The sequence below is a fragment of the Trueperella bialowiezensis genome, assembly GCF_900637955.1.
Lineage (GTDB): Bacteria > Actinomycetota > Actinomycetes > Actinomycetales > Actinomycetaceae > Trueperella > Trueperella bialowiezensis.
This window is the reverse complement of the sequence record NZ_LR134476.1, coordinates 57672-115342: the sequence shown is the minus strand read 5'-3', so window position 1 is coordinate 115342 and position 57671 is coordinate 57672. Positions and strand designations below refer to the sequence as shown.

General features: G+C 58.3%; 50 protein-coding genes and 2 tRNA genes (2 of these 52 cut by a window edge). 18 read left to right on the top strand and 34 right to left on the bottom strand.

Going from position 1 to position 57671, the window contains the following annotated elements:
• The 3 genes in view from EL234_RS00555 to hisG are tightly spaced (at most 23 nt apart) and all read left to right on the top strand, a layout consistent with a single transcriptional unit that may run on beyond the window.
• Nucleotides 1-637, top strand: the 3' portion of a protein-coding gene (locus tag EL234_RS00555; protein ID WP_126415640.1) for an ABC transporter substrate-binding protein. Its footprint begins 377 nt before the window's first position; the window shows 637 of its 1014 coding nt (coding positions 378-1014); its start codon lies off the left edge, out of view; it ends in the stop codon at nt 635-637.
• Nucleotides 638-660: 23 nt separating this feature from the next.
• Nucleotides 661-924: a phosphoribosyl-ATP diphosphatase gene (locus EL234_RS00550; RefSeq protein WP_126415639.1), complete on the top strand. Its 264-nt coding sequence runs from the start codon at nt 661-663 to the stop codon at nt 922-924.
• A gap of 14 nt (nt 925-938) precedes the next feature.
• Entirely contained in the window at nt 939-1784 is an 846-nt protein-coding gene (gene hisG / locus EL234_RS00545; RefSeq protein WP_126415638.1) for an ATP phosphoribosyltransferase, read from the top strand.
• Here hisG and EL234_RS00540 read toward each other — a convergent pair.
• On the bottom strand, nt 1768-2868 hold the full coding sequence (locus EL234_RS00540) for a DUF3866 family protein (RefSeq protein WP_126415637.1): 1101 nt from the start codon (nt 2866-2868) through the stop codon (nt 1768-1770). The two genes, hisG and EL234_RS00540, sit on opposite strands and share 17 nt — an antisense overlap.
• Before the next feature lie 32 nt (nt 2869-2900).
• Here EL234_RS00540 and EL234_RS00535 point away from each other — a divergent pair, with 32 nt between their 5' ends.
• The 7 genes from EL234_RS00535 (at nt 2901) to EL234_RS00505 (ending at nt 11130) form a co-directional block, all read left to right on the top strand.
• The gene (locus tag EL234_RS00535; protein ID WP_126415636.1) at nt 2901-3818 is read left to right on the top strand and encodes a helix-turn-helix transcriptional regulator; all 918 of its coding nucleotides are present in this window, start codon (nt 2901-2903) and stop codon (nt 3816-3818) included.
• Nucleotides 3811-4749, top strand: coding sequence for a helix-turn-helix transcriptional regulator (locus EL234_RS00530; protein ID WP_164712255.1), 939 nt, complete (start codon nt 3811-3813; stop codon nt 4747-4749). Before EL234_RS00535 ends, EL234_RS00530 begins: the two co-directional genes overlap by 8 nt.
• 2 nt (nt 4750-4751) lie before the next feature.
• A complete protein-coding gene (locus tag EL234_RS00525) occupies nt 4752-5123 on the top strand; it encodes a hypothetical protein (RefSeq protein ID WP_126415634.1) in 372 nt (123 codons plus the stop codon).
• A complete protein-coding gene (locus tag EL234_RS00520; RefSeq protein ID WP_126415633.1) occupies nt 5120-6025 on the top strand; it encodes a diacylglycerol/lipid kinase family protein in 906 nt (301 codons plus the stop codon). Before EL234_RS00525 ends, EL234_RS00520 begins: the two co-directional genes overlap by 4 nt.
• Nucleotides 6025-8658, top strand: a complete 2634-nt coding sequence (locus EL234_RS00515) for a DEAD/DEAH box helicase (protein ID WP_126415632.1) — start codon at nt 6025-6027, stop codon at nt 8656-8658. The genes EL234_RS00520 and EL234_RS00515 overlap by 1 nt, the downstream gene beginning before the upstream one ends.
• Nucleotides 8659-8881: 223 nt before the next feature.
• Nucleotides 8882-10381 (top strand): apolipoprotein N-acyltransferase, encoded by a 1500-nt coding sequence (lnt, locus tag EL234_RS00510; protein WP_126415631.1) that lies wholly within the window; start codon nt 8882-8884, stop codon nt 10379-10381.
• Nucleotides 10378-11130 carry a polyprenol monophosphomannose synthase gene (locus EL234_RS00505; protein ID WP_126415630.1) on the top strand — a complete coding sequence of 251 codons (753 nt, stop codon included), beginning with the start codon at nt 10378-10380 and terminating at the stop codon, nt 11128-11130. The genes lnt and EL234_RS00505 overlap by 4 nt, the downstream gene beginning before the upstream one ends.
• Nucleotides 11131-11145: 15 nt before the next feature.
• Here EL234_RS00505 and EL234_RS00500 read toward each other — a convergent pair whose 3' ends face one another.
• The 5 genes from EL234_RS00500 to pepN form a co-directional block, all read right to left on the bottom strand.
• Nucleotides 11146-11496 carry an RNA polymerase-binding protein RbpA gene (locus EL234_RS00500; protein WP_126415629.1) on the bottom strand — a complete coding sequence of 117 codons (351 nt, stop codon included), beginning with the start codon at nt 11494-11496 and terminating at the stop codon, nt 11146-11148.
• Between the two features lie 270 nt (nt 11497-11766).
• Nucleotides 11767-12327, bottom strand: a complete 561-nt coding sequence (locus EL234_RS00495) for a MerR family transcriptional regulator (RefSeq protein WP_126415628.1) — start codon at nt 12325-12327, stop codon at nt 11767-11769.
• 127 nt (nt 12328-12454) lie between these two features.
• A complete protein-coding gene (ftsR, locus tag EL234_RS00490; protein ID WP_126415627.1) occupies nt 12455-13204 on the bottom strand; it encodes a transcriptional regulator FtsR in 750 nt (249 codons plus the stop codon).
• Entirely contained in the window at nt 13201-13653 is a 453-nt protein-coding gene (locus EL234_RS00485; protein ID WP_126415626.1) for an FHA domain-containing protein, read from the bottom strand. The genes ftsR and EL234_RS00485 overlap by 4 nt, the downstream gene beginning before the upstream one ends.
• Nucleotides 13654-13727: 74 nt before the next feature.
• A complete protein-coding gene (gene pepN, locus EL234_RS00480) occupies nt 13728-16265 on the bottom strand; it encodes an aminopeptidase N (RefSeq protein WP_164712253.1) in 2538 nt (845 codons plus the stop codon).
• A gap of 208 nt (nt 16266-16473) precedes the next feature.
• Between pepN and EL234_RS00475 the strand changes: the two genes are divergently transcribed.
• Nucleotides 16474-16547: transfer RNA gene (locus tag EL234_RS00475), tRNA-Pro, on the top strand.
• Between the two features lie 141 nt (nt 16548-16688).
• On the opposite strand, the gene der is transcribed toward EL234_RS00475, so the two are convergent.
• From der to xerD, 7 genes are read right to left on the bottom strand one after another with little or no spacing between them, the layout of a single operon-like run.
• Complete coding sequence (gene der, locus EL234_RS00470) at nt 16689-18104, bottom strand: ribosome biogenesis GTPase Der (protein WP_126417192.1); 1416 nt, start codon at nt 18102-18104, stop codon at nt 16689-16691.
• A 28-nt stretch (nt 18105-18132) separates the two neighbouring features.
• Entirely contained in the window at nt 18133-19920 is a 1788-nt protein-coding gene (locus EL234_RS09510; protein WP_126415624.1) for a prephenate dehydrogenase, read from the bottom strand.
• On the bottom strand, nt 19917-20669 hold the full coding sequence (locus tag EL234_RS00460) for a pseudouridine synthase (RefSeq protein ID WP_126415623.1): 753 nt from the start codon (nt 20667-20669) through the stop codon (nt 19917-19919). The genes EL234_RS09510 and EL234_RS00460 overlap by 4 nt, the downstream gene beginning before the upstream one ends.
• Nucleotides 20666-21220, bottom strand: coding sequence for an SMC-Scp complex subunit ScpB (gene scpB, locus EL234_RS00455; RefSeq protein WP_126415622.1), 555 nt, complete (start codon nt 21218-21220; stop codon nt 20666-20668). The genes EL234_RS00460 and scpB overlap by 4 nt, the downstream gene beginning before the upstream one ends.
• Entirely contained in the window at nt 21217-21990 is a 774-nt protein-coding gene (locus tag EL234_RS00450; RefSeq protein WP_126415621.1) for a segregation and condensation protein A, read from the bottom strand. Before EL234_RS00450 ends, scpB begins: the two co-directional genes overlap by 4 nt.
• On the bottom strand, nt 21990-22841 hold the full coding sequence (locus tag EL234_RS00445) for a ParA family protein (protein ID WP_277870831.1): 852 nt from the start codon (nt 22839-22841) through the stop codon (nt 21990-21992). The genes EL234_RS00450 and EL234_RS00445 overlap by 1 nt, the downstream gene beginning before the upstream one ends.
• Before the next feature lie 30 nt (nt 22842-22871).
• Nucleotides 22872-23822, bottom strand: coding sequence for a site-specific tyrosine recombinase XerD (xerD, locus tag EL234_RS00440; protein WP_126415620.1), 951 nt, complete (start codon nt 23820-23822; stop codon nt 22872-22874).
• 98 nt (nt 23823-23920) lie between these two features.
• On the opposite strand from xerD, the gene tkt reads away from it, so the two are divergent.
• From tkt to EL234_RS00420, 4 genes are all read left to right on the top strand, one after another.
• Nucleotides 23921-26023 (top strand): transketolase, encoded by a 2103-nt coding sequence (gene tkt, locus EL234_RS00435; protein ID WP_126415619.1) that lies wholly within the window; start codon nt 23921-23923, stop codon nt 26021-26023.
• On the top strand, nt 26020-27120 hold the full coding sequence (tal, locus tag EL234_RS00430; RefSeq protein WP_126415618.1) for a transaldolase: 1101 nt from the start codon (nt 26020-26022) through the stop codon (nt 27118-27120). Before tkt ends, tal begins: the two co-directional genes overlap by 4 nt.
• A 77-nt stretch (nt 27121-27197) precedes the next feature.
• Nucleotides 27198-28730, top strand: a complete 1533-nt coding sequence (gene zwf, locus EL234_RS00425; RefSeq protein WP_126415617.1) for a glucose-6-phosphate dehydrogenase — start codon at nt 27198-27200, stop codon at nt 28728-28730.
• Between the two features lie 9 nt (nt 28731-28739).
• Nucleotides 28740-29660 carry a glucose-6-phosphate dehydrogenase assembly protein OpcA gene (locus EL234_RS00420; RefSeq protein ID WP_126415616.1) on the top strand — a complete coding sequence of 307 codons (921 nt, stop codon included), beginning with the start codon at nt 28740-28742 and terminating at the stop codon, nt 29658-29660.
• Here the strand turns inward: EL234_RS00420 and secG are convergent.
• The 9 genes from secG to uvrA form a co-directional block, all read right to left on the bottom strand.
• Nucleotides 29657-29902: a preprotein translocase subunit SecG gene (gene secG / locus EL234_RS00415; RefSeq protein ID WP_126415615.1), complete on the bottom strand. Its 246-nt coding sequence runs from the start codon at nt 29900-29902 to the stop codon at nt 29657-29659. The two genes, EL234_RS00420 and secG, sit on opposite strands and share 4 nt — an antisense overlap.
• A 106-nt stretch (nt 29903-30008) precedes the next feature.
• Nucleotides 30009-30785, bottom strand: coding sequence for a triose-phosphate isomerase (tpiA, locus tag EL234_RS00410; RefSeq protein WP_126415614.1), 777 nt, complete (start codon nt 30783-30785; stop codon nt 30009-30011).
• Nucleotides 30785-31978: a phosphoglycerate kinase gene (locus tag EL234_RS00405; RefSeq protein ID WP_126415613.1), complete on the bottom strand. Its 1194-nt coding sequence runs from the start codon at nt 31976-31978 to the stop codon at nt 30785-30787. The genes tpiA and EL234_RS00405 overlap by 1 nt, the downstream gene beginning before the upstream one ends.
• Before the next feature lie 86 nt (nt 31979-32064).
• The gene (gap, locus tag EL234_RS00400) at nt 32065-33069 is read right to left on the bottom strand and encodes a type I glyceraldehyde-3-phosphate dehydrogenase (RefSeq protein ID WP_126415612.1); all 1005 of its coding nucleotides are present in this window, start codon (nt 33067-33069) and stop codon (nt 32065-32067) included.
• A 202-nt stretch (nt 33070-33271) separates the two neighbouring features.
• Complete coding sequence (whiA, locus tag EL234_RS00395) at nt 33272-34255, bottom strand: DNA-binding protein WhiA (RefSeq protein ID WP_126415611.1); 984 nt, start codon at nt 34253-34255, stop codon at nt 33272-33274.
• 68 nt (nt 34256-34323) lie between these two features.
• Nucleotides 34324-35247, bottom strand: a complete 924-nt coding sequence (locus tag EL234_RS00390; RefSeq protein WP_126417190.1) for a gluconeogenesis factor YvcK family protein — start codon at nt 35245-35247, stop codon at nt 34324-34326.
• 1 nt (nt 35248) lies between these two features.
• The gene (rapZ, locus tag EL234_RS00385) at nt 35249-36205 is read right to left on the bottom strand and encodes an RNase adapter RapZ (protein WP_126415610.1); all 957 of its coding nucleotides are present in this window, start codon (nt 36203-36205) and stop codon (nt 35249-35251) included.
• 4 nt (nt 36206-36209) lie between these two features.
• Complete coding sequence (uvrC, locus tag EL234_RS00380; RefSeq protein WP_126415609.1) at nt 36210-38168, bottom strand: excinuclease ABC subunit UvrC; 1959 nt, start codon at nt 38166-38168, stop codon at nt 36210-36212.
• Nucleotides 38152-41031 carry an excinuclease ABC subunit UvrA gene (gene uvrA, locus EL234_RS00375; RefSeq protein WP_126415608.1) on the bottom strand — a complete coding sequence of 960 codons (2880 nt, stop codon included), beginning with the start codon at nt 41029-41031 and terminating at the stop codon, nt 38152-38154. The genes uvrC and uvrA overlap by 17 nt, the downstream gene beginning before the upstream one ends.
• A gap of 133 nt (nt 41032-41164) precedes the next feature.
• Between uvrA and EL234_RS00370 the strand changes: the two genes are divergently transcribed.
• Nucleotides 41165-42130 (top strand): bile acid:sodium symporter family protein, encoded by a 966-nt coding sequence (locus EL234_RS00370; protein WP_126415607.1) that lies wholly within the window; start codon nt 41165-41167, stop codon nt 42128-42130.
• On the opposite strand, the gene EL234_RS00365 is transcribed toward EL234_RS00370, so the two are convergent.
• From EL234_RS00365 to rpsA, 4 genes are all read right to left on the bottom strand, one after another.
• The gene (locus EL234_RS00365) at nt 42127-43212 is read right to left on the bottom strand and encodes a TerC family protein (RefSeq protein WP_126417189.1); all 1086 of its coding nucleotides are present in this window, start codon (nt 43210-43212) and stop codon (nt 42127-42129) included. The two genes, EL234_RS00370 and EL234_RS00365, sit on opposite strands and share 4 nt — an antisense overlap.
• Before the next feature lie 237 nt (nt 43213-43449).
• Nucleotides 43450-45498 carry an excinuclease ABC subunit UvrB gene (gene uvrB, locus EL234_RS00360; RefSeq protein WP_126415606.1) on the bottom strand — a complete coding sequence of 683 codons (2049 nt, stop codon included), beginning with the start codon at nt 45496-45498 and terminating at the stop codon, nt 43450-43452.
• Between the two features lie 66 nt (nt 45499-45564).
• Complete coding sequence (coaE, locus tag EL234_RS00355) at nt 45565-46404, bottom strand: dephospho-CoA kinase (RefSeq protein WP_126415605.1); 840 nt, start codon at nt 46402-46404, stop codon at nt 45565-45567.
• 89 nt (nt 46405-46493) lie between these two features.
• Nucleotides 46494-47951, bottom strand: coding sequence for a 30S ribosomal protein S1 (rpsA, locus tag EL234_RS00350; protein WP_126415604.1), 1458 nt, complete (start codon nt 47949-47951; stop codon nt 46494-46496).
• Between the two features lie 152 nt (nt 47952-48103).
• On the opposite strand from rpsA, the gene EL234_RS00345 reads away from it, so the two are divergent.
• Complete coding sequence (locus tag EL234_RS00345; RefSeq protein ID WP_126415603.1) at nt 48104-48901, top strand: class I SAM-dependent methyltransferase; 798 nt, start codon at nt 48104-48106, stop codon at nt 48899-48901.
• Between the two features lie 23 nt (nt 48902-48924).
• Here the strand turns inward: EL234_RS00345 and polA are convergent, their stop codons facing one another.
• Nucleotides 48925-51627: a DNA polymerase I gene (gene polA, locus EL234_RS00340; RefSeq protein WP_126415602.1), complete on the bottom strand. Its 2703-nt coding sequence runs from the start codon at nt 51625-51627 to the stop codon at nt 48925-48927.
• A gap of 66 nt (nt 51628-51693) precedes the next feature.
• On the opposite strand from polA, the gene EL234_RS00335 reads away from it, so the two are divergent.
• Nucleotides 51694-52071, top strand: a complete 378-nt coding sequence (locus tag EL234_RS00335; protein ID WP_126415601.1) for a PaaI family thioesterase — start codon at nt 51694-51696, stop codon at nt 52069-52071.
• Here EL234_RS00335 and EL234_RS00330 read toward each other — a convergent pair.
• The 7 genes from EL234_RS00330 to trpC all read right to left on the bottom strand — a co-directional run.
• Nucleotides 52068-52673, bottom strand: coding sequence for an ANTAR domain-containing response regulator (locus EL234_RS00330; RefSeq protein ID WP_241969139.1), 606 nt, complete (start codon nt 52671-52673; stop codon nt 52068-52070). The two genes, EL234_RS00335 and EL234_RS00330, sit on opposite strands and share 4 nt — an antisense overlap.
• Nucleotides 52674-52829: 156 nt before the next feature.
• Nucleotides 52830-52911 (bottom strand) — tRNA-Leu (locus EL234_RS00325).
• Between the two features lie 93 nt (nt 52912-53004).
• Nucleotides 53005-54432, bottom strand: a complete 1428-nt coding sequence (gene pyk, locus EL234_RS00320) for a pyruvate kinase (RefSeq protein WP_126415599.1) — start codon at nt 54430-54432, stop codon at nt 53005-53007.
• Between the two features lie 55 nt (nt 54433-54487).
• Nucleotides 54488-55465: a prolipoprotein diacylglyceryl transferase gene (gene lgt / locus EL234_RS00315; protein WP_126415598.1), complete on the bottom strand. Its 978-nt coding sequence runs from the start codon at nt 55463-55465 to the stop codon at nt 54488-54490.
• Nucleotides 55466-55471: 6 nt separating this feature from the next.
• A complete protein-coding gene (gene trpA, locus EL234_RS00310) occupies nt 55472-56281 on the bottom strand; it encodes a tryptophan synthase subunit alpha (RefSeq protein ID WP_126415597.1) in 810 nt (269 codons plus the stop codon).
• On the bottom strand, nt 56278-57504 hold the full coding sequence (trpB, locus tag EL234_RS00305; protein WP_126415596.1) for a tryptophan synthase subunit beta: 1227 nt from the start codon (nt 57502-57504) through the stop codon (nt 56278-56280). The genes trpA and trpB overlap by 4 nt, the downstream gene beginning before the upstream one ends.
• A gap of 11 nt (nt 57505-57515) precedes the next feature.
• A protein-coding gene (gene trpC / locus EL234_RS00300) for an indole-3-glycerol phosphate synthase TrpC (RefSeq protein WP_126415595.1) crosses the window boundary here: on the bottom strand, nt 57516-57671 show its end. 660 nt of this gene lie beyond the right edge of the window; the window shows 156 of its 816 coding nt (coding positions 661-816); its start codon lies off the right edge, out of view — the gene reads right to left on this strand; its stop codon occupies nt 57516-57518.

Below are 57671 nucleotides of genomic sequence, written 5' to 3'. Positions count from 1 at the left end.
GGCGGACTCGGGGATGACGTCTGCCGCTGATCTTGCTGGCAAGAAAGTCGGGTTGCCCGGCCCGTATGGTGAAAACTACTACGGCTTGCTCGCCATGCTCAAGGACCACGCGCTGAGCGACGTCGACGTCCAATACATTGGCTACATGCAGGTAACGGCATTGGCAACAGACGCGGTCGATGCCATCATCGGTTTTACGAACAACGACGCCGTGGCGATGCGAAACGCTGGAATCGACGTCGTCGAACTCCCGCTCGTACAAGGCGATCTGCCACTTATTGGTGTGGGGCTGGGAAGCCTTGCCAATAACCTCGACCCGGACACGCTCGCCAAGGTACTGGTTGCGATTGAGAAAGGTGCGCAAGCCGCGGCTGAAGACCGAGAGGCGACGCTCGACGTCGTGGAACAGTACGTGCCGTCGCTAAGTGATCCAAACCAGCGAGAACTGGCAGGCAAAGTGCTTGAGGCGACACTGAAGCTGTACAACGGAGGCGAAACCTTCGGCGGGCAAGACGAAGCTCGGTGGGAAGCAATGGCAGAGTTTATGGCGCAGGCAGATCTGCTCGAAAGCGACGTGAAAGCCACCGACGCCTACACGACGGCGGTGCTTGACACACGGACGAAAACCGAGCGCTGAACCAACTTCGGTAGGATAGAGCTGTGAAAACGTTTGAGGAACTGTTTGACGAACTGTCCGTGAAAGCAATTGAGCGCCCGGAAGGCTCGGGCTCTGTTAAAGAGCTGGATGCCGGGGTGCACTTCATTGGCAAGAAAATTCTTGAGGAAGCCGGTGAAGTGTGGATTGCAGCCGAATACGAATCTGACGAGGAACTTGCTGAAGAAGCCTCGCAGCTGCTCTACCATTTGCAACTCATGCTTATTAAGCGTGGGCTCACGCTCGACGACGTCTACCGTTACCTGTAACCGCGAGGAGAATCATGCTTCGAATTGCTATCCCAAATAAGGGCTCTTTATCGGAGCCTGCGTCTCGAATGCTCAGCGAGGCGGGCTATCGCCAGCGGCGCGAATCGCGCGAACTGGTGCTCGTTGACTCGGAAAACGATGTGGAGTTTTTCTATATCCGCCCCCGTGACGTGGCCGTCTATGTGGGTGCTGGCACCGTGGACGTGGGGATCACCGGCCGTGATCTGCTGCTAGATTCTGGGGCGAACGCGGTTGAACATCGCGGTCTAGGGTTTGCGCGGGCCACGTTCCGGTTTGCCGCGCCGGGTGGAGAACACCTGAGCTTGGCTGATTTGGCTGGTAAACGAGTGGCAACATCGTATGACGCCCTGGTGACGAACTATTTGGCCGATCACGGTATCGACGCCGAAGTGGTCCACCTGGATGGCGCAGTGGAGAGTTCCGTGCGCCTGGGCGTTGCGGACGCGATTGCCGACGTCGTGGAAACCGGTAGTACGCTACGGGCCGCGGGCATGGCAACGTTCGGTGAGCCGCTACTGAGGTCGGAAGCAATCTTGATCCGTAATGCGGACGCGCCACTGACACGCGAGTTGGAGATTCTAGATGGGCGCCTCGAAGGCGTCATCATGGCACGCAACTACGTACTGATGGATTATGACATCCAACGGGATAACCTTGACCGCGCGGTCAAGCTGACTCCCGGATACCAGTCGCCGACTGTCTCGCCTCTTCATGACGAGAATTGGGTGGCTGTTCGTGCGATGGTTGAGCGTAACACGATGAACCGGGTGATGGACGATCTGCACGACGCCGGTGCGCGGGGGATCATCGTCACTCCGATTATTACGTCGCGGATCTAGCAGACAGTTCCCCGCCGTAGACTCCGGCCGCGCACGCTGCTAAGAATGCGAGCGGGTCGTCGGCAAAGCCGCGGCCCATCGTGTTCAGCGGCGTAGGCGGATCGGCGAGCACGTCGGTGAGGTGATCTGCTGGTAAAGCAACCAGAGAAAGGTGAGCGTGGCTGGCCAGTTCGACGAGCTGGCCAGCCATTTTCTCTCGGATGTGCGAATCCATGCCGGTCAGTTCCGGTACGACGACAGCGCACGGCGTGTGGACGACGTCGCTAAGGACACGCATTGTGTGGTGGGAGATGCCGAGGTGCCGTTCCCGCGGATCGGCCTGGGATGCGCGCAGTGCGGCAATCGATGTGCCGCCGAGCACGTGAGCGGCGTTGAGTGCTTCGCCAATCGACGTGCCGGAAAAACCCCAACGGGTGTCCGTACCGAGATTGCCGGGCCCTTGTGCGACGACGGCAACATCGGCGTGCCACACGAGCCTTGCCGCAAGGAGGGCAGTGTGCACGTTGACCGCTTCGAGTTCGCCGCCGTAAGACTGACCAGCTGTGATCGTGCCAATGATGTGGCCATCAGTACGCAGCCGATACGCCGTTTTAGAAAACCAGGCCGGTAGCGCGCCGCCGTCGGTCATAATGTAGGCGATCCGCGCGCTCGGGTTGGCATGCTGGATACCGGCGACGATAGCGGGAAGGGCCGAGTGGAGGTCGGCTGCGATCACGGGCATGTCAGTGATCGAATCAGCATCGTGAAGCACGGCGTGGTGTGGGGATTCTTCTTCATCCACGCCAAGCACCATGACCTGGTTCGGAGTGTAACGTGCTTTGACGATGTGACCAGCTCCCGCGGGTGGGTCTACGGGTAACCGATCAGGAAGCGCTGCGATCATCGCGTAACCGCCCGTGCCAAGTCCGCGTTCTAACGCGTTGACGGTGACAAGTACCCGATCCCCGCGCTGCGGTGTTCCCACGTGCGGCGTATAGGCGAGAGCACGGATCTGCGTGCCGTCTTCTAACTGGGCTTCATATTCAATGGCCTTGCCCCACGAATCTTTTTCTCGGGTGATCTGCGCGTATCGCCACTTCATCATGTTTGCCAGCATAGTAGATTAAAGTTAGATCCATGACGCACGAATCTCGCACAGCTAGTGAACGGCGGTTCGCGTTGCTCGTGTGCATCCGAAGTATGAAGCCGACCATCGACGACATGATGGCTCTACCCGTGTACCACGACTACGCCGAGGGCAACCGCCGCAGGTACGTGGAACGTGACGTTCAGCGGCTACGCCACAACGGATATCCCGTCGTCGTCGATGATCGCGGCCGATACGTGCTTGATCAGTCAACTAATATTCACGTCGATGCCAGTGGGGTTGAACTCGGTATTCTCAGCTCGCTTTTGCAAGCAAAAGGGACAACCACCCCGTTCGTTCAGGCGCAGCACGGTATTACGAAGCTGCTGTCTCGCGGGCAGGTGGCGCAAAAATCTGCGCACCTGACCGTTCATACTCCCGCTGGCGAAGAAGCTGTGCGGATCGCGGCCGCAATCCAGATGGGCAAACGTATTTCGTGCCAGTACACGCCCGCTAGTAGCGCCACGCCGAAAACATACGTTATTGAGCCGTTTCGGTTAGAGGCGCATTTCGACGTCTTCTATTTGCGCGGCTACCAGGTGTCCGTCAACGGCGAGCCGCGCACCGGGCAACGCACATATAAGCTAGACCGCATCGACGGCGAGGTTGAGATTCTCGACTCCGATATCACCTACGAATTCGACGACTCCGCTGACTCGGATCTCGCGCCGATCAATGCGACCGTGCGGTTGCATCGCGAACTTCCGTTGATTGCACAAGCGAGCAGCGTTAACCGACACGATGGCGTGATCGACATCGAACTAACGAATATCGACCGCGGCGATCTCTACGCGGACCTCATGTTTTACGGTCTCGACGCCGAACTGCTCGGACCTGCAGATGTGCGGGCAGACTTCCATCGCCGCGTCGAACATGTGGCACAGCTGGGGGAGGGCGGCAATGACTGACCTTGCGCTGAGCCGAAAAATATCGATTTTGGCTTATCTTGCCGATCACGAGCCCACGCTTGCTGAGCTGTCTGATCATTTTACGACCTCGCCGAGCAAAATGAGGGCGGACCTTTCGGAAGTTTTTACCACCGAATACGCGGCGCACGGCGGCTTTGAGACTCCTGTTGACGTGGAGATCCCTGACAATCCTCGCGGCAAAGTGATTCTGCGAGAAAACCAGACTGGGCTGCTACCTTCGCTGACGCTTGCCGAGGTTATTTCTTTGCTCGCGTTGATTGATGACATGTATGGCTCAGTTGATACGACGACGCGCACGCACCTTGCAAAACTGCGAGAGCGCATCGCACAGGCCGCCAGCGAGGCCGGGTTTGGTCAGGCGCTGTGGCCAGCGCCCACGGTTAACCTTGAAGATACGACGGCGGGACTGGTGGCAGAAGCGATCGCCGAGCGCGCCTGTATTGAGATTAGCTACCTTAAGGCCGGAGCTGATCTGCACGTGCATAGCGAAGATGTGGTGATTGCGCCGGTATCACTGACAACTGGTTCGCATCCGCTGCTTATCGCGGCAAAAGATTCCCAGCTGCGCACCTATCGGCTTGATCGCATCACGGATGTGAAGATCCTTGACCAGCACTACACGCGAGATCTCGGCCGTAACATTCAGGCGCAATATAAAGCGGATGCCGAGTTTTCTGGCAGGACCGTGCGCATCGTGTGTACGCCTCAGGCTCGCTGGGTGGCAGAAACCATCCCTGTGGAATCGGCGACCGAAGAGTCTGGCATGCTGGTGATCGACATGACCGTCTCCTCGATGTCCTGGCTACGTACGCTTCTCATCCGTATCGGAGAAGAGCTCGTCCACATCGAACCGGATACTGTGCGTGATGAGATGGTCAAAGCCGCACATAACTATCTTGAGGTGCTGTAAACGTGTGGGTGTGGGTACTCATTATTGGTTTGATCGCGCTTGCGATCTATCTCGCGGTCATACTTCGAGACGTGTGGCACGCGGGCAAACGTCTTGGCAAGGAAGCTAGCAAACTCGCAGATAAGCTCGGCGATATTCTCAACCAGCCAGATCGAGAACTTGGCCCGGTCTCAAACGTCTACACCGATCCTGAGCGCGTTGCCGCGGCGCGTGCGGATCGCCAGCGCATATCGGACGTGCGTTCGACTGCACGCCAGCGCCGTCTGAATAAGGCGACGGACAGGTGGGCACACGTTACCGATACCAGTTTTGAATCTATTGATGGGGCCGCACGTGAAGAAGCGAGGCGGCGCGTTCAGGAAGCGCGTTCATGAAAATAGCTGTTGCTCTTAATCCCGCCGCAGGCAAGGGTCGTAGCCTACGCTACCGCGATGCGATTGCGTCCGCGCTCGATCTGTATCCGATTGAAGCGGAATGGATTTCGGCCCCGAACCGGCCGGGCGCGATGGACGCCGAGCGTCTCATCTCACGGGGGATTGACGCGCTCGTCGTCGTTGGTGGCGATGGTCTCATTCATGATGCAGTCAACGCGATCGGCGATTCCCACCTGCCACTTGGGATCATTGCCGCCGGCTCTGGTAACGATATCGCCCGCGAATTTGGCTTGCCCATTCATTCGGTGCACGATTCGATGCACCAAATCGCAGCCTCACTGCTCACGGGACGCAGCCGATGCGTCGACGTCGTCGACATCCAATGGTCTGGAGGTAGTGAACGTGCCCTTGCGATCGTGTCTGTGGGAATCGACGCGGATACGAACCATCGCACGAACAATCTCAGCTGGCCGAAAGGAAATTTGCGCTATGTGCGCGGACTTGTTGGCTCTTTGCTCAACTACCGTCCCTACGGGGTACAGATCACCATGAACGGGGATACGGTGGCCGGTTCCATGACCCTGCTGTCGATCGCTAACACCCGGTATTTTGGTGGCGGCTTTTGCATTGCACCGCAGGCGGTTCCCGACGACGGCCTGCTCGACGTCGTCGTCACCCCCGGCTTCCGTTACGCGGATATCGCAACACGGCTGAGTAAACTGCTCATTCATAAGCACACAAGCGATTCTCAGGTGCACGTGTATCGAACGCGAGAAATCCAGGTGGAACACGCTCCTCAGCACGGCGCACCGCTGCCCGTCATCATGGCTGACGGCGAAGAAATCTGCCCCGCTCCAGCCACGATACGGGTGCTGCCCAAGGCGCTCAGGCTGGTGCTGTAATGAGCCTTATCGCGGATAACTTTATCGACTCCTACGCCGCACGGGACATCCACCTCGATCCGTTCCAACTGGAAGCGATCGAGGCGCTTGATGCGGACCAGGACGTGCTCGTCTGTGCTCCTACCGGTGCAGGTAAAACCGTGGTCGCCGAATACGGCGTGGAACTCGCGCTCGCCCGGCTCTCGCGGTGTATTTACACCGCGCCGATTAAAGCGCTGTCGAATCAAAAATACCGCGACCTCGCGCAGTCTTTGGGGGAGGAGAACGTCGGGCTGCTGACCGGCGACCAAACAATCAACCGTGACGCCCCCATTCTCGTGGTCACCACCGAGGTGCTGCGCAACATTCTTTTCCAGCGCGACGAGATGATTCGCGACGTCGGCTACGTCGTCCTCGACGAAGTGCACTATCTTGCCGACGAGTTTCGCGGCCCAGTATGGGAAGAAGTCATCTTGCAACTGCCGGCTCACACGAGACTCATCTCGCTGTCGGCCACGATTTCGAACGTCGAGGAGTTCGCCGGGTGGCTACGTTCTGTGCGCGGGCCGACCGCCGTCGTTGTTTCGACTGAGCGCCCGGTTCCGCTGGTTCAGCATGTGGCCATCTCACGCAAGTTGCTACCTCTTTTCGGTCACGACGGCGAAATCTCTGAGCGCCTACTGCAGGCAGACGCGAATCTCACGCAACGTTCGGAAGGTGGCGGTTTTCGGCGGCGTCGGCAAACATCGGCAGTTCGGCGTAAGCGTGTGGTGCGCGAGCTAGAAGGGCGCAGCCTACTTCCGGCGATCCATTTCATCTTTTCTCGAAAGGGATGCGACCAGGCCGTTGCTGACCTGCTGGATGCAGGAGTGTTCCTCACCAGCAAGAAACAGGGAAAACAAATCCGCCGCCGCTTGGAGCAGTTACGCGCAGAACTCTCGGTGGAAGATCAGCGAGCCGTTCGCTTCGACTTTTGGGCGACGGCGATGAGGCGCGGTTTCACCGCTCATCACGCGGGTATGTTCCCCGCACTCAAAGAACTAGCTGAAGACCTCATGGAAGACGGCCTGCTCATGCTCGTGTATGCCACGGGCACGCTCGCGCTCGGTATTGACATGCCCGTGCGCACAGTCGTCCTCGAAGATCTATCACGGTGGAACGGAACTGACTTCGTGGACCTATCGGCCACGGAATACACCCAGCTCATCGGGCGGGCCGGCCGGCGCGGTAAGGATAAGGTGGGCCACGCCGTCGTGCTTCATACAGATGACCTGGACGTCCATAGGCTTGCAGATCTTGGTAGCGGGCGTGTAGAACCCCTTCAATCGGCGTTTTATCCGTCATATAACTCCGTGGTCAATCTGCTCGCCCACCACACGTTTGCAGACGCGCGGGCAATTATGGGCACCTCGTTCGCCCAATACCAGCGCAACGCCGACCTTGGTCATATCCGCGGTCAGATCACTCGAATCGGCTCGCGGATCGCTCCGCTCGAAGCCGAACTACGCTCCGCGTGCGAGCGTGGCGACGTCGTTGACTACCTTAAGGTGCGAGCCTCAGCGGAACGAGCCACCAAGTCTGAACGTAAACGTGCCAAAGCGGCCTACCGGGAAAAAATAGAACGCTCGTGGCAGGCAGCAAAAACCGGCCACCTCTATGCATATGCGCGTTCAGGAGAGCTTGAATATGGCGTGGTGCTATCGGTCGGGCGTAGGCTTCGCCTCGTTAACGTCTACGGCGGGCTCGTGTGGCTCAACGAGGACGAACTTTCCTCTGAACTGCGCGATCTAGGAAAGATTCCCATGCCGTTTGGGGTCTCGCCGAAGAAGCTCGAGGTGCGCGAGCAGATAGCGGACAATATCTTTTCCGCTATCCAGGAACGCGAAGAGCTCGGCGTCGATCAAGACCTGACTGGATCTTGGGATCGGTTCGCTGTGCGTTCCTCCCCGGAGCTCGACGCACACCCGGTGCATCACTGCCCCGATCTTGCTGACCACGTCGAACAAGCCGAAGAATACCTCAGCCTGCGAGCACGGCTAGACGAGTTAGATAGTCTTGCCGAGAGCTTCGATGATTCCGTAGCGAAAGAATTTGATGCCACCGCGGGCGTTCTTGCAAGGCTGGGATACCTAAAACCTGGAGATACCGGCACAACGGACACCGGAATGGTTAAACTCGCTGGCGGGGCGGCCATTTTGCGGGGCATTCACAACGAGGCCGACCTGCTCATCGTCCAGTGCCTGCAAGAAGCACAGTTCGGCGAACTAACACCGGCAGAGTTTGCTGGCGTCTGCTCAGCTTTCCTCTGTGATCGCAGACTGGGGGAGCACCTACCACGGCACGCGCCGCTACGGGAAAGCTGGCGCGCTATCGAGCGCAACCTGGATTTCTTGCAGCGCTTTGAAGCAGAACACGGAATCGCGCGTACAGCCTTGCCATTTCCCGGCGGAATGGATGCTTTTTATGCTTGGGCATCCGGCGCCGATCTTGAAGCGGTACTCAAGATGAGCGATATCGTGGTCGGCGATTTCATTTCAGCCAACCGGCGGCTCATCGACCTGCTCGGCCAGATCGTTGAGGTTTTTCCGGCGGACTATGTTGGGCAAACTGCGAGCGAAGCTCGAGAGCTCGTACGCAAATGGCAGTGGCTTTAGCCCCGCTGCAGTGGCCACGTGCGACGCCGATAGCCAAGTGCAGACGGAAGACTGGCACGTCTCACATTTGAACTCGAGTTGCTCCACCTCATCGGGTGCCTTAGGCTTGAGGGACGCATCAAGCGCTAGTGCGCAGGCTCCGCACATTCGATAGAAAACGATCGTGAGATCGGTCCGAGGAATGAGCCAGGAGCCTGCGTTTCTTTTGTCATAGGATCGAACAGTGAGATTTCTAGCAGCGATAGCCGGGGGCGTAGCCATGTGGCTGGCCAACGAGCCCACAGCTTGGTGGGCACTGGCTTTCCCTGCGATAGCACTGCTGTGGCTCATCGTGAATGGTAGGGGAGCGGGGCGAGCCTTCGGGCTTGGCTCGGTATGTGGCGCTGCCTTCTTCCTTCCACTGTTTCACTGGGCGACCCCCGCGGCGGGTACCGCTCTTGCACAGATCGCTCTTGGCCTCGTAGAAGCCATCTACATCGGTGTTCTGGCAGGTGTGTGGGCTTTGTTGAGCCGGCTTCAGATTCGGGACCGGCCAGGCGTGTCGATTGCCATCCAGATCGTTACGGCAACGTTGGCGTGGCTGGCAATGGAACAGCTTCGATCCAGCTGGCCCTTCGGCGGCATGCCGTGGGGCACGCTCGCCTTCACGATGGTTGACACGCCTTTTGCCCGGTTAGCTCCCTACGGTTCGACCACTGCAGTTGGCGGGATCGTGATCGTGATAAGTCTGCTCGTGGCGCACGCCCTCACTGCCGGATTTTTCCGCGGTAGTGTGTGCGTCGCGCTTGCCGCGATGCTCGCCGTCGTACCGATTTTCGTGCCCGTTGGAGGGCGCTCTGCCTCGACTGTGAAAGTCGCTGTTGTGCAAGGTGGTCCTGCTTCTCCTCAGGCAGAAAGCCGCGCGTTAGCAGTCACGGACAACCATGTAGAGGCCACCAAAGAACTTTTAGAAAGATCTGAGCAACCGGACTTTATCGTGTGGCCAGAATCGTCGTCAGACCGTGACGTGCGCAAAGACCCGACGGCGGGCGACGCCGTTACTCAGCTGGTCGAGCACGCTGGCGTGCCGCTCGTCATGGGTACCCAAGAATATATTGAGCAAGGGCGCTATAACGACGTGCTTGTTATTGAGCCACAGCGCGGCGTCACTGATAGGTATTCCAAACAGCATCCTGTGCCGTTCGGTGAGTATATTCCACATCGCGACTTTTTCCGACAGTTTACCGACGCCGTCGACCTGGTCAGCGTTGACATGCTAGCCGGCCAAGGTCCAGCGATCGTACGGGTACCCACTGCCGGTGGCGAGCTCGTGCTCGGCGTTCCTATCTGTTTTGAAGTCGCCTATACCGACATCGTCGCAGATGCCGTCACACAGGGCGCGCAGCTGCTTGTTGTTCCAACCAACAACGCCTCTTTCACCGGCACTGGCCTAAGCCCACAACAATTTGCCATGTCACGCTTCCGGGCGATCGAGCATTCTCGAACGGTGATCCAGGTGTCAACAACTGCAATCACGGGAGCAATCAATTCTCGTGGTCGAGTATTTTACGAAGCGGACCAGAACGTTCCTGCCGCAGAAGTTCTAGATATTGAACTTCAAACGAAAGTCACATTCGCCGCTCGCAGCAGTCGAGAGCGCACGTTCATTATCTATATTCTCGGGGCAGTAAGCGCTATGGTGGCATTAGCGCATAGTTGTCGAGAAAGACGAGGCCAACGATGAAGGTAGTCATTTGTATTCCCACCTACAATGAGCGCGAATCATTGCCCGGTATTCTCGACCGCACGCGTGCCGCAGTGCCAGAGGCAGACATTTTAGTTATCGACGATAATTCTCCCGACGGCACAGGCGTATATGCCGACGAGCGCGCGGCCGCAGACTCACAGATAAACGTGTTGCACCGCACGGCAAAAGAGGGCCTTGGACGGGCATACCTTGCCGGTTTCGAATGGGCAATCGACGCCGGATACACTCACGTATGCGAAATGGACGCTGATGGAAGCCATCGCCCAGAACATCTACCGCAACTTTTGGCGCGGGCGGATGCTCCGGATAAGCCAGACCTGGTGATCGGCTCGCGTTGGGTAAGCGGTGGGGAAGTGGTGAACTGGCCTAAGCACAGGGAAGTGCTCTCCCGCGCAGGTAACCTCTACATCAAACTGTGGCTTGATCTGCCCGCGAAAGATGCCACCGCAGGTTTTCGAGTCTTTCGGACAGATACCCTCAAACGCCTGGACTTTACTGAGGTGGAATCACGCGGATACTTCTTCCAAGTGGATATGACTCTGAAAATGCGCGATTTGGGTGCAAAGATCGTCGAAGTACCGATTTCCTTCGTGGAGCGGGCGGCCGGCAACTCGAAAATGAGCGGAAATATCATCGGCGAGGCATTCGTACGTGCCACGAAGCTTGGTTTTGACCGCCGCAGTAGCCAGCTCAAAGATTTTCTGGCTGGCCTGCAGCGTAAATAGGTGCCGATAGGCGTGTCAGTGGCGGCGCTTGTGTAGCTTGCCCGCACGCAACAATTCGAGCCGCTCGTCTAGGAGAACCTGGAGCTCATCGAGGTTGCGACGTTCGAGGAGCATGTCCCAGTGAGTACGTTGAGGCTTGGCTGGCTTCGAATCGTCAACGCCGCCGCCGCGCACAAGTTCAGCTTCCATTCCGCACTTGCACTCCCAAAATTGGGGAGCTTCGGCGTCTTCAGCAAACGTGATGTGAAACGTGTGCCCATCTTTGCATTCGTATTTTTCTTCACGCCGATCAGCGAATGCGACTCCAACATCAGTTTCAAGCGAGTGCGCTCCGAGTTTCATTCCGCGCAGTGAACGTTCTGCCATGTTTCTCCTTTGTGTCTCTACTTATTTTAATCGGTTAGGGCAGCGAAATATTCCGGGGCGGATTAAACCGCAAGATAGCGCCGGAAGAAGGCGCCCGTAGAATTAGCGCCCCTCCTGTAGAAAACCGATAATGCACATTATGTCAAATTAGCAGAGAGCGCCGATAATGCCGATTTGGTTGATTCGAATTGGATAAGAGCTGACGCTCCCCTGTCTATGAAAGACCAGTATCCGCTCTCCACCGCTTGCCACCGCGTGACCGGTGTGCAGTTACATCGCGTCGCGTTTAGCTGCCCTGCGGGCTGCAAGTTCGTCGACAACGGCGGGCTCAGCGCGTTCTACTGGAAGCTCTGCGAGGTCTCCTTCAACTTCTCGCCAGACCTTACCCACAGCGATGCCAAACACGCCTTGGCCGCCTTGGATGAGATCGATGACTTCGTCGTCGGACGTACACAGGTACACCGACGCCCCGTCGCTCATGAGCGTAATGGCAGCGAGGTCTTCCACCCCGTAATCCGTGAGCTGCTTCATCGCCGTGCGAATCTGCTCGAGAGAAATACCGGTGTCAAGAAGACGCTTGATCACCTTGATAACAAGGATGTCCCGGAACGAATACAGGCGCTGCGAGCCGGAACCCTTTGCAGACCGGATAGACGGACCAATTAGGCCGGTGCGATCCCAGTAATCGAGTTGGCGGTACGTGATGCCGACGGCACGGCAAACAGCAGGCCCTCGATAGCCTGTTTGGGTGTCCAGATCGGGCACCTGGCTTCCAAAGAGTAGCCCTTGTGCAAGCTGCGGTGTAGCGCCTTGTGCAGTTGCGTCACTCACGCCAGCCTCCTTTAATTCGTTCAGATTCTAGCCTAAACCCGAACAGCTCAATTCTCAATGAGGTGGCTTGAAGTGTCCTCGGCGTGTCTTAATGCCGTGTCTTAACCATTACTTGAAGTTCGCTCCCCTAACGAAGCTGAACTTCGATACTTTCTGTCAATAGCGCCCGGTACAAGCTCGTCAGCATGGTCGCCATCTCAGCGGACTCATTAGCCACCCGCTCTTTTGCAACGGGAGTCTTACGCGCACGCTCCGTCGCCAGCTTTGCCACCACGTTAGTAGCGTGCGAATGTGCCGAATTGCGCACCTGGCGCAAACTACGGCGATCCAACCCGGCGTCGTCGAGCATCTTAGAAAAACGGACGATATCCACAGCTTGTGCCGTGAGCCGCCCACGCGCATCAGGAATAAGCATGCCATCGGAAATCAGCTGCTCAATATCGGCCAACGACGCCCCGGTCAGCGCAGCAAGTTCATCTTTTTGCAACCGCGTACCCGGGCTTGGTCTCACCTGCGTCTCAGCAGGCAACGCGCGAAGCCGCCCAGGATGTTCAGCCACGGACTCGCCCCGATCGAGCTGCCGAAGCATTTCCTTAATTTGGGGAAGCGGAACGTAGCGGTCACGCTGCTCAACAAGAATGAAGCGCAGCCGTTCAACATCAGCCAGCGAGAACAAGCGCTGGTTTGACGCCGTCCGATGCGGCTCAATCAGACCCTGAGATTCGAAATACCGAATCTTCGAAGCTGCCAAGAAGGGAAACTCCTGGCGAAGATGATTGGTCACCTCCCCTATCTTCAAGGAAGGCTCATGGGAGACGTCATGGGGCCACGTGCTTGGGGTGGAATCTTCCCAAGCACGCCCTGTTGCTTTATTCATCGGGCCGCCAGCGGAGATGCGTAGAAGGTGAGGCGGAACTTGCCGATACGGACCTCATCGCCGTGTGAGAGTTTCGCTTCCTCAACCTGCTGCATGTTGACGTATGTGCCGTTGAGCGAGCCGGTGTCTTGCACGTAGAAGTCCTGGCCAGAGCGAATAAAAAACGCGTGCTTACGAGACACCGTCACATCATCAAGGAAAATGTCTGATTTCGGGTGGCGGCCTGCCGTCGTCGAATCAGCATTCAAAAGAAAACGCGCACCCGCATTCGCGCCGCTACGGGCAATGAGCAAAGCCGAGGTGGCCGGAAGAGCGTTAATGGTAGCGATATCTTCGGCGTCTAGACCGCGCGGGGCAGGCCCGGCATCCGTTTGCCCTTGCGAAATCGCCGTGAATTTCGAGGTCGATGTTGGATCATCATCCGGCGGCTGTACCACGAAGTCTGCCATTGCTCCCCCAAGCTAAATATTGTTCACCCAACTTTATCCCACCACGCTTCGCGTGTCATCGGATGACCGAAAAACTAATTCGATAATTCTTGTGCATGCAACGCCCGCAGTTGATCGTCGTGACAATCTGTGACAATCTTCACCAATGCTGCTGGAGCTGTAGCTGTGTCCAGCCAGTGCTCGGCAGCACGCACTTCAGGTTTGTCCGTTATCGCTTCGCCGGGTTTAAGATCCGTCATGGGATACAGCCCGTAAATGATGCGCTCGGCAATCTCTTGCGAATGCTTGCGCCAAATCTCGGTGACGTGCCCGAAGTAGTCGCCGAGTTCTGCCCGGAGTTCGTCTTCGCGTAGCGGTTGGCGCAAACCATTTATGATCGCACTGACGTGATCGTTCGAAAGCGTGCCCGAGGCTAGCTTAGCTAGGCCTTCAGCGGCCTTACCTTCCATAGAAAAACGCGCCTGGACGTGTGCGACGACGTCGGCAGCGCTTCCCGTTCGTGCCAGCTCAGCATCTAGCTCGGCAGCCGTCACATTCCCGGTAGCAGCCAGCGCAGTTAGCAGTTGCCAACGCAAGTCTTGATCCGTTGTGTCTGCCAACATCTCAGCGACGACGTCAGCCCTAGTAGGCAGTGCCGCCCCTACTCGCGCCAAAGCCCGCGACCACAACAGCTTCGCATCCGAACTCCCCTGCCCTCGCTTCTGCACAGCGCCGTCGAAGAACGTGGTCAGCTCTGCCTCACGCACGCTCACATGCGTGTACCGCGAAAGGCCGAGCAGTGCATTATTAATCCGAGCTGCCAACAGTCCAGACGACGTATCTTCACCGCTATGAGACACAAACTCTGCATAACGGCTGGCCGGAAGATCGGCGTCGCGAACCATTTCCCACAATGCCGTTGAGATAACAGAACGGGCAAGCGGCTCGTCAACCTCATAGGCTAATGCCGATTTCAGCGACGTCTCGTCAAAACCGATCTTGACGTAAGACAGCGCGGAGTCGTTCGGCAAAATGAGATCGACGTCGTCGCCCCCAATCTCCTGCCATGGAACCGTGACCTGCGTGCGTAATTCGACGTCGGTGTCACCGGCTTTCGTAAGCTTAGCGCCGCCATCGGCGTCGACGATCTTCCAGCCCGACACGCGGAGCTTATGCGGGCGAACAATCGGCTCACCCGATAGCGGTTCGATCCCCTGTTGCGAAAGCCGGACACCGTCACTGGTCCGCTCGACTGTTACGGTCGACACGCCGGCTGTGCGCAGCCACTGGTCCACCCAATCCCCCAGATCCTTGCCGGAGGCTTCCTCGAGTGCTGCCATGAGGTCTGCCAGGGTCGCGTTACCAAAGGCGTGCGTCTTAAACAACCTGGCTGCCCCTACGAAGAATGCGTCCTCGCCCGTGAACGCCACGAGCTGGCGCAATACCGCGGCGCCCTTCGCGTATGTGATTCCGTCGAAGGCCTGATCAGCCGCCTCCAAATCCGGGATATCAGCAATAATCGGATGGGTTGTCGGATACTGGTCGTTACGAAGCGCCCACGACAACCGGGCGCCCGCGAAATTCTCCCACGCTTCGGTGTACTTCGTAGCCGTCGCTGACGCCCACGCCCCGAGGAACTCTGCAAACGACTCTTTCAGCCACAGGTCGTCCCACCACACCGGAGTCACCAGGTCACCAAACCACATGTGGCTCATTTCGTGCATGATCGTATTCGCCCTGGCCGCCCGCTGAGCACGGGTGGCCTCACCGCGGTAAACGTAGGCGTCTTCAGAGAACGTCACGCAGCCAGGATTCTCCATCGCTCCCAGGTTGTATTCGGGCACGAACGCCGAATCGTACTTACCCCACACGTACGGATAGTCGAACACTTTGGGCATGAGCTGCAAGCCCTGTTTCGTCACCGTAGAAATATCGTCAATCTCAAAGTGCTCAGCAAGCGAGTCTCGGCAATAAAACCCGAGCTCGATCGTCTGGCCGTCCACGTCCACGGCATCCGAGAAGCGATGGTAGGGCCCGCCAATGAACGCCGTCAGATATGTCGACATCGGTTTGGTTGGTGCGAACGTCACGCGTGCCAGCTGCTGGCCCAGCGAGTTTTCGCTCGCATCTTCACGTGCCTGTTCTTTACCATTGGACAGGATCTCCCAGGCCGCCGGGCCGGTGATCGATATTGCGAACGAGGCTTTCAAGTTTGGCTGTTCAAAGTTCGGGAAAACCCTACGCGCATCGGCCGGTTCGAACTGTGAGTACAGGTAGGTTTCACCATCGACCGGGTCTCGGAATCTATGTAAGCCCTCCCCCGTGCGCGAATACATGCCCTTTGCGCGCACGGTGACCTCGTGTTCGCCAGCCGGAATGTGTACGTGAACACGTGCACCGTCAAACCTGAAGTCAACTGGCTTGCCATCTATACGAACCTCGCTCACCGACTTCCCGATGAAGTCGAGGAACGTGTCCGCATTTTCCTGCGCAGTCAGCGTCACTACGCTGGTGACATCAAAAAATTCGGTCTCTGCGGGCGCTTCCGACACGTCGAGGTCGATCCGATAAGACTCAAGTTTCAGCAGGTCAGCACGCCGGCGTGCTTCTTCACGTTTCAGGTTTTCAGTCACCTGCCTATTGTGCCGCCGTCCGACAAGTAGCCGCAAGTTATCCACTGGCTGCTAGCCGGGTTTGCTGCCAGCGCTAGCGACGCGTACGAGGCAGACAAGCGAGGCCACACGCGTGAGACTTCCCACCCCGCCAGCTCGGGCGCCGTTTGGTGTTCCGCCCTAAATTTCGGCTATCATCTACGTTGTTACGCAGACGTTCACGTCTGACCGGGCTATGGCGCAGTTTGGTAGCGCACTTGACTGGGGGTCAAGGGGTCGTGGGTTCAAATCCCGCTAGCCCGACTTTTTGTCATGTCTCGCGACATCGTTCCGGGGGTTTTCTCCGCGTTTGTGCTGTAATAGCAGAAATGGGGGCGTTGAGCGCCCACAAGTCCTGCAAAACTGCTATATAAGCAGAAACGCCGGGATCAAGCGGTTCACCACCTATCTGCGCTGGCGGCGCTGGCGTTCGCGCACCGAAATCTCCACTGGCGAGCCGGTAAAATCGAACACTTCCCTGAAACGGCGTTCAATGAACCTGCGATAGCCATGATCGAGGAACCCCGTCGTAAACAGAACGAACCGCGGAGGCTGAATATCCACCTGAGTGGCAAACAATATACGTGACTGCTTACCGCCGCGCACGGGATGCGGGTTAGCAGCAACAAGCTCACCAAGGGTGGAATTCAACCTGGCCGTGCTGATCCGCTTATCCCAAGATTCCAACGCCTTACGCATCGCGCGTGCCAAGCGGTTCGTGTGCCAGCCGGTCTGCGCCGAAATGTTCACGCGCTCCACCCACGGCATGCGCACCATTTCGCGGTCAAGCTCCCGGTCGATCATGTGCCGGCGTTCTTCGTCTACAAGATCCCACTTGTTGACGACGAGTACCATGGCGCGCCCCGAATCGATCACCTGCTGCATGATCCGAATGTCCTGCTCGCTCAAATCCTGCGAGCCGTCGATGAGCACGAGGGCGAGCTCTGCTCCGTCGAGCGCGCGTTGGGTGCGCAAGGACGCGTAGTATTCAGCTCCCGACTGTAGATGGACCCGCCGCCGAATACCGGCGGTGTCGACGAACGTCCAGACTTGCCCGTCGAGTTCAATGACTTCATCAACCGGATCCCGAGTGGTACCTGCAAGATCGTCCACGACTACCCGGTTCTCCCCCGCAAGCTGATTCAGCAACGAGGACTTACCAACGTTCGGTTTGCCAACGAGAGCTACGCGGCGCGGCCCGTGTTCAGGGCGCTGCCGGCGCACGCCAGATTCTTTAGGCAGAATTCTCATCGCCTCGTCAAGCAGTTCTCCTGAACCACGCCCGTGAAGCGCGGACACCGGGAAGGGTTCGCCTAGTCCAAGTGCCCACAAGTACGCGACGTCAGCTTCCTGCTGGTCCGAATCGACCTTGTTCGCAGCCAACACGGTGGGTTTACCAGAGCGTCTGATGAGCTCAACGATACGTTCGTCGGCGTCCGTCACGCCCACGGTTGCATCCACGACGAGCATGACGGCGTCTGCTTCGCGGATCGCGATCTCGGACTGGTTGGCCACCGACAGGTCGATACCTTTGACGTCGATCTCCCACCCGCCGGTATCCACCACGGTGAATTCCCGGCCGTTCCATTCCGCGTCGTAATACACTCGATCTCGGGTCACGCCGGGAGTGTCTTGCACGACGGCGACTCGGCGGCCAACAATACGGTTCACCAGGGTTGATTTTCCGACGTTTGGCCGGCCGACAATAGCGAGCACGGGAGCGGTCGGAAGGACCTGTGCGGGCGCGGCGTCAACGAGGTCGGAGTCGATGAGTGCCAGATCCTCGGCGTCGAGTTCGTAGTCGTCGAGGGACGCGCGCATGAGCGCGTATTGCTGCTCGGTCAAATCTTTATCGGTCACGATAGTTCTCCGGAATCAGTGAGATGACGGCATCCACAACGTTGTCGATCGTCATGTCTGATGAATCGATTGTGGTCACGCCGTCCTGTGCGGTCGTAAAGTTTGACACGGTGGAATCATCGCGGTCGCGGCGTACTACTTCGTCGCGTGTGGCTGCCACTGCGCTCGCATCGGCACTCCCCCGAGTTTCCAGTGCTCTGCGCGCTAGCCGTGCTTCTTCAGAAGCGGTGAGCAGCACGCGTACGGGGGCGTCGGGTGCGACGACGGTCGTGATATCACGGCCTTCGACAACGATTCCGCGGCCGTCTGAAAATCCGCCAGGGCCGGTTTCCGCTGCGATAATCGCTTGTTGCAGGCGCACCATTTCAGCCCGCACGTCAAGATTGACGGCCACCTGTGAGACAACTTTCGATAGCTCGGGAGCGCGGATCTCTTCGCTCACCTCAACCTCGTCCACTTGGAAACGGGGGTGTTCCGGATCGAGGTCAATCGAAAGCGGAAGCTCCAGCGTGGCGGCGTGAACGGCGTCGTGATCGGCCAGGTCGATACCCTTCTCGCGTACCCACCACGTGGCTGCCCGGTACATGGCCCCCGTGTCAAGGTAGGCCAGGCCGAGGCGCCGTGCGACCTCCTTTGCCACGGTCGACTTACCAGAGCCTGACGGGCCATCGATTGCTATCACCAGCGGTGGAACAGATTCGCTCGTCACCACGCGCCACCCCCTTTGTGCAAGCTCCCGTTCGAGGGGCACTGCCTGTTGTGGAATAACGGAGAGGATCACCCTGCCCACCTGCTGTTTGGCCGAGTGTTCCATCTCGAGGTCTTCAATGTTCACGCCGATCTCGCCGACTTCAGCGAAAAGCCGGCCGAGCATTCCGGGTTCATCTGGGATGAGTACGATAACTTCGGCGTAGTTGGCCCGTGCACCGCCGTGCTTGCCGGGTATGCGCGCTACGCCCTTATTGCCGTCAGCAATGACGGCTGAAATGCGGTCCAGCCCGGTGTCATCACGGTCAAGGACGGATACGAGGGTGCCAAGTCGTGCGGAGATCGAGCGAAGCACACCAGCGATTTGCTTACGATTGCCATTAATAATGGCCGTCCACAGCAGCGGATCAGATTCGGCGATGCGTGTGACATCCCGTAGCCCCTGGCCGGCAAGATCGAGGGCTTCGGCAGGCGCGTCTTTGAGCGCGGCTGCCACGAGGGAGCTCATGAGTTGCGGCATGTGCGACACGAGCGCTACGGCATGGTCGTGTTCGGCGGCGTCCAACATGACGGGCGTGGCACCGACATCGACTGCGAGCGTGCGAATCGCATGCAAAGCGTCGGTCTGGGTGTCTTCACTAGGGGTAATTACCCACGGCCGCCCCACGAAAAGATCGGCATCCGCAGCGATGGCTCCGGAGCGTTCTTTACCTGCCATCGGATGCGAACCGACCCAGCGGTCAGCGCCCGGATGACCAGCCACATCACGGGCCACACGCTCTTTCACAGAAGCGACGTCGGTGACGACGGCGTTCGGGAACCGATCCAGTGCCGCACGTACCACGGGCGCGGTCACATCGGGCGGAATAGCGACGACGACGATGCTCGGCTCGTCCACCGGTTCGAGCGTTCCTGCCCCGAGATCGCGTGCGAGCGATGCGGCCACTGGTGAGGCGTCTTCAAGATGCACCTCCACGCCAGCGCGCCGTAACCGGAGTGCGATCGACGTGCCAAGCAGGCCTGCCCCGATGATCAGCACCGGGGAGGGTGTAAGAACGGAGTCTTTCATAGATCTACCATACTCATCAGAGCTCCCAGTTCAGAGCCGCCTACCGTGCGCACCTCGCCCGGCCGCAGGCGCCCGATTGGGATGTTGGCGAATTGTGTGCGCACTAGATCGATAACCGGGAAACCGACTTCTTCCATGATGCGGCGAACGATCCTGTTGCGCCCTGAGTGGATCTGAATCTCGACGATCGAATGTTTCTTGCCCACCTCGCGAATCGTGAAACGGTCGACTTTAATCGGGCCGTCCTCGAGCGTGATGCCCTTTTCGAGTACTTTCGTTAGCCCACGGGTTGGCGTGCCTTCAACACGGGCAATATAAGTTTTGGGAACGTTAAACGACGGATGGGTGAGCCGGTGGGCAAGTTCGCCGTCGTTGGATAGCAAAATGATGCCTTCCGTTTCGGCGTCGAGCCGGCCCACGTGGTAGAGCCGTTCGGGGCGGTCACTTACGTAGTCAGCAAGTGTGGGCCTGCCCTGGTCATCACTCATTGTGGACACGACGCCGCGTTCCTTATAAACAGCGAGCGTCACCTTTGTCTCGTCAAGCTGAACACGGTTGCCGTCAACGTGGATGACCGCCGTTTCCGGATTCACCCGGATTCCCAATTGGCGTACGACGTGGCCGTCAACCGAGACCCGGCCAGTTGAGATGAGCTCTTCGCATGCACGGCGTGAACCAATTCCCGCGTGTGCGAGCACTTTTTGCAGGCGCTGGCCTGTGGGATCGTGAACGTCTTGTGCGCGGCTCATGGAAGCTCCTTTTCCAGTTCGTCAAGGTCCGTGTCGTCGGGCAAGTATGGTGCCAAGGGGGCTAGTTCGTCAAGCGAGTTCATCCCCATTTTCTCAAGAAAAAGCTGCGTTGTGCCATACAGGCTCGCGCCCGTTGCCTGCGTCTGCCCAACCTGTTCGATCAGGCCGCGCGTGACCAACGTGCGGACAACAGAGTCTACCTCAACGCCGCGGATAGCAGCGATTTGCGTGCGCGTGACCGGCTGGCGGTAGGCGACGACGGCGAGCGTTTCGAGCGCTTGTACGGACAGCTTGGAAGATTGTCCGCGTGTGACGAACTCGGAGACCACGTCCGCGTATCTGGGATGCGAGTAGAACCGCCAGCCCCCGCCTACCTCACGCAGTTGGAAGCCGCGGCTGTCCGCATCGTAGTTGCGAGCCATCGATCTGAGTAAGGCGTCCGTATCTGCTTCTGACAGCTCGATCGCTTGCGCAAGCGCGCTCACAGGAACGGGGTGTTCGGCCACCATAAGAATCGCTTCAAGGCTCCCGCGCTGAAAATCCTCGCTCACTGGTCCTCCTTGTCGGTTACTCGCACGACATACAGTGTGGTGAGTGGGCCGTCTTGTTCCACAAGGATTTCTCCTGCGCGCAGCATGTCCAACACTGCCAAAAATCGTGACACGACCATTGCTACCGAGCGGGCATCTGCGCACAGCTGTGTGAAAGACACCTTATCGCCCACCACGAGAACTTGCCTGAGGTGCGCCACCTGAGATTCAACCGGTACCAGCGGGTCATGCATGTGGTCGAACGTCACTTCTGCCGGTGTGCGCGTCATTGCACGGGCCGCCAACATCGCCAAATCAGATAATCCGATCCGCAATTCTACTTCCGGGAGCATCGAACGGAAGTGCTCTTCCATCGGCACATCTCGTGGAACCGCGAGCGACTGCACACCCAACGTCACGGCGAGTTCTTGCGCAACCTCCTTGAACGCTTTGTATTGCAGCAGCTTGGCAAACAGCAGATCCCGGGCCTCGAGAATCTCAAGGTCGGCGTCGTCATCTTCTTCATCGCGCGGTAGTAGCCTCGCAGCTTTCATGTCGAGCAACGTGGCAGCGACGACGACGAACTGGGACATCTGCGACAGGTCGGCCTCATCCTGGGCGCGCACGAACTCGATGAACTCGTCGGTGACTTCGGCAAGAGACACCTCGGTCACGTCAAGTTTTTTGCGTGAAATCAGGCTGAGGAGGACCTCGAATGGCCCCGAAAAGACGTCGAGGTCGACCGCGAAGGAGTCGGAGCTGAAAAGATCTTCACCGACGGGGGCGCTCACTAGGGAGCACCACCGCGGTAGATCAGTTCGCGGGCAAGCCTGCGATACGCTTGCGCGCCCTTCGATTTCGAATCGTATGTGGTGATCGGTTCAGCTGCGATCGTGGCATCAGGGAAACGAACCGTGCGCGGGATTTCCGTGTCAAAAACGCGGTCGCCGAACTGTTCTCGAATCGTGGCAATCACTTCGCGGGCGTGTAGCGTGCGCTTGTCCACCATTGTCAGCAGCACGCCGTCGATGCGTAGCTGCGGATTGAGCCGATCTTGCACCCGCTCGATCTGATCCACAAGCAAAGCTACACCGCGCATGGCGAAGAACTCGGCTTCCAACGGAATCATGACGCCGTGAGCTGCGGTCAGTGCATTAACAGTGAGCAGGCCGAGGGACGGCTGACAGTCGATAATGATGACGTCGTAAACGTCCAGAACGGGCCTGATCACACGCATGAGAGACTGTTCGCGCGCAACTTCGTTAATGAGCTGGATTTCGGCGGCCGACAGTTCGATGTTGGAGGGCACGACGTCGAGATTCGTGATCTTCGTTTTTTGGATGACCCGCCGCACGTCAGGTTTGGCCGCCACCATCTCGTCATACAGGGTGCGCTCAAGCGTCATTGCGTTAATACCGAGCCCGGCCGACGCTGCACCTTGCGGATCGAAATCAACAATAAGCACTTTGCGCCCGTATTCGGCGAGCGCGGCTGCAAGATTGATCGACGTCGTCGTTTTTCCTACGCCGCCCTTCTGGTTACACATGGCAATAATGCGGGCAGGGCCGTGCGATTCCAGATCGGCAGGAAGAGGAAAATCGCCGTCGGAATCGCCTAAACGTTCAGGTTGTACACAACTCACGGAACTAATCTACCTGAAAACGTCGCGGTATCAGCGATGGACAGCCCGCGGGTGGGAACTCACATACATTTCCCGAAGCTTTTCGGTGGTGACCTTCGTATAAATCTGTGTGGTGGTCACTGAGGCGTGCCCAAGCATTTCCTGGACGATCCGCACATCGGCGCCACCTTCCAACAGGTGGGTGGCAAAAGAATGCCTAAACGTGTGTGGTGAAATCCCGTCCATGCCGGCGCGCCCAGCAATGTCTTGTATTGCACCCCACGCCGATTGCCGGGACAGCGGATTGCCTCGTTTATTAAGGAACACGAAAGCGTTGCCGCGCCCTTTGCTCGCCAAATCGGGCCGTCCGCGCACCAAGTATTGATCGAGCGCGTCGATAGCGTAGCGGCCGAGCGGAAGCACTCGTTCCTTACGCCCTTTACCAAAAAGCCGGATTTGAGCCGCGTCCAGATCGACGTCGTCACCGGTCAGCCCCACGGCCTCACTCACGCGGGCACCGGTGCCGTAGAGGATTTCGACGAGCGCCCTGTCACGAAGTGGGATTGGGCCCTCCCCTACGGATGCTGCGGCGATGAGCCGTTCCATCTCGTCAATCGTGATCGCTTTGGGTAGGCGCATCGGCTGTTTCGGCGGACGCACGCCCCGGGTCGGATCGTGGCCCACGCGCCCTTCTTCGTAAAGAAACTCGTGCAAACGCCGAATCGATGTGAGCATACGTGCGATACTCGATTGCGCCATCGGTTTACCACTGGGAAGTCCGCTGTGTAAGTAATCGGCAAAGGAGGCCGCGTCATCGTCACTGACCTGCGCAAACGAGCGCACACCACGAGCGTTCAAGTGGTCTACGTAATGCTGCAGGTCACGGCTGTAGGCGGCAATCGTGTTGTCCGACAGGGAGCGTTCCACGCGCAGGTGAGCAAGATACTGGTTGACATCACGCGCGAATGAACGCTGCTCGTCACCTTGGGCGTCACCGGACATTCACGTTCGCCTCCCTTCCAGATTTGCTTGCGTTAGCCAGTAGGATTGATCATAGTGGCACCGAGTGTCAGTGCCAGTTAACCCTAAGGAGAAAATTAATGACGACCTTCGACTGGAGCGCGCTAGATCAAAAGGCGGTCGACACCGCACGCGTGCTCGCGGCAGACGCAGTCCAAAAGGTAGGTAATGGCCATCCCGGGGCCGCTCTTTCGCTGGCTCCCGCAGCTTATCTCCTCTATCAGAAGGTCATGCGGCACGATCCGGCTGATCACGAATGGCTCGGTAGAGATCGCTTCATTCTTTCCGCTGGGCACTCCTCGCTTACCCAGTACGTTCAGCTTTTCTTGGCCGGTGCCGGCTTGGAGATGGACGATCTGAAAGCGTTGCGCACCGAGGGTTCGGCAACTCCAGGCCATCCGGAATATCGGCATACCAAGGGCGTGGAGATGACGACTGGCCCGCTCGGGCAGGGTTTCGCATCGGCGGTTGGCATGGCGATGGCCTCGCGTCGCGCCCACGGTCTGTACGATCCGGATACCCCGGATGGTGAGAGCATTTTCGACAACCACGTGTACTGCATCGTGGGCGATGGCTGTATTCAAGAAGGCATCACGGCAGAAGCCTCGTCTCTTGCAGGCACACAGAACCTTGGCAATCTCATCGTTATTTGGGACGACAACCAGATTTCTATTGAGGATGACACGTCGATCACGTTCTCCGAGGACGTCGAAAAACGCTACCAAGCATACGGTTGGCACACACAGCACGTTGACTGGGTGAACGACGGCGACTACGAAGAAGACGTCGTCGCGCTCTACGACGCGATCGTCAAGGCACAGCAAGTGACGGACAAGCCCTCGCTTATTCGGCTGTCGACCATCATCGCTTGGCCAGCCCCTAACGCACAGAACACCGGCGCTTCGCACGGTTCTGCACTCGGCGACGCCGAAATTCGGGCCACGAAAGAGATCCTCGGCCTTGACCCCGATAAGACTTTCCACATCGACCCCGAGGTGCTCGCGCACACCCGCGCGCAGGCTGCCGCGAACGCGAGCAGGTACCGCAGCGAATGGGAGGCCAAAGCGGACTCGTGGGAAAAGAAGAATCCGCAAAGCAAGGAACTGCTTGACCGGGTCCTTGCCGGGCGGCTTCCCGAGGGCTGGACTGAGAACCTTCCCCAGTTCGAAGCAGGTGAGTCCTTAGCTACACGCGCCGCGTCTGGCAAAGTGCTGAACTCGCTCGCCGAGGTTCTCCCAGAGCTGTGGGGCGGCTCGGCTGATTTGGCCGGCTCGAATCTTACCTACATGCAAGGATATGAGTCCTTCATGCCCGTGGAGCGTTCGTCAAAGATGTTCCAGGGCAACAAGTACGGGCGCAACATCCACTTTGGTGTGCGCGAACACGCGATGGCAGGGATCGTCAACGGGATCACGCTGCACGGACTGAGCCGTAGCTACGGCGCCACCTTCTTCGTCTTTTCCGACTACATGCGCCCCTCGATCCGGTTGGCTGCGCTGATGAAGACGCCGTCGATTTTCATCCTCACCCACGATTCAGTGGGCGTGGGCGAAGACGGCCCCACTCACCAGCCGATCGAACACCTGTGGTCGTATCGAGCAATCCCGAACTTCGACGTCGTCCGCCCGGCAGACGCGAATGAGACCGCCTACGCCTGGCGCGGCATCCTCGAACGCACAGATCGTCCAGCCGGACTCGTACTCTCGCGCCAGAACCTGCCCGTGTTCGACCGCGGCGAGGGCGGGGTGGCGAGCGCTGAAGGCGTGCTGCGCGGCGGATACGTCCTCGCGGACGCCGAAAAGATCGACGTCGTCATTATCGCCACCGGCTCCGAAGTGGCCGTAGCTCTCGAGGCCCGTGAGAAACTTGCCGAAGACGGCATCGGCGCCCGCGTGGTGTCCATGCCGTGTGTCGAATGGTTCTACGAGCAAGACGCCGACTACCGTGAATCCGTTATCCCATCCCACGTTAAAGCCAGGGTCTCTGTTGAGGCTGGGTTAACTTTCGGATGGAAGGGGATCGTTGGCGATTATGGGCGTACAGTAGGAATAGATCACTACGGTGAATCAGCATCGGGCACTTATCTTCTCGACAAGTACGGGATGAATGCCGACAACGTTGCCAACAGCGCACGGCAATCAATCAAGCAAACCACCAGCGCTAACGATGGGGAAACATCATGAGCAAACTATACGAACTGTCAGACCTCGGCGTGTCGATCTGGCTTGACGACCTGTCACGCGACCGCCTCAACTCGGGTAATCTCTCCGATCTCATCAACAATCACCTCGTGTCGGGTGTCACCACTAACCCCACGATTTTTGAAGCGGCCATCTCCGACTCCGCGGAATACCGCTCGGATGTCAGCCGGCTCGCAGATGAAGGCCTCGGAGCTGAAGAGATCATTGCCGAGCTCACCACTGCCGACGTGCGGCGTGCCTGTGATCTTTTCACAGACCTGTACGACTCGACCGGCGGATACAACGGACGCGTGTCAATCGAGGTTGATCCTCGCCTCGCCCGCCATCCGCAGGCCACATTGGACCAAGCTAAGGCGTTGTGGGCGAAAGTCGACCGGCCGAACGCGATGATCAAGATCCCGGCCACCAAATCGGCCCTCCCGGCAATCCGTGATGCGATTGCCGAGGGCATTTCGGTGAACGTTACTCTGATCTTTTCGCTGGAGCGCTACCAGCAGGTGATCGACGCCTACCTCAGCGGCCTGGAGCTTGCAGAAAAGAAGGGTCTAGACCTCACCAAGATCCACTCGGTGGCGTCCTTCTTCGTCTCGCGTGTCGACACGGAAATTGACGAACGGCTGGAGAAGATCGGCGGCCAGAGTGCCCTGGAGATGCGGGGTAAGGCCGGAGTGGCCAATGCTCGAGCGGCATACGGTGTGTTCCTCGAGAACTTTGTTGATTCGGTGCGCTTCCGCGATCTGGAAGATGAGGGTGCGAACATTCAACGCCCACTCTTTGCATCCACGAGCGTAAAGAATCCTGACTACTCCCCCACCATGTACGTTGACCAGCTCGTGGCACGCCACGTCATCAACACGATGCCAGAAAGCACGCTGTGGGCGGTCAAAGAACAGGCAGATCTGAACGGGGATACGATTCGCCCGAATATCGAGGCGGCTCGGAACACTCTCGACCACATTCTTCGCCTTGGTATCGATCTGGAAGACGTGTTCGACCACCTAGAAGATGAGGGAATCGAAAGGTTCAACGACTCGTGGGAAGATCTCGTTCACGCAGTTCAAGACGCGATGGGTCAATAAGGTAAACTCCTTTCGTGCAGGGTGGCTCCACGGGTCACCCTGCACGTGTTTTACGGCGATAGTGCGGACGGATGGTTATGGAATCTCACGAGTGGGTTAATCCGCTTATTTCAGATACAGATACGCGCATGCAGCGAGTAGCAGGCCCGAACGGACTTGTCCTGTTTGGGATTACCGGCGACCTTTCGCACAAGAAAATCCTTCCTGCTATCTACGATCTGGCACACCGCGGTTTGCTGCCGCCGTCGTTCACACTCTTCGGAGTTGCCCGGCCGAAAAAGGGTATTGACGATCTTTCTGCCTGGGTCGAAGACGCGATTCGTTCCGGCGCGAAAACGGGCATTGATGAGACCACGCTTGCCCAGCTCATGGGCGGATTCCGGGCGATCCAAGGCAATTATGACAGCCCGGACACATATCGCCAGCTCAAAGCAGAATTAGCTCGGGCGAGTGTTGAGCGTGGCACGGGTGGAAACTATGCTTTCTACCTTGCCATCCCGCCTGGTCTTTTCCCTCAGGTGTTGCAACAGCTCAAAGATGCCGGGCTCGATAACCAGGACGAGGGTTGGCGCCGCGTGGTCATCGAAAAGCCTTTCGGCCACGATTTACAGTCGGCACGCGAGCTTGACGCCGTCGTCTCACATGTTTTTCGCCCCGAATCGATCTTCCGGATCGACCACTATCTTGGCAAAGAGACCGTCCAAAACATTTTGGCACTGCGTTTCGCAAACGAACTGTTCGAACCGCTGTGGAACAACGCCCACGTTGACCACGTGCAGATTACGATGGCCGAGGATATCGGTATCGGTTCGCGTGCCGGTTATTACGACGGCGTTGGAGCAGCTCGCGATGTCATCCAGAATCACCTATTGCAGCTGCTTGCACTAATCGCGATGGAAGAGCCCACAGCGTTTGACGCCGAGGCGCTGCGCATCGAAAAGGAAAAGGTACTCAAGGCTACCCACCTGCTTGGAAGTCCTGCTGATTCGTCCGTCTTCGCACAGTATTCGGAAGGTTGGCAAGGTGGCACGTTCGTCACCGGTTACCTCGACGAAGAAGGCGTGGCCGCGGGCTCGCGTACGGATACCTACGCGGCGTTGCGCCTCGGTATTGATACACGCAGGTGGGCTGGCGTGCCATTCTATTTGCGTGCGGGTAAACGGCTAGGCAGGCGGGTCACGGAGGTGGCGCTGGAGTTCAAACGCCCACCGTTCCTGCCGTTTACTGCGGAACAAACCGCCGCCATGGGTTCCAACACGCTGGTTATCCGCATCCAGCCGGAAGAAGGGGTCACGTTACGCTTCGGGTCAAAAGTTCCTGGTGCACACATGCTGCTTCGTGATGTGACGATGGATTTCGGCTACGGCCACGCGTTCACCGAATATGCGCCGGAAGCCTACGAGCGGCTCATCCTCGACGTCCTACTCGGTGACCCTCCCCTGTTTCCACAGCAAAACGAGGTTGAACTGTCGTGGGCGCTCATCGATCAAGTGACGAATTATTGGGAGAACACATCACGGCCGCTGGACACCTACGATCCCGGCTCGTGGGGGCCACCTTCTGCAGATGACATGCTGGCTGGCGACGGCCGGGCTTGGCGCAGGCTATAGGAGATCACGATGACTACTTTGACTAATACGACATCGGCTGAGGTCGCACGAGAACTTGAACGCATTCGCGACCTCGGCGGTTCTAGCGCACTCGGCAAGGTGCTGAACCTTATCGCCGTCGTGAGAAACGACGACGGCGTACGCGCAGTAGTTGACTCCGCCGTCGATGTTGCTCAAGCCCATCCCCTGCGAGTCATCGTGCTCATGCCAGACGCCACAAGCGATGATGGTAAGCCGCGGCTCGATGCTGAGATCATGCTGAAAGAAGACGTAGGCGTTGCTGAAGTGGTGATCTTACGGCCGTATAACGGGGCGGGCCAAAATGAGGTGTCGCTCGTATTGCCATTGCTGCTGTCCGACGCTCCGGTGTTCACCTGGTGGGTACAAGAAGCTCCAAAAAATCCTTCCCAGACCAGCCTTGGGCGTGTTTCTACTCGCCGAATCACCAACGCTAATTCCACTCGGAATCCGGTAGCAGCCTTGACTGCACTGGCACAACACCGTCAACCCGGCGATACCGATCTGACCTGGGCGGGAATTACTCTTTGGCGGTCACAGCTTGCAGCCCTGCTCAACGAGGCTCCCTACGAACCGGTGACCGAAGCCTTCGTTCACGGAAACACAAGCCGGGGTGGAGCTAACTTGCTCGCTGGATGGCTTGCCCTCAGGCTCGGCGTGCCAGTACATCTTGAACATCGGGAAACAGCCGGGATTGATTCGGTAGAGCTTTGCCGGGAGTCAGGATCGCTGAGTATCTCACGGCCACAGGATGGCGACGTCGCAATCATATCCCGGCCAGACAGGGCTGACCTTCAGGTTGCGATGCCGATGCGCACCTTGCAAGCGCAACTCATCGAAGAGCTACGAACAGTCAACGACGATCTTGAATTCGCAGCCGTACTACGCGAAGGGCTCGCGTTGCTTAACTAGGACTGGATCTTCGTGATCAGACCAATGAGAACAATGCAGGCCGTCCACACAAGCGCGATTCCCACGGTGATCCGGTTCAGGTTACGTTCCGCGACACCAGACGAGCGCATCGATGTGGAAATACCTCCACCAAAGACGTCAGAAATACCGCCGCCACGGCCCTTGTGGAGCAAAATCGAGCCGATGAGCAACAAGCTCGTGATCACCAGCAGGACCACGCAGATAGTCAGAAGAACCTTCACAATCCATCACTTTTCGTTAAGTCGTGTAGCTACCCGTACAGTGTATAGCAGAAAGTGGGGGCGCTTCTAAACTGCACCCCCACCGTCGCTGTGATAGTTATCTCGGCTAGGCCTTGAAGGTCACAATCTTTGCGAACTCTTCGGCATCGAGCGATGCTCCGCCCACAAGCGCGCCGTCAACATCCGGCTGAGCCATGATGTCCTTGACGTTCGACGACTTGACTGAGCCGCCATACTGGATACGCACAGACTCGGCCGTCGCGTCGTCGTAGAGCTCGCCAATCTTCGTGCGGATAGCGCCGCAGACTTCCTGCGCGTCTTCCGGAGTGGCGACCTCGCCGGTGCCGATCGCCCAGATGGGCTCGTAAGCGATCACAGACTTGGCAACTTCTTCAGCGCTCAAACCTGCAAGCATCTTCTCGATCTGGTCAAGCACAAACTCAACCTGCTTGCCTTCCTTGCGCACCTCGAGGGCCTCGCCGCAGCACATGATCGGGGTCATGCCCGCATCGAGGACCTTCTTGGCTTTCTTGCCGACCAGTTCGTTCGACTCCCCGTGGTATTCCCGGCGCTCCGAATGTCCGACGACGACGTACGTGCAGCCAAGCTTCGTCAGCATGCCCGTCGAAATCTCGCCGGTGTAAGCACCTGAATCGTGGATCGACACATCCTGAGCGCCGTAGGCGATCTGGAGCTCCTCGGCGTCGACAAGGGTCTGCACCGAACGAATATCCGTGAACGGCACGATGACGGCTGCTTCCGTCTTAGAAAAATCGTGCTTCAGATCATTGAGCGTCACTGCGAGCTTCTGGACCAGTGAAATAGCCTCGAGGTGGTCGAGGTTCATCTTCCAGTTGCCTGCCATGAGTGGTGTGCGTGTCATTAATCCTCCAAAACCGCGATACCGGGGAGTTCTTTACCCTCGAGGTATTCGAGGGAAGCGCCACCACCGGTGGAAATATGATCAAACTTGCTTTCGTCAAAACCGAGGGTACGTACGGCCGCAGCGGAATCGCCGCCGCCCACGATCGTGTAGCCTTCAGCGTTTTCCATCGCCGCAGCGATCGCTGCCGTACCCTTGGCAAACGCAGGGAATTCGAACACGCCCATGGGACCGTTCCACACGACTGTCTTCGACTCGGCGATTGCCTTAGCGTAAACTTCGCGGGTTTCCGGACCGATGTCGAGGCCCATTTCGCCTTCCGGCATTGCACCCGTGTCATAGATCGAAGCTGGAGCCTTCGCATCGAAGGTCGGGGCGGTGACGTTGTCAACCGGAAGCAGCAGTTCGACTCCCGCTTCCTTCGCTTTCTTCAAGTACTCGCCAGCCTTCTCCACGAAATCTTCCTCGAGAAGGGAGGCGCCGACCTCGTTGCCCATGGCCTTCATGAACGTGTACGCCATGCCACCGCCAATCAGTAGGCGGTCTGCCTTTTCCAGCAGGTTTTCGATCACTCCGAGCTTGTCGGAGACCTTCGAACCGCCGAGCACAACCGTGTACGGGCGTGCCGGGTTATCCGTGGCCTTCGACAACGAGTCGATTTCCTTGAATACGAGCTCGCCAGCAGCGGACGGCAGCTCTTTGGCGATGTCATAGACGGAGGCCTGCTTGCGGTGGACAACGCCGAAGCCGTCAGACACGAAGACATCTGCTAGCGCAGCGTATTCCTTCGCCAGCTCTTCACGCTCGGCATCAACTTTCGAATCTTCGCGCGGATCAAAACGAACGTTTTCCAACAGGACGACGTCGCCATCTTCCATGGCGCTCGTCAGTTCCTTTGCCGACTCCCCTACCGTGTCGGTGGCGAGCTTGACGTCTTTGCCAAGCAGTTCACCGAGCCGCTTGGCCACAGGCGCAAGCGAAAAATCTGGGTTTACCTTACCCTTCGGGCGGCCAAGGTGCGCGGATACGATAACCTTCGCACCGGCGTCAATCAGGCGGGTGAGTGTGGGAAGAGCGGCGCGAATACGGCCGTCGTCAGTAATGTTCTTGGCGTCGTCGAGCGGAACGTTAAAATCCGATCGAACGAAGACCTTTTTGCCGGCAAGATCGCCGAGCGAATCGATGGTCCTCATCTGTCCTCCTAATATGTGAGCTACTGGCTTTGTGCAGGTGCCCGCACATGCTGGTCATGTGCGGGCACCGGGATCACGTAATGAATTTAGAGATTCTTGCCGACAAGCTTCGTGAGGTCAACCATGCGGTTGGAGTAGCCCCACTCGTTGTCGTACCACGACACAACCTTGACCTGGTTGCCGATCACCTTCGTCAGACCGGAATCGAAGATCGACGAAGCCGGGTGGCCTTCGATATCCTTCGAGACGATCGGATCCTCGGTGTACTCAAGGATGCCCTTGAGCGGGCCTTCAGCAGCCTTCTTCACGGCAGCGTTGACTTCCTCAACCGTGACTTCGCGCTCTGCTTCGAAGGTCAGATCAGTTGCCGAGCCGGTCGGAACAGGCACGCGCAGTGCGTAGCCGTCAAACTTGCCCTTGAGCTCCGGCAGAACCAGAGCAACAGCCTTGGCTGCACCCGTGTTCGTGGGGATAATCGACAGGGCTGCGGCGCGGGCGCGACGCAGATCCTTGTGCGGACCATCCATGAGGTTCTGATCGGCGGTGTAGGCATGAACGGTGGTCATGAGACCCTTGACGATACCGAACTCGTCGTTCAACACCTTTGCCAGCGGAGCCAGGCAGTTCGTGGTGCACGAAGCGTTCGAAATGATGTGGTGCTTAGCCGGATCGTAATCCTTATCGTTCACACCCATGACGACCGTGAAGTCTTCGTTCTTGCCCGGAGCGGAGATCAGGACCTTCTTAGCACCAGCTTCGATGTGTGCGCGAGCCTTCTCAGCATCGGTGAACCGACCGGTGGACTCGATGACGATGTCAACACCGAGTTCGCCCCACGGAATGTTCGCCGGATCGCGTTCCTCGAAAGCCTTGAGCGTCTTGTCGCCAACCTTGATCGAATCGTCAGTGTAGCTGACCTCTTCAGAAAGGGTGCCGAGGATCGAGTCGTACTTCAGCAGGTGTGCAAGGGTCTTGTTGTCCGTCAAATCGTTGACTGCGACGATGTCGATATCCGCACCCTGTGCAAGAACTGCACGCGCGAAGTTACGGCCGATACGGCCAAATCCGTTGATTCCAACCTTAATGGTCACTCTTTATCCTCCTTGTGTGGGGCTTCCACACGTTGCTTATGGATTCACGGGTTTTCCCGCAACGATTATCGGGCTCGCCTCTCGCGTGGCCGCTCTCGTTTCAGGTCAATCTTACCCGCTGTTTGGCGAATCACTAGGGACTAAAGCCGAACTATGAACAGGCTTTCACGCATGGCTTAGAAGCTGTGAAAAACCTCTATTTTTATGAGCGCTTGCGTTGCGCGTCAGTGACCGCATCCATGGTGGTTGGTATACCGAGTTCGGTGGCCCGCTTATCTGCCATCGTGTTCAGACGGCGTAGGCGGCCGGCAACCGCATCTTTCGTCGCTGGCGGGTTAAGACGATCTCCAAGCATGTTGAGAGAATCTTCAGGAAACTTAATACGTGTTTCGCCAACCTCGCGAAGGTTATCGGGCACGTCGTCGCCAAGGATCTCAAAAGCGCGCTTAACTCGGATAACAGCGACGACGGCGGCGTCGGCTGACCTGCGCATGTTGGCGTCGTCGAAATTCGCTAGCCGATTAGCTTGCCCGTGCACTTCACGTTCGGTACGCAGGTTCTCCCAGCGCAGAACCGAATCATTGGCACCCATGCGGGTGAGCATGTCGGAAATCGCATCGCCTTCCCGGATATCAACCCGGAATGAGCCGCGGGCTTCACGAGCACGATACGTGATGCCCAATCGGCGCGCTAAACCACCAATCCCGTATGCGGCTTCCAGCGAGGGGCAGACGATTTCTAACGCGGAGTTGCGCCCCGGTTCCAACAGCGTGCCGCGGGCGAGAAACGCGCCTCGCCAGGCAGCCGACGCATCCGCTTTCGACCCGCTGACGATCTGTGGTGGAAGTCCGCGGACAAGCCGGCCATGAGGATCGAGAATACCGAGGCGCCGAGCCGTTCGTTCGCCATCTTGGGCAATCCGCACAACGTAGGTGTTGCCTGCCCGACTCGAGTTTTTGAGCACGAGCAAATCAGCATCGAAGCTGAACAACATTTTGACAAGATCACACAGGTGGCGCGCTGCGCCCGGATGGTCGAACTCGGCTTGTAACGTGACGATGCCATTGTTGATATGGAGGCCGCCCGCGAATCGGAGCATCACCGAAACTTCCGCGGTGATTGACGAGATCACGCGCGGAAACACCGCGGCAAGCTCGTCTTTAACCACTGCTGTTAAGGTGGCCATCTTTCCTCCATGTCAAAATGCACTTAAGCCTAACTTACTTTAGGCACGGCTGTTATGCCCGCGCAGTTTTAGTTAAATAGCTCGCTCAACGCGGCGCTCAGAAGCTGTGCGTCATGCCGTGCAGGATCGCTCTTATCCGCCACAGGACGGGCTACTACCTGTGCGCCCGCACTCGCACTTGCATGGCGCAAGTTATCCCAGTTGATGTCGGCGTCGACGTCGATAAGCACCGTATCCAACCGCAAGTCTGGCGCGTGTTCTTGGAAAGATCGCACGTGGTCTGAAGCTGATAGTCGCCGGGTCTCGTTGTCAGGAACCAGATTGATGATGAGCGCACGCCGAGCTTTACTCGCAATCAATGCCTCAAGTAATTCAGGAACCAAGAGGTGAGGGATAACAGACGTGAACCACGAACCCGGACCAAAGATCACCCAATCGGCCTCGCCGATTGCCTCGATTGCTTCACAAACGGCTGGCGGATTCTCCGGAACAATTCTCACCTGCCGAATATCTGCATTGCATGTGGCAACCTCGGCCTGCCCGGTGATCGTGCGAATGCGAGCATCCTCGGCGATGTCCGCTTCTATCTGCAAAGGAATCGCAGCCATCGGCAACACTCGGCCAGAAATATGTAGCAGCCGACCTACCAGATCTAGTCCGCGTACCGGATCGCCAAGCAAATCCCACACGCCAGCCAGCAAAAGATTACCGAGCGCGTGCCCGTTGAGCACCCCGTCCGATTTAAATCGATACTGGAGGACGTCTCGCCACGTCAGGTTCCATTCGCCGTCGTCGCACAGGGCAGACAGGGCCATACGCAAGTCGCCGGGCGGCAGGATGTCAAACTCTTCACGTAAGCGCCCGGAGCTTCCGCCGTCGTCGGCCACCGTGACGATCGCCGTGGTGTTCGGGGTCAGTAAACGCAGCGCGCTCAGCGTGGTGTACAGTCCGTGCCCGCCGCCAAGTGCAACTACTTTCACGCCGTCACCCATGTCATTCACGCCCCAGATCCCGGTGTAGCGTACGCACCTGGTGTCCGCGCCCGCGCATGATCTCGCTGAGCTTTTCACTCATCGCAACCGACCTGTGCTTCCCGCCTGTACAGCCAATCGCGATTGTCACGTAGGGTTTGAGTTCGTGTTTGTAGCCCTCAAAAATGGGTTCCAGCAGGTCGGCGTAGCCCTGAATGAATTCTTCTGCCCCGTCCACACTCAACACGAAATCAGCCACCGGCTCGTCACGGCCAGTCAGATGCCGTAGCTCGCTCACCCAGTACGGGTTGGGCAAGAAACGCACGTCTGCTACGTGATCGGCGTCCATCGGCAGGCCGTACTTGAATCCAAACGACATGATCGTCACATGCGGATCATCCGTACCCGATTCCTGCAGACGGGCTCGAATCTTACGAGACAGATCATGGACCGTCAGGTCCGAGGTGTCGATGAAAATATCTGCCCGGTTCCGCAGCTCAGTGAGTACCTGCCGCTCGTGCATAATCCCGTCAAGCAAGCGCCCATCACCCTGCAGCGGATGCGGGCGGCGAACCGATTCGAAACGGCGAACCAGCACGTCGTCGCGAGCGTCAAGGAACATGATCCGATAGTCGAGTTTGCGTTGCGACAGCTCATCAAGCACCCCAACGAGCTCTTGGAAATATCCGCGCGAACGCACGTCGACGACGGCGGCCAAGCGGCGTACGGGCGAACCGTCTGCTGGAGACATCATCCCGGCGAGCGCAGCGAGCAGCCGCGGTGGCAGGTTATCAACCACATACCAGCCCAGATCCTCGAGCGTGGCACCCGCACGGGAACGCCCAGCACCAGACATGCCCGTAATAATCAGGATTTCGGGTAGCTCGGCCGCAGGTAGCACCGTTTCCCGATCAAGTTCGGGAACAATAGGCGGTATCTTTCCGGTGTCATCGATGTCACTGTACGGGATCTTTTCCATACCCCTATGGTGCCAGTTTTTCGTCTGACTTTCCGGAGAAATGATCGTATACGGTTTGAGCGAGAACGGGCCCGATCCCAGAAACTTCTTGCAGCTGCTCCACCGACGCCTTCTTAATCCGCGCTAACGACTTAAAGTGCTTGAGCAGAGCCGTCTGTTTTGCTGGCCCCAGCCCGGGAACCTCGTCGAGGGCCGAACGAGTCATCGCCTTCGAACGTTTCTTCCGATGGAAAGTAATCGCAAACCGGTGCGACTCATCGCGTAAATATTGCAACATGCGTAGCGCGGGTGACGACCGGGAAAGAATCAACGGGAAGTTCTCCCCCGGAATCCAAATCTCTTCGAGTCTTTTCGCCAGCCCAATCACCGTGACGTCGGCACCGAGCTCGTCGACGACGCGCTGCGCCGCATTCACCTGCGGCAGGCCGCCATCAACAACGATCAAGTCCGGACGGTAGGCAAAGCGCGGAGCAACACCCTGCTCGGAATCGGCCGCTGGTTGTTCGTCAAGCCGGCTGAGCCGACGTCGTAAAACCTCATCCATCGCAGCCGTGTCGTCACGAGCGCCCTCGCCGTCAGGTCCCCGAACAATGAAATGCCGGTAGTCAGACTTTTTAGGCAGCCCATCTTCAAACACGACCATCGAGCCCACCTGGTTGGTGCCCTGCGTGTGCGAAATGTCGTAGCCCTCAATGCGCAACGGCGCCCGGGGCAGATCAAGCCCTTCGCGCAGCTCTTCGAGGGCTTGTGACCTCTGCGTAATATCTCCCGATCTGGCAAGCTTGTGCCGTTGCAAAGCCTGAACGGCGTTCGTGTGCACGGTGTCCATGAGCCCGGCTTTCGGCCCGCGCTGCGGACGCTTGATTGCAACTTTCGCACCGCGCAGTTCACTGAGCCACGCTTCAAGTGAATCCGCATCGGAGGGCATGTGCGGCACCCAAATTTCGCGCGGCATGGCGTGTGCTGCCGTGTGTTCGACGTCGTCAACTGAGCGCGCTTGGGACTTCTTGCGCGTGCCCGACCCCTTGGCGAAATGCCCATAGACTTGGAGCAACAACTGGCTCACTAGGCCTGCCGCGTCCTCGTCCTCAATCGTGGTCACCCAACCACGCTGGCCGCGAATCCGCCCACCACGAATATGGAAGACCTGCACGGAGGCCTCAAGTTCGTCGAACTCCAGCCCGAAGGCATCTGCTTCCACATCCGAATCGAACACCACCGTATTCCGCTCAGCCACGGTCTCAAGCGCCTTGACGTCGTCGCGTAGCTTGGCTGCCCGCTCGTAGTCCTGCACCGAGGCCGCCTCGATCATGGCCTCCCGCTTCTCCCGGATCAGCTCCTCACCCGTACCGTCCAAGAAACGGATCATCCGCTTGGCGATATCGCGGTGTTCCTCTTCGCTGACCCGCCCCACACACGGCGCAGAACACTTGTCGATATAGCCGAACAAACACGGCCGGCCACTGCGTTCGGCCTGCCGGAAGACGCCCGCACTACAGGACCTCATCGGAAACACGCGCAGCAGCTCATCGAGAGATTCACGGACCGCCCACACTTTCGTGTACGGGCCGTAATAGCGGTTTCCCCGCTTATGTTCGGCGCGGGTGACCATGACACGCGGAAACTTCTCACTCATCGTAATCGCCAGATAGGGATACGACTTGTCGTCGCGATACATGACGTTAAATCGCGGCGCAAACTCCTTGATCCACGAGTATTCGAGCGTGAGCGCCTCAATTTCGCTGGCAACGACCACCCATTCCACGCGCGAAGCTGTGAACACCATCTGGCGGGTGCGCACGTGGAGCAGATCCGGATCTTGGAAGTAGTTGAGCAGCCGGTTTCTCAGCGACTTGGCTTTGCCCACGTAGATCACCCGGCCGTCGTCGTCAATAAAACGATAGACGCCCGGATCCGTGGGGATATCGGCCGTGCGCGGCCGGTAACTAGCCGGATCTGCCATTGATCGTGCCTGCCTTGGCCAGGATCGGTTTCAAATAGCGGCCCGTATGCGACGCGTCTTCCAACGCCACCTGCTCCGGAGTGCCCTCAGCGACGACGAGCCCGCCACCCTTTCCGCCTTCCGGTCCGAGGTCAATCACCCAGTCGGCACACTTGATGACGTCCAAGTTGTGCTCGATCACGATCACCGTGTTGCCCTTGTCAGTCAGCTCTTGGAGCACGCCGAGCAGCTTGCGCACGTCTTCAAAGTGCAGGCCGGTGGTCGGTTCGTCGAGCATGTACACTGTCCGTCCAGACGAACGCTTGTGCAGCTCAGATGCGAGCTTGACACGCTGGGCTTCGCCTCCAGATAGCGTGGTGGCCGGCTGGCCGAGCGTGATGTAACCCAAGCCCACCGATTCCAAGACGTCCAAATATTTGGTAATCCGGTTGACGTTACCGAAGAATTCTTTGGCTTGCGAGATCGTCATGTCGAGAACTTCGGCTACGTTCTTACCCTTGTAGCGCACTTCGAGGGTTTCCCTGTTGTAGCGCGTGCCGTGGCAGACCTCGCAGGGCACGTAAACATCGGGCAGGAAGTTCATTTCGATCTTCAGCGTGCCATCGCCCGAGCATGATTCACAGCGCCCGCCCTTGACGTTGAACGAAAACCTGCCCGGCCCGTATCCGCGGATCTTCGCCTCTTCCGTTTCCGAAAACAGTTTTCGGATCGGATCCCACATGCCCGTATAGGTTGCCGGATTGGACCGCGGCGTGCGCCCGATCGGCGACTGATCAACATGCACCACCTTGTCCAGGTTGTCGAGCCCCTTAACCTTGCCGTGTTTACCAGGCAGGGACTGTGCGTGGTTGAGCTTGTTGGCGAGCACCTTGTACAGGATCTCGTTAACGAGCGATGACTTGCCCGAACCAGAGACGCCAGTGACGGCCGTGAACACCCCGATCGGGAATTTCACGTCGATATTACGCAGGTTGTTTTCCCGCGCGCCCGTCACTTCGATCTGTTTGGTTTTATAGGTACGACGCCGTTTGGCCGGCACCTCGATCTGCGCCCGCCCGCTGAGGTAGGCTCCCGTGATCGATTCTTCGCACTCAAGCAGGCCATCCGGCTCTCCGTTATAGACGATCTGCCCGCCGTGTTCACCCGCCTTCGGGCCGATGTCGACCACCCAGTCGGCATGCCGGATCGTGTCCTCATCATGCTCGACGACGATGAGCGTATTGCCCAGATCGCGTAGCCTAAGCAGCGCGCCCAGGAGCTTTTCGTTGTCGCGTTGGTGCAAACCAATCGACGGCTCGTCAAGCACGTAGAGTACGCCCACGAGACCCGCCCCGATCTGTGTGGCGAGGCGGATGCGCTGGGCCTCTCCACCCGATAGCGTGCCTGCAGAACGAGACAGGGTGAGGTAATTGAGCCCGACCGTGACAAGGAAGTTCAGCCTATCCAAAATCTCCTTGAGGACGGCGTTCGCGATCTTCTGCTCCCGCTCCCCCAGTTTGATTCCAGCAAGATAGTCACGCGCCTCGGCAATCGACAGCTCGGTCAGCTCGTGAATGTTAAGCTCGCCCACGCGCACGGCGAGAACCTCGGGGCGCAACCGCGCACCCCCACACACCGCGCACGTAATATCTCGCATGAAACCCTGGTAGCGTTCCTTCGACCATTCCGACGACGTCTCATCATGCTTACGCCGCACGAAATGAAGCACGCCTTCAAAACCGGTGGAATAGATCTTTTCCCGGCCCCAGCGGTTGCGGTAGCGCATCTTGATCTTGAAATCCTTACCGTTCAAGATCGCGTCACGCACCTCGGGGCTGAGGTCCTTCCACTTCGTCTTCGTGTCAAAACCAAGTTCGTCGCCCAAGCCTTTGAGCTGGCGCATGTGGTAATCGCGAGCCGGAGCTGACGCAGTCACCGACCACGGCACGATCGCACCCTCGTCGATGGTGAGATCCTCGTCGGGTACCACGAGATCGGGCGCCACCTGCACTTTGTAGCCGATGCCATCACACTCCGGGCAGGAGCCATAGGGCGCGTTAAAGGAGAACGTGCGCGGTTCGATTTCGTCAATCTCCAGATCGTGGCCGTTCGGGCAGGATCGAAACTCGGAGAATTTCCGTTCCCGTTTCGGATCGTCCGCGTCCAGATCCACGAAGTCAACAATGAGCACGCCTTCAGCGAGCCGCAGCGCCGTTTCTACAGAATCAGTCAGGCGAGAGCGCATGCCATCCCGGATAGCGAGGCGATCCACGATGACGTCGATGTCGTGCTTCTTCGTTTTGGCGAGCTTGGGAGGCGAATCGAGGCGGACAAGCTCGCCGTCCACCCGCGCGCGGGAATATCCATCCGCGGCCAGGGTTCGGAAAATCTCCTCATGCTGGCCCTTACGCCCGCGCACCACTGGCGCAAGAATCTGAAAACGCGTGCCCTCGGCAAGCCCAAGAAGCGTATCCACAATCTTTTCAGCTGGCTGAGCTTCGATGACCTCGTCACACACGGGGCAGTGCTGGGTGCCAGCGCGAGCATACAAGAGCCGAAGGTAATCGTAGACCTCCGTAATCGTGCCCACAGTCGAACGCGGATTACGGTTCGTTGACTTTTGGTCGATCGACACCGCGGGCGAGAGCCCCTCAATGAAGTCAACATCCGGCTTATCCATCTGGCCGAGGAACTGGCGCGCATAGGCCGACAGCGACTCGACGTAGCGGCGCTGCCCCTCGGCAAAAATCGTGTCGAAAGCCAGCGATGACTTGCCAGAACCCGACAGCCCGGTAAACACGACCATCGCGTCACGCGGGATGTCTAACGTGACGTTTTGCAGGTTGTGTTCGCGGGCTCCGTGAATGTGAATGTTCTTATGCACGGGTCTAAGTATAGGCAATCGCTCCGACACTTCCGAACGCACGTTTGAAGATCACGCTACAGTGTGGATGACGTGCAAAAATATGTGGAGTACGTGCGATATCGCGTGCGGCCGGTGGCATAGAATAGCGCTCATGGTGTCCAGACTGCGGAGCTTTAAACCCGACTTCCTTCTGACCGGCATCGTCACAGCCCTCATCTTGGGCTTGGTGATACCCGTTCCCGACGACGTCGCGGCGGGCTTGTCGATTGCCGCCGATATTGGCGTCGCTATGGTCTTCCTCGTCTATGGCATGCGCCTACGCACCTCCGAAGTAATCGAGGGTCTAAAGAACGTCAAACTCCAAGGCGCGGTTCTTGCGACGACGTACGTCATCTTCCCGCTCGTAGGTCTTGCCTTTTATTGGATAACCGGCTCATTCATCGGAACCGCATTTGCTACAGGCCTGCTCTACCTGAGTTTGCTGCCGTCCACCGTGCAATCATCCGTCACGTTCGTGTCGATTGCGCGCGGAGACGTGGCAGCTGCCGTATGTGCCGCCACGATCTCGAACATTCTCGGCATGTTCATCACGCCCCTGCTCGTCCTCATTTTCATGGACCTAGGCGGGGCGTCCACCGGCGGAATCGATTCGGTGTTGCTCAAACTGCTGTTGCCCTTCGTCGTCGGGCAACTTCTTCAACCCAAAGTTGGCGAGTGGATGCGCGCCCACCGCAATATCACCAGGATCACCGATAACTCTGCGATCATCCTCGTGGTGTTTTCCGCCGTCGTCAAAGCCACAAACGACGGCGCGTGGAGCTCAGTGACGATCGGCGGATTCGCCGTGCTCGTCGTCGTCCTCGCACTCATGCTCGCAATTATTTTCGCGTTCACGTGGCACGGCGGAAAACTCCTCGGATTTGCGCGCGCTCAAAAAATCGTGCTTCTTATGTGCGGGTCAAAGAAATCACTTGCCACCGGGCTGCCGATGGCGAAAGCTCTCTTTGACCCGGCACTTGTCGGAGCGATAGCCGTGCCCGTCATTATTTTCCACCAGATGCAACTCATGGTAGCCGCCGTGATTGCACGCAGACTGGGCTCGGAAGCGGACAACTAGACGCGGTCGTCCTCGTCGTCGTGCGGGTCAACCGATAGAGACGGCGCGGGTCGTTCGTGCGGGCCAGTCTCTGCCGCGATCTCCGCAGCCGAGGTCACAGTTGGCCACTTCTTCGCACCCCAAATCGATGCGATGACCGTAATCCCGATCGCAATAAGAATAACGATGACGGACTGCACCGGAGTCGGCTCCGGAATGAACGTGAGCATGTCGTATCCGTGGAATGCGTGCACGAGCAGCTTCAGCGCAATGAAGCCCAGGATGAAGGCCAGGCCGAAATGCAGGTAGATGAGCTTGTCGAGCAGGCCGTCCACGAGGAAGTAGAGCTGGCGCAGGCCAAGCAGTGAGAACGCGTTCGCCGCGAACACGATGAACGGCTCGGAGGTCAGACCGTAAATAGCTGGGATCGAGTCGAGGGCGAACATGATGTCAACTGAACCAATGGCGATCACGCACAGCATGAGCGGAGTGATCCACGTCTTGCCATCACGGCGCACCACTAAACGCTGCCCCACATAGCCGTCGGTAACACGGAAAATCCGCGAGACAAAGCGGGTAAGCGCGTTCGGCTGGTATTCGTCCGACGGATCGGCAGCGTTCGGATTGCGTCTGTCTCTTTCTTGCTCCACCCCGTCCTTGATCTGGTCGATCGCGGTGTAGAGCATCCACGCGCCGAAAATGAAGAATACCCACGCGAATTGCTCGATGATTGCGGCAGCCACCATGATGAAAGCGAAACGCAACACGAGGGCAATGACAATGCCCCACATGACCACCTTTTGCTGGTAGATCCGTGGCACGCGGAAAGCTGCGATGATGATAATGAAGACGAAAATGTTATCGAGCGATAGTGACTTTTCGGTGAGATAACCAGCAAAGTATTCGGTCGCAAATTCCGGGCTGTGCCGGAAATACATGAGCACACCGAAAAGCAGTGCGATCGCGATGTAGAACACCGACCAGATCGCGGCTTCCTTGAGGGTCGGTTCGTGCGGTTTACGCACGTGCCCAAGAAGATCCCACAGGATCATGACGAAGATAATCGCGAAGAGTGCGAACCACTCCCACGTGTGAACAACCATCGCATCGGCTGAATTGGCTGCTGTTGCAAGTGCTGTATGAAATAGCCCAGACGTGGTCATGAGGCTCCTTCCGGTACGTTAGAGAAATACCGGAGGTCTCTTCCCGCCCTGTGGGCCTCGACCCGGGCTGACGCCGTCTTGACGAGTCGATGTTATTCGGGAATACTCCCCTCCGCCACGATGATCTTAACTGATCGAATCGGACCCGGCGAGTACTGATCGTGTGATTTCGCGCGCCTAGGCGTTATCGATCTGGCGGATCTCTTTCTTCACATCCTCGATCTCATCACGCAGCCTGGCGGCAAGCTCGAATTGAAGCTGCTCCGCCGCGGCATGCATTTGCTCGGTGAGATCTTCGAGCAGTTGGCGAATTTCGCGGCCGTCGCTCGGCAGCCTGTCCACAACCGAGCGTTCTTTTCGATATCCACCTTCGAGTAGCTGCTCGGTATCGATATCTTCGCGGGCGAGCATGTCCGTCACGTCCGAAATCTTCTTCCGTAGCGGCGTGGGATCGATGCCGTGGGCCGTGTTGTAGGCGATTTGCTTTTCACGACGCCGGTTGGTTTCGTCGATTGCCTCTTTCATGTTCGGCGTGATTTCGTCGGCATACATGTGGACTTGGCCAGACACGTTACGCGCCGCACGCCCGATGGTCTGGATGAGCGACGTCGTCGAGCGCAAGAAACCCTGCTTGTCCGCGTCCAAGATCGCGACAAGCGAGACTTCGGGCAGATCGAGACCCTCTCGCAGCAGGTTGATACCAACGAGCACGTCAAACTTGCCGAGTCGCAGCTCGCGCAGCAGCTCGACGCGGCGTAGCGTATCGACGTCGGAATGTAAATATTCGACCCGGATGCCGCGCTCTGCCAGATAATCCGTGAGGTCTTCGGCCATCTTCTTCGTCAGCGTAGTCACGAGCACGCGTTCATCACGCTCGGCACGGATCCGTACCTGCTCCAACAGATCGTCGATCTGGCCCTGCGTGGGCTTGACGACTATTTCTGGATCAACGAGGCCGGTGGGGCGAATAATCTGTTCCACCACGCCGTCAGATTTCTCCAACTCGTATTTGCCCGGCGTTGCCGACAGGTAGACTGTCTGCCCGATGCGCTCCAAGAATTCTTCCCATTTCAGCGGGCGATTATCGAGTGCTGACGGAAGCCGGAAGCCGTGCTCGACCAGCGTGCGTTTGCGGGACATGTCGCCTTCGTACATCGCTCCGATCTGCGGAACGGTCACGTGCGATTCGTCGATGACGAGTACGAAGTCCTCGGGAAAATAGTCCAGCAGCGTGTGCGGGGGCGTCCCCGGTCCGCGCCCGTCAATGTGCCGGGAATAGTTCTCGATCCCCGCACAGGTGCCGAGGTTGCGGATCATTTCCAGATCAAAAGTAGTGCGCATTTCGAGCCGCTGCGCCTCAAGGAGCTTGCCCTGGTCGCGTAGTTCGCCCAGGCGCCAATCCAATTCCTCTTGAATCGAGTTCAGAGCACGTTCCATACGCTCCGGCCCGGCCACATAATGCGAGGCCGGGAAAATGTGGGCGTGGTCGGATTCGCGGATGACGTTTCCCGTCAGCGGGTGTAGCAGAGAGATCGCGTCGATCTCATCGCCAAAGAATTCGATTCGCACCGCGAGTTCTTCGTATACCGGGATGATTTCCACCGTGTCGCCCCGTACGCGGAACGTTCCCCGCGTGAAGGCCATGTCGTTGCGAGTGTACTGCATTGACACAAAGTGCTTGAGCAGAGCATCCCTATCCAACTGCTGGCCAACTTTTAGTTGCACCATCCGATCCACGTATTCTTGCGGGGTACCCAAACCGTAGATACACGAGACCGAGGCGACCACGACGACGTCACGCCGGGTGAGCAACGAGTTCGTGGCGGAGTGCCGTAGCCGTTCAACCTCGTCGTTAATCGACGAGTCCTTCTCAATGTACGTGTCCGTTTGTGGCACGTACGCTTCAGGTTGGTAGTAGTCGTAATAGGAGACGAAGTATTCGACCGCGTTGTTCGGCAACAGTTCACGAAACTCGGCTGCCATCTGTGCTGCCAGCGTCTTGTTCGGCTCCATGATCAAAGTCGGCCGCTGAATTTGCTCCACCAGCCACGCCGTCGTCGCCGACTTTCCCGTACCAGTAGCACCAAGGAGCACGACGTCGCTCTCCCCGTTATTAATCCGTTCCGCGAGCTCTTTAATCGCCTGCGGCTGGTCACCGGACGGGGTGTATTCCGTAATAACCTCAAACGGCGCCTCGGCGCGTACGATATCACTGACTGGCTGCATGGCTTTAGGCTAATGCTTTCTGGTAACGATGGCGCAGTTAGTTTGCCGACAGGGAACCTGTGCCGACTACCGGAGCCGGGCGCGAAGATTCAGCGCGGGGTTAGCGTGCCGCCAGTGCTCACCGGCATTCACCCAGCCAGCCGCAGGTAGTTGATCGGGTGGTCCGTCAACAACCAGTTCGACAGGATCCACTGACACCGTCAAGCCGCGCGCTTCCAATCGCCGCACCTGCAGGTCGACTTCCTCGTTAAACAAGGCGCCCGTCGGCAGCGCACCGGAAGCATACTCTCCGGTATTCATGCGCTGAGCAAACGGAATCACCCAAGTGTGCCATACCTGTGTCAGCACATCGCGGAAGTCGGATTCCCCGGCGTCGTTGGTGAGAACGACGTCGGAAATCGCAGCTCGCTGTTCGTCCGTCGCCTGAGCGGCAATACGCGCCCACGCCTCGTCCTCACTCATACCCCGCTCGGTAACAAGCCTGCGCACACGTTCATCTTCTGCCACGTTCACGCACACGTTCGCCGTCATCGCGAATTCGCCGGGCTGGCCCACGAGTAGCGGCACATCGTAGACGACGACGCCGCTCGGATCGGATAAATTCAGCTGGGTGATTCGGCGCTCAACTTCATCCGCAATCGCCGGATGCGTGATCGCATTGAGCGCCTCCCGCTCGTTGGGATCACTAAACACAATCTCGGCCAACGCCGACCGATCAAGCCGCCCTTCGGCATCGACGACGCGTGGCCAGCGGCGGGCGATCTTTGCAAGCGCGGGCGTTCCGGGCTCGACGACGTCGCGAGCCACCTGGTCGGCGTCGATGACATGCGCACCAAGTTCACCCCAGATCCGCGCAGCGGTCGATTTACCCGACCCGATCCCGCCAGTCAGCGCGAGCGTTAACATTGAGCCTCCCGTAGATAGTGCTGCAACGAGCCTGAAATAGCGAAGGAGGGAGCACCCCAAGGCACTCCCTCCCCCACGACTAATTCGGCTTAGTTGCCGGTCAGCTTCTCACGCAACGCGGCAAGCGCCTCGTCAGAAGCGAGCGTGCCGGCGTCGTCGCCACCGGACGAGTAGCTCGCCGGGATGTCGCCGCCACCCTGATCGGCTGACAGGGCTTCCGCGTCAGCCTGCTGGTGTGCAGCAACCTGCTCCTTGTGAGCCAACCAGCGCGCCTCAGCCGCAGCGTACTCGGCCTCCCACGCAGCCTGGTTCTCTTCGTAGCCTTCCAGCCACTCGTTCGCCTCGGGGTCGAAGCCCTCCGGGTACTTGTAGTTGCCGTCCTCATCGTATTCGGCGCTCATGCCGTACAGCGACGGATCGAAATCATCAGAGTTCGGATCCACACCTTCATTGGCCTGCTTGAGCGAGAGCGAAATACGACGACGCTCCAGATCAATATCGATGACCTTGACGAACACCTGGTCGCCAACCTTGGCCACCTGCTCGGGCAGATCAATGTGGCGCTGGGCGAGCTCGGAGATGTGCACGAGGCCCTCAATACCGTCCTCAACGCGCACGAAGGCACCGAACGGAACGAGCTTCGTGACGTTACCCGGCACGACCTCACCAATACGGTGGGTGCGTGCGAAGGTCTGCCACGGATCTTCCTGCGTCGCCTTGAGCGAGAGCGACACGCGCTCACGGTTCATATCAACATCGAGAACCTCGACGGTGACGGGCTGACCAACTTCAACAACCTCGGACGGGTGGTCGATGTGCTTCCAGGACAGTTCGGACACGTGAACGAGGCCGTCCACGCCGCCCAGATCCACGAACGCACCAAAGTTGACGATCGAGGACACCACACCTTCACGAACCTGACCCTTCTGCAGGGTGTCAAGGAAGTGAGCGCGGATCTCGGACTGCGACTGCTCGAGCCACGCACGGCGCGAGAGCACAACGTTGTTACGGTTCTTATCGAGCTCGATAATCTTGGCCTGCAGTTCACGGCCAACGTAGGGCTGCAGATCACGCACGCGACGCATTTCAACAAGCGACGCCGGCAGGAAGCCGCGCAGACCAATATCGAGGATCAGGCCGCCCTTGACGACCTCAATAACGGAACCAGTGACAACGCCATCGGCTTCCTTGACCTGCTCGATCTTGTCCCATGCACGTTCGTACTGGGCGCGCTTCTTCGACAGCAGCAGGCGGCCTTCCTTGTCTTCCTTCTGGAGAACAAGAGCCTCAACCTGGTCACCAACTTCAACAACATCGTCAGGATCGATGTCATGCTTGATGGAAAGTTCTTTGGAGGGAATAACACCCTCGGTCTTGTAGCCGATGTCGAGAAGGACTTCGTCTCGATCTACCTTGACTACTGTGCCCTCAACGATATCGCCGTCGTTGAAGTATTTGATGGTTTCATCAACCGCGGCAATGAGATCTTCTTCAGTACCGATATCGTTGATCGCGACCTCAACGGAGGTCTGGTTGTTCGTGGTCATAGAGTTGGTGACTCCGGATTATTTACTAGTATGGACAATTACTTCATGGTGCCGAAGGATTTCCGCACCACCGGCCTATTTTACGGGTTTCACGCACGTGTGAGCAAGCCTAAAACCGGCCGTAAATGCCTAATTGACCACACTTGGAGGCCATGTTGACCGCAGGTTTCACTCCCGTTCACCCAAGCGACGATCCCGCCCGTGCGGCTCGGACCTGGTGGTCTGATAACGCGAAAGAATATTTGAGCCGTTACGGCGAAGTTCTTGGTGAAGCCGATTTCATCTGGGGACCAGAGGGTTTACGGGAACACGACGTCGAACTGCTCGGCTCGCCCACAAGTCTGCGCGGCAAAAGAATTCTTGAGATCGGATCGGGAGCTGCCCAGTGTTCGCGTTACTTGGCTAAGCTTGGCCTCGACGTCGTCGCCTGCGATATCGCACCGGGCATGGTTGAGGCAGCACGGCAGCTGAACGCCGCCCATGGCACCGATTTCAGGGTAGAGGTGGCGGACGCCCGCGCACTGCCCTACCCGGCAGGCACGTTCGACGTCGTCTTCACCAGCTTCGGCGCACTCGATTTCGTCGCCGACCTGTGTGAGGTCCACCGCGAGATCCGTCGAGTGCTCAAGGCTGGCGGCAGCTGGGTGTTCTCGACCTCGCATCCCGTCAAGTGGTTCTTCGCCGACGACCCGGCCGCTTTCGACGTCACGCGCTCGTATTTTGACCGCACGCCCTACCTTGAACGCGACGACGACGGCACGCTGGAGTACGCCCAGTTCCACCACACGCTGGCAGACCACATTAACGCGCTCACCGATTCGGGCTTCCAGATCATCGAATGTGTGGAACCAGAATGGCCAGCCGGGCGCACCGTGGTGTGGGGATCGTGGGGGCCGATCCGATCCCAGAAAATCCCCGGCACGATCATTTTCTCTACCCGCGCCGTGTAACCACACCGCGGGCGCGGCTGGGGCTAGTGTGCGGCTTCGCGCCAGTTCCGCCCAATCCCGATACCCACAGACAGGGGCACATCAAGTTTGATGGCCTTGCCCATCTGCTCGCGCACGATCTGTTCCAGCTGCTCGGCCTCCGATGCTTTCACTTCGAAAACAAGTTCGTCATGCACCTGCAAGAGCATTCTCGACTCGAGGCCTGCCTTGTCCATCTCATCTTGAACGAACACCATCGCATACTTGATGATGTCGGCAGCCGACCCCTGGATCGGAGCGTTGAGCGCCATCCGTTCAGCAGCCTCACGCATTTGCCGATTCGGACTCTGCAAGCCGGGAAGGTAGCGGCGGCGCCCCATGATCGTTGACGTGTAACCATCCTTACGGGCTTGAGCAACGACGCCGTCAAGGTAATCACGCACAGCGCCAAAACGCTCGTAGTAGTCACTCATCAACCGCTCGGCTTCGCCCACACTAATTCGCAGCTGTTGGGACAGTCCGTAGGAGGACAGCCCGTAGGCAAGCCCGTAGCTCATCGCCTTAATCTTTGCCCGCTGCTCGCTCGTCACGGCGTCTTCTGGCACGCCGAACACCCGGCCGGCCACATAGTTGTGCAAGTCCGCGCCATTGTTAAACGCTTCAATCAGTGAAGCATCCCCGGACAGGTGCGCCATGAGCCGCATTTCAATCTGCGAATAGTCGGCTGTCATCAGATAGTCGAACCCGTCACCCGGTACGAAAATCTCCCGAACTTGGCGGCCTTCCGGCGTACGCGTATGAATGTTTTGCAGATTCGGATCCGTTGACGATAGCCGGCCAGTGGCAGCCACGGTCTGTTGGAAAGTGGTGCGAATCCGCCGATCAGGCATGACAGCGCGCTGCAAGCCTTCAGCGGATTGCCGCAGCTTGATCGCTTCCCGATGCTCGAGTAGCCCGGCAAGGAATTCTTGGCCGGCGAGCGCCGCATCATCCTCCCGCCGCGCAATGCGTGCCAAAAGGTCGGTGAGCGCATCGGCGTTCGTGGTGTAGCCAGACTTCGTCTTCTTCGTCTTCGGAAGATCCAAGCGCTCAAAAAGTACTTCTTGCAACTGCTTCGGGCTCGACAGGTTAACCGAATCGTCTTTAATCGCGGTGTAGGCGCGGTTCGCGGCGTCCTCTACTCTCCTATTGAAATCAACGTAGAGTGCATCAAGCCGATCTGTATCAATGGCAATGCCATCAGTTTCCATGTTGAAAAGAAGACCGGACACGGCAAGCTCAAGCTCAACAAGCGCGCCAGTCGTATCGACGTCGGACAGCGAGTTTTCGAATGCTGCACGCAAGCCGTGGAGCGCTACCGCCAAATGTGCAATCTGCGCGGTGACCAATTTGCCATCGGCACTGATACCGAGCGTGTCGGAGGCTTCCGACATACTAGAAAGATCGTAGCTCAAGTACCGTTGCGCGAGATCTGGCACGTCGTACTTACGCTGATCCGGGTGTAGCAGGTAGGCCTCAATCTCCGTGTCAGCAACAATCCCCTCTAAGGTGACTCCGACTCCCGCCCACGCGTGCCGGATACCTTTCGTACCGTGACCGATCTTGTGCTGGTTCGCATCTTCCAAAAACTCGACGAGCACCTTTTCGTCTGCAACATCGAGACTTCCCCACGTTCCGTGGAAGACCACGCCGTTCGGTGCGGCGACCGCAAAGTCGTCCACGTTCCCGCGGCCCGGACGCCGATCTCCCGTGATCTCCAGCGCCCACGGCCCTTCATTGGCGTCCAAAAACTCAGCCAGAGGCATCGCCCCAGCGGCGACCACCTGAACGTCAACTTGTTCCGTGGCCTCAGGTTTCTCGGCCCCATCGCGCATTGGTAGCTCAGCCAACACGCGTTTACGCATGGTCGTAAATTCCAGCGTGTCAAACAGCTCATGGAGTTTTTCGCGATCGACGCCGATCGGCTTGAGCTCGTCCAGATCGGGCACGATCGGCAGATCCCGCACCAGATTGTTGAGCTGCCGGTTGCGGCGCACCTGGTCGATGCTATCGCGTAGATTCTGCCCCGTTTTTCCGCCGATCTCATCGGCGTTGTCCAGCAGGTTCTCTAAACTTCCATAGTGGTTCAGCCACTTGGCTGCAGTTTTCGGCCCCCACAGCCGTACGCCTGGAATGTTATCGGCACTTTCGCCCACAAGTGCGGCAAGATCCGAATACGCTGCCGGGCTCACGCCAGTCTTCTGTTCGACGACGTGCGGAGTGAACACTTCCATCGGTGCGCCCTGCTTCGGATACAGCAGCGTGACAGCATCGTTGACGAGCTGGTATGTATCACGATCACCGGACGAGATGTAAACCCGCATTCCCTCCTGTTCACCGCGCGTGGCAAGAGTGGCAACGATGTCGTCCGCCTCGTAATCCGGTACCGTCAGCCACCGCACACCGATCGCATCCAGCACTTCTTGGATAACAGAAATCTGCCCCTTGAACGCCTCCGGGGTCTCCTCCCTACCCGCCTTGTACTCCGCATACTCTCTATTGCGGAACGTTCCACCAGGCAGATCGAGCGCCACCGCAATGTGGCTCGGGTGGTAATCAGCAACAAGCTTCAACAAAGTCGACAAGAACCCGTGGACGGCGTTCGTATACTGGCCGTTGCGGGTGACGAAACTATCCGCGGGCAGCGCGAAGAACGAACGGAACGCCAACGAGTGGCCATCTAGGACGAGCAGAGTTTTATCATTCACATCGCTTAGCCTATCGCGTGCCACCGACACTCACACTCGCGCGCTGGATCTTTATACTGATACATCATGAACACTAACTGGACTCAGCTGGCAGACACGCTCGAGATCACGGTCATCACCAACACGCCGAGCGAATGCGTGGTCGACATGCCAACGCATGCCGCACGCCAACCCTACGGAGCACTCCACGGCGGTGCCAACGGCGTCGTCGTCGAACATGCCGGATCCCTGCTCGCCCACGCAAACGCGCCAGACGGCAAAATTGCAGTCGGCACAGAACTATCGGTCGCACAACTAGCACCAAACACAACCGATACGGTGCGCGCACGAGCAACCACACTCAAAGCTGGGCGTTCCAGTTTCACCGCGCTCGTCGACGTCGTCGACGCGGCCGGGCACCGCACGGCATCCGGCCGGCTCACCTGCGTATATATCAGCCGCTAGGCGTCCTTGTTGCCGCCAACCTGTTCGACGACGGCGTCCGCAACTTCACGCATTGTCAGGCGCCGATCCATTGACGTCTTTTGAATCCACCTGAACGCTTCCGGCTCAGTCAAACCCATCTTCTGCTGCAGAAGACCCTTCGCCTGATCCACTCGCTTACGCGTCTCGAACTTTTCCGCAAGTGTAGCCACTTCCTTTTCCAAGGATGCGATCTCCTTCGAACGCGACAGCGCGATTTCAACCGCAGGCACGAGATCCTCCGGCGTAAATGGTTTAACCACGTAGGCCATCGCACCCGCGTCCCGAGCCCGCTCCACAAGTTCCTTCTGCGAGAAGGCGGTCAGCATCACGATAGCCGTGTGATGGTCGTTCAAAATACGTTCCGCCGCGCTGATCCCATCCATCCCCGGCATTTTCACGTCCATGACGATGAGATCCGGATCGTGCTCTTCAGCCAATGCGACGGCCTCATCGCCAGTCGCACCTTCGGCTACTACGGTATATCCGGCATCTTCTAACGTTTCAACGATATCCAAGCGAATGAGCGTCTCGTCTTCGACGACGATGGCACGCACGGTTGCGGGGTCTGTATCGTCTTTGATCTTTTCTACTTTGGCACCCGCCACTGCGTCTTTCACGCGTTCCTCCGATCGCACTGTACTTTCCAGCACCATAAAGGCGCTATCGAATTAATACTACAAATCAGGGCCCTGACGTGGGCGGTTTTAGTGCGTGTTGCACAAATCAGTGCGCTGAAGTGCTCCCGGCGGGATTCGAACCCGCATGCCTTTCGGCGCTGCATTTTGAGTGCAGTGTGTCTGCCAGTTCCACCACAGGAGCAGTGGACCTTACCGATTTTACTTCGCCGCGGACACAAAGTATCGCCCGCACAGGCGGAGATTGCTCACATCGGCGCCGATATACCTATCGTATTTAGGCGTCCCCGAGGAACCCTTCGCCCATCTTATGGATGCGAATCGTGTTCGTCGAACCAACCTTGCCCGGCGGCATCCCGGACACGATGACCACGCGATCGCCGTCTTCTGCAAGTCCGCGTTCACGGAGCATGACGTCCACCTGCGCGACCATCTCATCAGTATTGGCCACTTCCGGGGTGATAAGCGATTGCACGCCCCACGTCAGCTCCAGACGCTGGCGCACATCCGCCGACGGCGTAAACACGAGCAACGGGATACGCGCGCGCAAGCGTGCCATTCGGCGAGCAGTTTGCCCCGACGATGTAAACACGGCCAGGTACTTCACGCCGAGCGCTTCGCCGATGTCCACAGCGGACCGGGTGATCACGCCGTTCCGCGTACGGTGCAGGTTGCCGATCCGCGGGATCGACTCCAAACCGTGTTCTTCCGTGAATTCAATAATCGAGGCCATCGTCTGTACACAGATCACCGGATAGCGACCCACCGATGTTTCGCCCGAGAGCATGACGGCGTCCGCGCCATCCAAAATCGCGTTCGCACAATCGGAGGTCTCTGCGCGTGTCGGGGTCGGAGAAGTAATCATCGATTCCAAGACCTGGGTTGCAACGATAACCGGCTTCGAGTTGCGCCGCGCCGTGTTGATCGCCCTCTTTTGCACGATGGGCACCTGCTGGAGCGGTAGCTCAACACCAAGGTCACCACGGGCCACCATGATGCCGTCAAATGCGCGCACGATCTCTTCCAGCACAGTGACTGCCTGCGGCTTTTCGATCTTGGCGATAACGGGGATCCGGCGCCCAACCATGTCCATAATCGCGTGGACATCCTTGACATCATCAGCAGAGCGAACGAAAGACAGCGCGCAAATATCAACCCCGTATTCGAGTGCCCATTCCAGATCGACCTTGTCTTTTTCGGACAGTGCCGGAACCGAGACGGCCACGCCGGGAAGATTCACGCCCTTATTGTTCGAGACTGTTCCACCAATGAGAACTTCGGTCACGACCTCCGGTCCGTTCACTTCCTTCACGCGAACCTGAACCTTGCCGTCGTCAATAAGAATGAGGTCACCAGGGTTGCAATCACCGGGGAGTCCTTTGAACGTGGTGGAGACGAGCTCCTTATCGCCAGGCACGTCCTCTGTAGTGATCGTGAAGATATCGCCCTGCTCGAGCAGCACCGGGCCGGATTCAAAAGTACCAAGCCGGATCTTTGGCCCTTGCAAGTCGACGAGCACGGCGACTGCCTTACCAGTATCTTCGGCTGCTTCCCGCACCCACGTGATTCGCTTTTCATGCTCGGCATGCGTTCCGTGGGATGCGTTAATACGAGCTACATTCATGCCCGCCTGAACGAGTTCAACAATTCGTTCTTTCGTATCTGTTGCTGGACCAAGGGTACAAACGATCTTTGCTCTACGCATGCTTCCACCATACCCGATGTGTGCCCGGTTACGCTCCCGAAGTGCCAGCCGAGTTTTAGGCCTCGGGCGTGTCGGCCTTATTCTTATCTGCCATAACCGTATCGGACCTGTCCGTCTCGGTCTCGGTACCCGTATCGTCGTCGCCCTCGGTAGACGCGAGGTCATCGGCCGGCTCGGCGGTGTCATCGGCGTCTGCCGGTCCGTGTCCCGGCAGGTAGATGTCTGCCAGCTCTGGCCTATCGTTGAGGTACCTACTGAGGGCAACGAAGGCGATCACAGCGCACACCAACACGATGATCGACGTCCACACGTTCAGCCTCAGGCCAGCAATAATCTGGGCCTCGTCGATGCGCAGGTTTTCGATCCACACGCGCCCGGCAGTGTACAAAATGATGTACATGAGCGCGGTTTGCCCGCCGCGGAAACGGAACCGGCGTTCCAGCCAGATGAGCAGCCCTGCCATCGCGAACACCCACAGCGCCTCATACAGGAAGGTCGGATGGAAGGTGGTGCCGGGAGCAAAGCCTGGCGGTATACGGGAATCGTCAATTTCTAGCGCCCACGGCAGATCCGTCGGTTTGCCGAACAGTTCCTGGTTGAAGTAGTTGCCGAAGCGGCCGATCCCCTGTGCAACCAAGACTCCGGGTACTGCGGCGTCGGCAAAGGGTGCAAAGCGCAGGCCGCGCCGATGAAGCGCGATGAACCCGCCCAGCGCGCCAAGCGCCACACCACCCCAAATTCCGAGGCCACCTTCCCAGATGCGCAGCGCTTTCAGCGGGTCTCCATTCGGACCGAAATACGGATCCGGCGTGGTGATGACGTGATAGATTCGCGCACCCACGATTCCGAAGAGCACCATCCACACGGCGACGTCGATCGACACCTCCTCCGGGCCACCGCGGCGCACATACCGCCGATCTGCGATCCACCAGGCCACGATAATTCCGGCAACAATAAACAGGGCGTAAAACCGAATCTCCAGAGGGCCCAGCGATATCGAATTAATCGAGGGCGAGGGAATCGACAGGTACATGGTGTCCTATGCTCTCTTCGTGTGAGCGCCAGCCGCAATATCGCTGGCCACTGCGTGCAGTTCGCGAAGGCCCGCGCTCGTGTTGCCGTCGTTGTTGACAAGCGTCTGCACAAGCGCGGAGCCGACGATCACGCCGTCGGCGTACTGTGCCACCTCTTCGGCCTGTTGCCGGTTCGACACGCCGATGCCGACGCAGACGTTTTCAGCGCCAGCCGCACGGGTGCGCTGCACCAACTGCTCTGCGGACGATTCCACCGAGCTGCGCAGACCTGTCACGCCCATGCGTGAGGCCGCGTAGACGAAACCACGGGTGGCATCGACCGTCTTCTTAATACGTTCGTCGGTCGACGTGGGCGCCACGAGGAAGATTCGATCCAAATCGTACTTGTTGGACGCCTCGATCCATTCGCCTGCCTCTTCTGGGATGAGATCTGGCGTAATGAGACCGGCTCCCCCGGCGTTTGCGAGGTCGCGGGCAAAGTTGTCTACACCGTAGACGAAGACCGGGTTGTAGTAGGTCATGATGGCGACCGCGGCGCCGGTGGCTGCGATTTCTTCGACGATCCGGAACATGTCCGCTCGCTTCAGCCCGCGGTCCAATGCCTTTTGGCCGGATTCTTGGATGATGACTCCATCCATAGTCGGATCCGAGTATGGGAACCCGATTTCGATGATATCGGCGCCAGCATCAACCACGGCTTTCGCTGCATCAATAGAGGCTTGCACGGAGGGGAATCCGCCAGACAGGTAAGCGATGAAGGCCGCGTGGTTATTGTTCCGTGCGGCGTCGATCTTGTCTGCAACGTAAACCGTCATAGGTCCTCCCCCTTGGTGCCGTGCCCGAGCCCGAAGTAGTCAATCGCTGTGGACATGTCTTTATCACCGCGGCCAGATAGCGAGACAGCGATCGTGATCTTCTCTCCCTTGGCAGCCGCTTCGTTACCCACTTTGATAGCGATGGCGAGCGCGTGCGCGGACTCGATCGCAGGAATAATACCTTCGGAACGCGATAGTTTCGCAAAGGCATCCATCGCTTCGGCGTCGCTCACCGGCCAATATTCAACGCGGCCCGAGGCAGCAAGCGCCGCATGCTGCGGGCCAACGCCAGGGTAGTCGAGGCCGGCCGAGATCGACACGGATTCAACTGTTTGCCCGTCCTCGTCTTGGAGAACGTAGGTTTTCGCGCCGTGCAACACGCCCACATCACCTTGCGTGATCGATGCAGCATGGCGGCCGGTCTCAAAGCCGTCGCCAGCTGCTTCCCCGCCGATGATGCGCACGGTCGGATCATCAAGGAAGGCCGTGAACATTCCGATCGCGTTCGACCCGCCGCCTACGCACGCGGTGACGACGTCGGGAAGCTCACCCGTCAGATCCAGAATCTGTGCGCGAGCCTCATCGCCAATAATGCGCTGCAAATCGCGTACGAGGCTGGGGAATGGGTGCGGGCCCGCCGCAGTTCCGAATACGTAGTTCGTGGTTTCAACGTTGGTTACCCAATCACGGAAAGCCTCGTTGATCGCGTCCTTGAGGGTTTGAGACCCGGATTCGACCGAGACCACCTTAGCTCCGAGCAGTTCCATTCGAGCCACGTTCAGAGCTTGCCGCTGGACGTCTTTCGCTCCCATGTAGACCACGCATTCCAGCCCGAGCAGTGCGGCCGCGGTAGCCGTGGCAACTCCGTGCTGACCGGCGCCCGTCTCGGCGATCACTCGTTTCTTACCAATCGAACGAGTCAGGAGCGCCTGGCCGAGCACGTTGTTGATCTTGTGAGCGCCCGTGTGGTTGAGATCCTCGCGCTTCAAAATGATGCGCGCTCCCCCGCAGTAGCGCTCACCAAAATTCTTCGCTTCGGTGATGATCGACGGGCGGCCAGTGTACGTACGGTGCAGGTGATCGAGTTCTGCCACGAAAGACGGGTCGTCTTTCAGCTTGATCCAGCCCTCTTCCAAATCTGTCAGTGCTTTCATGAGGGCTTCGGGAATGAAGCGCCCACCGAACTGCCCGAAGTATGGGCCTGTTTCTTCAGATAGTTTCATCGATCCTTCTTTTAATTCGAGTTAAGCGAGGGGTGCTGACCGGCAGCCACCATGTCACGGACGGCTTGCAGCGGGTTACCGTCGGTCACGAGGACTTCTCCCATGAGCACGGCGTCAGCACCGGAGCGCGCATAGTTGAGCATGTCGTTCGTAGACGCCACGCCGGA

Bases quoted from the DNA above. Each gene is read 5' to 3' on its own strand.
- hisG (WP_126415638.1), top strand. From the start codon at position 939: ATGCTTCGAATTGCTATCCCAAATAAGGGCTCTTTATCGGAGCCTGCG.
- EL234_RS00540 (WP_126415637.1), bottom strand. From the start codon at position 2,868: ATGATGAAGTGGCGATACGCGCAGATCACCCGAGAAAAAGATTCGTGG.
- EL234_RS00535 (WP_126415636.1), top strand. From the start codon at position 2,901: ATGACGCACGAATCTCGCACAGCTAGTGAACGGCGGTTCGCGTTGCTC.
- EL234_RS00530 (WP_164712255.1), top strand. From the start codon at position 3,811: ATGACTGACCTTGCGCTGAGCCGAAAAATATCGATTTTGGCTTATCTT.
- EL234_RS00520 (WP_126415633.1), top strand. From the start codon at position 5,120: ATGAAAATAGCTGTTGCTCTTAATCCCGCCGCAGGCAAGGGTCGTAGC.
- EL234_RS00515 (WP_126415632.1), top strand. From the start codon at position 6,025: ATGAGCCTTATCGCGGATAACTTTATCGACTCCTACGCCGCACGGGAC.
- EL234_RS00505 (WP_126415630.1), top strand. From the start codon at position 10,378: ATGAAGGTAGTCATTTGTATTCCCACCTACAATGAGCGCGAATCATTG.
- EL234_RS00500 (WP_126415629.1), bottom strand. From the start codon at position 11,496: ATGGCAGAACGTTCACTGCGCGGAATGAAACTCGGAGCGCACTCGCTT.
- ftsR (WP_126415627.1), bottom strand. From the start codon at position 13,204: ATGAATAAAGCAACAGGGCGTGCTTGGGAAGATTCCACCCCAAGCACG.
- EL234_RS00485 (WP_126415626.1), bottom strand. From the start codon at position 13,653: ATGGCAGACTTCGTGGTACAGCCGCCGGATGATGATCCAACATCGACC.
- der (WP_126417192.1), bottom strand. From the start codon at position 18,104: ATGCGCGCGTCCCTCGACGACTACGAACTCGACGCCGAGGATCTGGCA.
- EL234_RS09510 (WP_126415624.1), bottom strand. From the start codon at position 19,920: ATGAAAGACTCCGTTCTTACACCCTCCCCGGTGCTGATCATCGGGGCA.
- EL234_RS00460 (WP_126415623.1), bottom strand. From the start codon at position 20,669: ATGAGCCGCGCACAAGACGTTCACGATCCCACAGGCCAGCGCCTGCAA.
- xerD (WP_126415620.1), bottom strand. From the start codon at position 23,822: ATGTCCGGTGACGCCCAAGGTGACGAGCAGCGTTCATTCGCGCGTGAT.
- tkt (WP_126415619.1), top strand. From the start codon at position 23,921: ATGACGACCTTCGACTGGAGCGCGCTAGATCAAAAGGCGGTCGACACC.
- tal (WP_126415618.1), top strand. From the start codon at position 26,020: ATGAGCAAACTATACGAACTGTCAGACCTCGGCGTGTCGATCTGGCTT.
- zwf (WP_126415617.1), top strand. From the start codon at position 27,198: ATGGAATCTCACGAGTGGGTTAATCCGCTTATTTCAGATACAGATACG.
- EL234_RS00420 (WP_126415616.1), top strand. From the start codon at position 28,740: ATGACTACTTTGACTAATACGACATCGGCTGAGGTCGCACGAGAACTT.
- tpiA (WP_126415614.1), bottom strand. From the start codon at position 30,785: ATGACACGCACACCACTCATGGCAGGCAACTGGAAGATGAACCTCGAC.
- EL234_RS00405 (WP_126415613.1), bottom strand. From the start codon at position 31,978: ATGAGGACCATCGATTCGCTCGGCGATCTTGCCGGCAAAAAGGTCTTC.
- whiA (WP_126415611.1), bottom strand. From the start codon at position 34,255: ATGGCCACCTTAACAGCAGTGGTTAAAGACGAGCTTGCCGCGGTGTTT.
- EL234_RS00390 (WP_126417190.1), bottom strand. From the start codon at position 35,247: ATGGGTGACGGCGTGAAAGTAGTTGCACTTGGCGGCGGGCACGGACTG.
- rapZ (WP_126415610.1), bottom strand. From the start codon at position 36,205: ATGGAAAAGATCCCGTACAGTGACATCGATGACACCGGAAAGATACCG.
- uvrC (WP_126415609.1), bottom strand. From the start codon at position 38,168: ATGGCAGATCCGGCTAGTTACCGGCCGCGCACGGCCGATATCCCCACG.
- EL234_RS00370 (WP_126415607.1), top strand. From the start codon at position 41,165: ATGGTGTCCAGACTGCGGAGCTTTAAACCCGACTTCCTTCTGACCGGC.
- EL234_RS00365 (WP_126417189.1), bottom strand. From the start codon at position 43,212: ATGGTTGTTCACACGTGGGAGTGGTTCGCACTCTTCGCGATTATCTTC.
- uvrB (WP_126415606.1), bottom strand. From the start codon at position 45,498: ATGCAGCCAGTCAGTGATATCGTACGCGCCGAGGCGCCGTTTGAGGTT.
- coaE (WP_126415605.1), bottom strand. From the start codon at position 46,404: ATGTTAACGCTCGCGCTGACTGGCGGGATCGGGTCGGGTAAATCGACC.
- rpsA (WP_126415604.1), bottom strand. From the start codon at position 47,951: ATGACCACGAACAACCAGACCTCCGTTGAGGTCGCGATCAACGATATC.
- EL234_RS00345 (WP_126415603.1), top strand. From the start codon at position 48,104: ATGTTGACCGCAGGTTTCACTCCCGTTCACCCAAGCGACGATCCCGCC.
- EL234_RS00335 (WP_126415601.1), top strand. From the start codon at position 51,694: ATGAACACTAACTGGACTCAGCTGGCAGACACGCTCGAGATCACGGTC.
- pyk (WP_126415599.1), bottom strand. From the start codon at position 54,432: ATGCGTAGAGCAAAGATCGTTTGTACCCTTGGTCCAGCAACAGATACG.
- lgt (WP_126415598.1), bottom strand. From the start codon at position 55,465: ATGTACCTGTCGATTCCCTCGCCCTCGATTAATTCGATATCGCTGGGC.
- trpA (WP_126415597.1), bottom strand. From the start codon at position 56,281: ATGACGGTTTACGTTGCAGACAAGATCGACGCCGCACGGAACAATAAC.
- trpB (WP_126415596.1), bottom strand. From the start codon at position 57,504: ATGAAACTATCTGAAGAAACAGGCCCATACTTCGGGCAGTTCGGTGGG.